Genomic DNA, 57,671 nt, shown 5'->3' with positions numbered 1-57,671 from the left:
GGCCGACTGCCATTCGGGCGTGTACATCAGGTCGGTCATGACCTGCGTGGCATCCGGGCCGGCCAGGGCGCGACGGACCGACGAATCCCGTTCGCGCGCATGGCTTCCTCCAGGAGTTGTGCAGCCGAGAACGAGTCTGCGGACGCGATGGGGCGCGGAGATGGCGATCCACTGCGCGGTGCGCCCGCCCATGGATGTGCCGTAGACGTCGAATCGGCCGATCGACAACGCATCGAGCACCGACAGCGCATCCTGCGCGAATAACTGTGTGCTGTAGTCGCCGTCGGGGGAATCGCTTGCGCCGGTGCCGCGGTAGTCGAAGGTGACGGTGGTGCGGTGTCGTGCGAAGTCGTTGCGGGTGCGGTCCCACCAGTGGTGGTTGTTGGACTGACCGGGTAGCAGGAGCAACACCGGTCCGCTCCCGCGTACCTGTACGGCCAGGCGGGTGCCGTCGGACGCACGGGCGGTTTCGTGATACTCCTGCACGGGCACCATTCTGACAGCACCGCTGGTCATGACCGGACCGCGGCGAGGATCTGCTGCGCGCGTGCGACGACGGGGGGATCGACCATGTGGCCGTCGACCGCGACGGCCGACCCGTCGGCACGCGTGGCGTCGACGATCCGCCGTGCCCACGCGACCTGATCATCGGTCGGTGCGAGTCGATCGTGCACCGCAGCGACTTGGCTCGGGTGGATGCAGAGCTTGCCGCGCAAACCGATTCGCGCGGCGTATCCCACATCGTCTGTGAGCTTCTCGGCGTCGCGCAGCGCCGTCGTGACCCCGTCGACGGGCGAAGCGACGCGCGCCGCTGCCGATGCGAGAACCAGCGTCGACCTCGCGTTCAGTAGCGCCTCGCGATCGTCGGGATCGACACCGAGTTCGGCCGCGAAATCGATGGCGCCGAAGGCGACCCGTGCGACGCCGGGTGTCGCGGCGATCCGAGGGGCGTTGAGCACACCGACCGCGGTCTCGATCAGCGGGATGACCGGAGCCTCCGTAGCCGCGGCGACCTTCCAAACGATCTCCGGCGATTCGGCTTTGGCGATCATGGCCGCTGTCCCGACCGTGCTGTGTGTGCCCGCCGTGCTGTGTGTGCTTACCGCGCCGAGCATGGCGACGTCGTCGTCGAACCATGTCGTGTCTGCGCCGTTGATTCGGACAACTGCGGGGTGTCCGGCCGACAACCACTGGGCAACATCGGATCTCGCGGCCTCCTTGTCGTCTGGCGCCACCGCGTCCTCGAGGTCGATCACGACGACGTCGGCGCCTGCCGCCTCGGCCTTCGCGAAGCGATCGGGGCGGTTTCCGGGAACGAACAGGAAGGTCCTGGCAGCGCGGATGAGGTCGACGTTCATCCGAGCGTCCCCTGCCCGGTGACGTGCACCGTGTCGGTACCGCTGACGATCTTCAGCTCGATGTCATCGCCGTCTCCCGATGGCCAGCCTTCGAGGCGGAAGGCGTCGCCGAGGAACAGGGGCTTGCGTAGTCGGAAGTCGAAGCTGCGCAACGATTGTCCTGACCTCGCCCGCACCAGCTCGGCCAGGTAGGTCGCGAGAAGTGGGCCGTGGACCACGAGGTCGGGATAGCCCTCGACCTGCGTCACGTAGGGCTGGTCGTAGTGGATGCGGTGTGCGTTCGACGTGAGCGCCGAGTAGCGGAACAGCAGGGGAGCGGTGGGCGTCGGCTCCGCGGTCCACGCGGCATCCGTCGGACCGAGTTCGGAGACCTCACGCTCAAACGGGCGCGACGATCCGGAGTCGCTGCGGTACACCAGGTCCTGATCCTCGACGAGGGCCGTCCGGTCGTCTTGGATGTACTCCGACCGCACGGTGACGAACAGCATGTCGCCTGTGCGGCCGTGCTTTTCGGTGACCGCGTGCAGGCTCGTCCGTTTCTGTGTGGGCGTACCGAGGCGGAGCGGTTCGGCGATCCGGATCGACGACCCGGCGAACATGCGTCGTCGGTCGGGGATCGGTGGGAGGAAGCGGCCATCCGTCGGATGTCCGTCGGGGCCGAGTTCACGGGTGGGGGGCCACTCGGAGAAGTAGATCCACTGCCAGGTCATCGGGAGTTGTGAACCCGCGCTGAATGTTTCGTCCAGGTCGAGGGTCGCGGCCAGGCGTGATGCCTGTGCGGGATCGAGAGCGTCGGCCTCGACGACGGGCTGCGGTGCCCAGTTCTCGACGTAACTGCTCAACGTGGTGGTCGCGGTGTCGGTCACGAGGTGCCTCCCTGTGCGGTACCGGTCTTCTGTGTGGGTGCACCGAGCACGCCCGACGAGAGGAGTGCGTCGATGTCGTCGTCGGATGCGCCCAGTTCGCGGGCGATGGCGATGCTGTCGGCGCCGAGCGCCGGAACCGGGTCCATTCGCGCTTCGTCACCGAAACCGATGGGCGGCAACAGAGCTCGTATCGGTCCGCGCTCTGTGTCGACGCTGCGCCAGCGGTCACGGCCCGCCAGAACCGGATGGTCGAGGAACTCCGAGACGGTGTTGACGCCGCCGAAGGCTATCTTCGCCTGCTTGAGTCGGGCGGTCAGTTCGTCTGTTGTCATCCTGCCGAAATGCTCGGTCACCGCGGCGTCGACGGCCTCGCGATTGGCCACCCGCAACGTGTTCGACGCGAACCGTGGATCGACGGCGAGAGCCCCGTCGTCGAAGACGTTCTCGCACAGCCGTTGCCACTCCGGTTCGTTCTGAATGGCGAGGAGAAAGATGTGTCCGTCCGCGGCGGGGTACGGGCCGTACGGCGAGATGGTGGCGTGCGCGGCGCCGAAGCGTCCCGGTTGTCTGCCCGCGCCCTGAGTGAAGTGTGCCGGCTGGCCCATCCACTCGCTCAACGCCTCGAACAGCGAGACCTCGAGGGTGGCGCCCTCGCCGGTCACCTGGCGCTGATAGAGCGCCGCGAGTACTCCGGAGAATCCGTACATCCCGGCGGCGATGTCGGCGATGGAGACACCGACCTTGGCGACGTCGTCGGGAGTTCCGGTCATCGACACCAGACCCGTTTCGCATTGCACCAGAAGGTCATACGCCTTGCGATCAGCCCACGGTCCGGTGCTGCCCCAGCCGGTGATGGAGAGCACGATCTTGCGCGGATCGCGCGCCCGCACCTCGTCGGCTCCGAGCCCGAGTCGTTGCGCGGCACCCGGCCCGAGGTTCTGGACGATCACGTCGGCGCGATCGGCCAACTCGTGCAGCATCTTTGCGCCCGACTCCGATTTCACGTCGAGTGCAACGGACTCCTTGGAGCGGTTGAGCCACACGAAGTAGCTGGCAAGACCGTCGACGGATTCGTCGTAGGCGCGGGCGAAGTCGCCCGTACCGGGACGTTCGATCTTGATCACGCGCGCGCCGAGATCGGCGAGCTGTCGAGTCGCAAACGGTGCTGCGACAGCGTGTTCGAGCGACAGGACCGTCACTCCGGACAGGGGGAGCATGCTCTCACCTCCGCGGTGATATTCGGGTGTGATGATCAGATCAGATGTCGAGTCCGCCGCGTTTCACGAGTTGCTTGGCGATGACGTTCTGCTGGATCTCGTTGGTGCCCTCGCCGACGATCATCAGCGGTGCGTCACGGAAGTACCGCTCGACGTCGTATTCGGTGGAGTAGCCGTAGCCGCCGTGGATGCGAACGGCGTCGAGCGCGATCTCCATCGCGGTCTCCGAGCAGAAGAGCTTGGCCATTCCGGCCTCCATGTCGGCGCGTTGTCCGGTGCCGACACGGTCGGCGGCGTCGAACAGCAGGCTGCGGGCCGCAGCGAGCTTTGTTCCCATGGTGGCGAGCATGTTGCCGACGGCCTGGTGCTTCCAGATCGGCACCCCGAAGCTCTCGCGGTCCTGCGCATAGCTCAGCGCGTCGTCGAAAGCTGCTCGCGCGACACCCGTGGCGCGTGCGGCGACCTGGATGCGGCCGACCTCGAGGCCCTTCATCATCTGGGCGAAACCCTTGCCTTCTGTGCCGCCGAGCACGGCGTCGGCGGGCACGCGCGCGTCGGTGAAGTTCAGTTCGCAGCTCTCGACGCCCTTGTAACCGAGCTTCGGCAGGTCCTTGGACACCTCGAAGCCGGGCACCTTCTCGACGAGGAGGATCGAGACGCCGGCGTGCGCGGGCTTGGCCTTGGGGTCGGTCTTGCAGAGCAGTGCGACCAGGTCGGACTTGCGGGCATTGGAGATCCACGTCTTCGAGCCGTTGATCACGTACTCGTCGCCCTCACGGATAGCGCTGGTGCGCATGGCCTGCAGGTCGGAGCCGCCGCCGGGTTCGGTCAGCGCCATGGTTGCGCGGATCTCGCCGGTTGCCATGTGCGGTAGGTACATCTGCTTCTGCTCCTCGGTACCGAAGGTCAGGAGAAGTTTGGCGACGACGGTGTGCCCGCCCATCGCTCCCGCGAGACTCATCCAGCCGCGGGCGAGTTCTTCGGTCACCCGCGCGTAGCAGGGCATGGAGACCTGGGCGAAACCGTACGGCTCGGGGATGGCAAGCCCGTAGATGCCCATCTCCTTCATCTGCTCGATGAGGTCCTCGGGGTAGGTGTTCGAGTGCTCCAACTCCCGCACCACCGGGCGTACCTGCTTGTCGACGAAGTCGCGAACGGTCTTGATGATGGCTTCTTCTTCGACGCTCAGCGTGCTGGTCATGGGAGCTCCTTCAAACGATGTCTATTAAAAATAGTCTATAGAGTTTGCGGGGAGTTGTCATCACCTTCTACGTCTAGGGGGCGACACGCTCGGCGTATGCCGTGGTCACAACTGCCTAACGACGCCCCTGAGCATTTGGCGACGCTCGGCGCGCGGCAGTAGCATTTGAGGCTGTTGTTATTGGTGTGACTAAAGGGGCTGATGGTGCGACTTCGTGGAGTTCGGTGTGCGACGGCTCTGACCGCGCTCGCGGCTGTGATCGTCGGCGCTGCCACGATGAGCGGAGTCGCCGCAGCCGACCCGACGCCCGTTCCGCCCCCGTCCAGCATTCAGACCGTCGTCCATGACTCGCCGCTGCAGTCGACGCTGATCGTCTACTCGGCGTCGATGAACAGGGCAATCCCCGTCACGGTGCTGCATCCGAAGGACACCAGTAAGGCGGTGCCCACCCTCTATCTGCTCAATGGCGCAGGCGGAGGCGAGGATTCGGCGACATGGGCAGCCAAGACGTCGTATGCGCAGTTCTTCGCCGACAAGAACGTCAACGTGGTCACCCCGATCGGCGGTGCATTCTCGTATTACACCGACTGGCAGCGCGACGACCCGGTTCTCGGCCGCAACAAGTGGCAGACGTTCCTGACCAAGGAACTACCGCCGCTCATCGACAAGGAGTTCAAGACCACCAAGGCCAACGCGATCGCCGGCATCTCGATGGCCGGTACGTCGGTGCTCAATCTCGCGATCGCAGAGCCCAAGCTCTACAAGGCCGTCGCAGCCTACAGCGGGTGTGCACGAACCAGTGATCCGCTTGGGCTGCAATACATTCGGATGGTCGTCGGCGATCGCGGACGCGGAAACATCGTGAACATGTGGGGCGTACCCGGCGGTCCGGGGTGGCGGGCGAACGACCCATATCTGAACGCGGCCAAGCTGCGCGGTACCAAGGTCTACATGACCAGCGGCACGGGGCTGCCCGGCCAATACGATCGGCTCGACTCGCCGCTGATCAACGGCGACCCAGTCACTCTCGCCAACCAGGTCCTGCTCGGCGGGGTCATCGAGGCGGCGGTCAACAACTGCACGCAGCAGATGGTTGCGCGCATGAAGCAACTCCACGTCCCCAACAAGGTTCTGACCCGATCGGGTGGGACGCACTCCTGGGCCTACTGGGAACAGGATCTCCACGACACCTGGCCGATGATCGAGGCCGATCTCAACGCCAAGCCCGCACCGGCCGCAAAGGCTGCGCCGAAGAAGTAGGGTTTGATCTAACGTCGGGCATGCGGCCCGGCCGTCGACTCTCCGCTCGGCCGCTCTTCCACGCAGAGTTCGCACGTCTCGCGGTCTTCTCATGCTCGCGGTCTTGTCACACCGCCCTTCTCACACCTCGCCGCCTCGTCAGGTGAGCAGACTGTGACGGCGAGGTCACGCGCAGAAAACTTCCTGCAACAGGCGCTTCCTATGGTCATAGACACATCACGTCGCGCCGCCGTTGTCGCGACACCTCAGCCCATTGCAGGAAGCGGCATCAACATGAGTTACACGTACACCCGTAAACACCACATCACCGGATGGGACCCGGAGGACCGGCAGGCCTGGGATGCGGGCGGCGCAGAGATCGCCAAGCGCAACCTCGTCTGGTCGATCATCTGCGAGCACATCGGCTTCTCCATCTGGTCGCTGTTCTCGGTGATGGTGCTCTTCATGTCGCCGGAGTACGGCATCAGCCTCGACCAGAAGTTCGCCATCACGGCAACGGCCACTCTCGTCGGTGCTTGCCTCCGTATTCCCTACACCACGGCGACCGCCAAGTTCGGTGGCCGTAACTGGGCGATCTTCTCCGCGGTGGTCCTGCTGATCCCGACCACCCTGGTGTTGATACTGATGCTGAATCCGGGCAAGTTCGGGTTCGGTTGGTTCCTCTTTGCCGCAGCGCTCACCGGCCTCGGCGGCGGCAACTTCGCGTCGTCGATGACCAACATCAACGCGTTCTTCCCGCACCGCCTCAAGGGCTGGGCACTGGGACTCAACGCGGGCGGCGGCAACATCGGCGTCCCGGTGATCCAGTTGATCGGGCTGTTGGTCATCTGGTTGGCGTCCGACAAGCCGGAGATCGTGTGCGCCATCTACCTCGTCGCTCTCGCGTTCGCCGCGATCGGTGCCGCGCTCTACATGGACAACCTCGACCACCAGACCTCGAGCTATCGCTCCATGGTCGATTGCCTGAAGTACCGCGACACGTGGTTGATCTCGCTTCTCTACATCGGCACGTTCGGCTCGTTCATCGGCTTCAGCTTTGCCTTCTCACAGGTGCTGCAGATCAGCTTCAAGTCGTCCGGCGTCGGTAATGCTGCTCTCGCCGCAGCCCAGATCGCTTGGATCGGACCGCTTCTCGGTTCCATCGCCCGTCCGTTCGGCGGCAAGCTCGCCGACCGCTTCGGCGGTGGCCGCATCACCTTCCTGTGCTTCCTCGCGATGATCGCATCGGCGTCGGTCCTGGTGATCTCCGGAATGGCTGCCGACGCACACGCCCATCACAAGATCGGTACCGCTCAGCTGATCGGCTTCATCGTCGGATTCATCCTGCTGTTTCTGATCTCGGGCATCGCCAATGGTTCGGTCTACAAGATCATTCCGACGGTCTTCGAACACAAGTCGCGCAACCTCACCGGCCTCGACACGATGGGCCGCGTGATCTGGTCACGCAAGATGTCCGGTGCACTCATCGGCATCGCGGGTGCGGTCGGTGCGCTCGGCGGCGTCGCCATCAACCTGGTTCTGCGTTCGAGCTACAAGGCCAATCAGTCTGCGACGGTTGCCTTCTGGGTGTTCCTCGGCTTCTACGTGATCGCTGCGATCATCACCTGGATCTTCTACGCCCGCCGCGAGATCGTGCTGGAGGAGCGGGAGACCACCGACATCGCCGTCGACCCGCCGGTCGCCGACGACGCGCCTTCGGCCACGGTCCCGGCAGCGGAACCGGCGAAGTGACCCGCGACATGGATTCGGCACCAACGATGGATACACAAACCTGTGTGGTCGTCGGCCACGGAATGGTCGGACACCGATTCGTTCAGGAACTGCGCGAACGCGACACCGCGAACCGATACCGGGTGATCGTGTTGAGCGAAGAACCGGTCGCTGCCTACGACCGTGTCGGGCTGTCGAGCTACGTCGGATCGTGGGATCCCGCGTCGATGTCGCTGCCCGACAACACCTATGCCGGAGACGGCCTCGTCGAGCTCCGGTTGGGCGAGTCGGCCACGACGATCGACCGCGAGCAACGTCGGATCATCACATCGTCGGGCAACGAGATCGACTACGACGCAGTGGTTCTCGCCACCGGATCGTATCCGTTCGTGCCGCCTGTCGAGGGCAAGGACAATCCGCGGAGCTTCGTGTACCGAACGCTCGCCGACCTCGACGCGATCCGCGCGATCGCCGAGGCCGCGGAGCCGGGTGCGCCGGGCGTCGTTGTCGGCGGCGGACTGCTCGGACTCGAGGCGGCCAACGCCCTGCGACTGCTCGGAATGACGCCGCACGTCGTCGAATTCGCGCCCCGACTGATGCCACTGCAGGTCGACGACGGCGGCGGAGCGCTGCTGGCATCGCTCGTCGGTGAGCTCGGTCTGCACGTGCACACAGGCGTGTCCACGACGGCCATCGCCGACGGAGACGACGACCTCCTCGCCGTCACGCTGTCGGACGGGACCGTCCTCGACGCCGCGCTCGTGGTGTTCTCCGCGGGAGTCCGCCCGCAGGACGCGATCGGTCGGCAGGCCGGGCTCGACGTCGGTGAGCGCGGCGGAATCATCACCGATACCGGGTGTCGCACAAGCGATTCGGCGATCTGGGCGATCGGTGAGGTCGCCGCGGTCGAGGGTCGGTGCTACGGGCTCGTCGCTCCCGGCTACACGATGGCCGAGATCGCCGCGGACGGCATCCTCGGTGTCGAGGACACCCTGTTTCCCGGCGCGGACATGTCCACCAAGCTCAAGCTGCTTGGCGTCGATGTCGCAAGCTTCGGAGACGCCATGGGTGTCACCGAGAACGCACTCGAGATCGTCTACTCCGATCCCGTCGCGGGCACCTACAAGAAGCTGGTGCTCTCCGACGACGCGTCGACCCTGCTCGGCGGCATCCTCGTCGGCGACGCCGATGCGTACGCGATGCTGAAACCGATGGTGGGACGCGAGATTCCGGGCGATCCGTCGTCGTTGATCGCGCCTGCGGCCGGCGAGGGCGGCGGCATCGGATTGTCCGCACTGCCCGACGACGCCGAGATCTGTTCGTGCAACGGCGTTTCCAAGGGATCGATCTGCTCGGCCATCGCCGAGGGCGCATGCTCGGTCGCCGACATCAAGGGCTGCACGTCGGCGGGTACGACGTGTGGTGGCTGCGTGCCGTCGATCACCAGGCTGCTCGCCGACTCGGGCGTCGAGTTGTCCAAGGCGCTGTGTGCTCACTTCGCGCAGTCGCGTGCCGAACTGTTCTCGATAGTCGCCGCAACCGGAATCCGCACCTTCTCCGAGCTGATCGCCCGCTTCGGGACCGGCAGTGGGTGCGAGATCTGCAAGCCGACCGTCGCGTCGATCCTGGCCTCGACGTCGAGCGATCACATCCTCGACGGCGAGCAGGCCGCGCTGCAGGACACGAACGACCACTTCCTGGCCAATCTGCAGAAGAACGGCACCTACTCGGTCGTTCCGCGGATGCCCGGTGGCGAGGTGACCGCCGACCAACTGATCACGATCGGTCAGATCGCGAAGGATTTCGGCCTCTACACCAAGGTCACCGGTGGTCAGCGCATCGACATGTTCGGTGCGCGCGTCGAGCAGCTTCCCGAGATCTGGCGCCGACTCGTCGACGCCGGGATGGAGTCCGGCCACGCCTACGGCAAGAGCTTGCGGACTGTGAAGAGCTGCGTCGGTTCGAGCTGGTGTCGCTACGGCGTGCAGGATTCGGTGGCAATGGCGGTCCGCCTCGAACATCGCTATCGCGGGTTACGTTCACCACACAAGATCAAGCTCGGCGTGTCAGGGTGTGCCCGCGAATGCGCGGAGGCGCGCGGCAAAGACGTCGGCGTGATCGCGACCGAGAATGGATGGAACCTCTACGTCGGCGGAAACGGCGGCCAGAGTCCCACGCACGCAAAGCTTCTCGCGTCCGGACTCGACGACGAGACGCTGGTGCGCTACATCGACCGCTACCTGATGTTCTACGTCAGGACCGCCGACAGGTTGCAGCGCACCGCGCCGTGGCAGGAGAGCTTCGACGGAGGGCTCGATCGGTTGCGGCAAATCGTCTGTGACGACATCCTTGGTATCGGAGGCGACCTCGAGGATGCGGTCGCCAAGCACGTTGACGGCTACCGCGACGAATGGGCCGCAGTGCTCGACGATGAGGACAAGCTGCGTCGCTTCGTGTCCTTCGTCAACGCCCCGGAGACTCCCGACCCGACCATCGCCTTCGACGACTCGTCGGGCCGCAAGGTCCCGGTGCTGCTCGGCACGCCCACACGACTCAAGGAGACAGCATCATGACCGCGTTGGACGACGCTCCGCAGTCGGCGGGCGACACCACTGTTGCGACCGTGAGTACCTGGGTGCCGGTGTGCACGCTCGACCAGTTGACTGTCGGCCGCGGTGTTGCGGCGCTCGTCGGCACCACACAGGTCGCGGTGTTCCGCCTGTCCGACGGCGCGGACACACTGCGCGTCGTCGACAACATCGATCCCTTCGGCCGCGCCGCCGTGATGTCGCGCGGGCTGATCGGCGATCGAAATGGTGAGCCCACCGTCGCATCACCACTGCTCAAGCAGGTGTTTTCGCTCGAATCCGGCGCGTGTCTCGATGACGAGTCGCAGGCGCTGCGGACGTACCCGGTGCGGGTTGTCGATGGAACGGTCGAGGTCGGGATCATCGAGACCAGCGACACCCGATGACACCCTCCGACCCACCCACGGTCACGGCGAATCCGGACAAGACCCTGACCGGCTTCACCATCGGCATCACGGCGGCGCGGCGAGCCGACGAGTTCGCCGCGCTGCTCACACGTCGTGGCGCCGAGGTCATCCATGCCCCTGCCATCCGCATCATTCCGCTCATCGACGACGACGAGCTCGAGCGTGCCACCGAATCCATTCTCAAAGAACCGCCAGACGTCATGGTGGCGACCACAGGAATCGGATTCCGCGGCTGGGTGGAGGCGGCCGACGGGTGGGGACTCGCCGACGACCTGGTGGACACGCTCGGTGGCGTGCGATTGCTCGCGAGAGGCCCCAAGGCCAAGGGGGCTATTCGCGCGGCTGGTCTGCGTGAACAGTGGTCGCCGCCAAGCGAGTCGTCGAGCGAGCTGATCCGCGAGCTACTCGACGAGGGAGTCGCAGGGCTGCGGGTGGCAGTACAGCTCCACGGCGCGACGACGAGCTGGGAGCCGCTACCCGACCTGTGCGACGTGCTCCGCGAGGCGGGCGCGGAGGTCGTCCCGGTGCCGGTCTACCGCTGGACTCCGCCGGACGACACCGACCCGATGGCCCGGATGATCGACGCTGTCATCAACCGCGACCTCGACGCCGTGACGTTCACCAGCGCACCAGCGGTGGCGTCGATGCTCGGTCAGGCGCATCGCACCGGTGCGCTTGAACCGTTGCTGCACGCAATGCGCACCGTGGTACCCGCGATGTGCGTCGGCAACGTGACGGCGGGGCCGCTGCACGCACTGCAGGTTCCCACGGTCCAGCCCGCCCGGTTTCGTCTCGGAGCGCTCGTCAGACTCATCGCCGAGGAACTACCGCGTCGCGCGAGCGTGCTCCGCGTCGCGGGGCACGACATGAGCCTGCGGGCGTCGGGCGTGGTGGTCGACGGCTGCTTCCAATCGGTGACGGGCTCGAGTATGGCGCTGCTGCGCGTGCTGCATCGTGTTCCGGGACAAGTCATTTCGCGCAAAGCGATGCTCGACGAACTCCCCGGCGGTGGCACCGATACGCACGCCGTCGAGATGGCGGTCACCAGACTGCGCTCGGCGTTGGGCGATTCCAAAATGATCCAGACGGTGGTCAAGCGCGGATACCGCTTGGCCGTCGACCTCGAATACGACGAGAACGATTCCGATGACGCCTGAATACTTCGCCGCCACCGCGCCGCAACCCATCCTCGTGGCTCACGGCACCCGCTCGGTTGCGGGAGTCGCGACCATCGCACGCATTGCCGAACTCGTGGGGGAGCGCGTCGGAACGACGCGCGTCGCATTCGTCGACGTCCTCGGTCCCTCGCCGTCGGAGCTACTCAGGCAGACCCCGGGGCCTGCGCTGATCGTGCCCGCCTTTCTGGCCGCGGGATACCACGTCCGACGCGACATCCCGGAGCACATCGAGGCCAGCGGCCATCAGAGCGTCACCCTGTGCGACAACATGGGCCCCGACCCGATGCTCGCGGTGCTCATGCTCGAGCGACTGCGCGCCGCCGGCTGGCGGCGCGGTGACGCCGTGGTCATGGCCGCCGCCGGATCGTCGGATGCGCTCGCGCTGGCCGACGTCGAGACCGCAGCCAGTCAGCTCGGCGAGCTGATCGACGACGACGTTCCGGTCGGCTACGTCACCACCGCGACACCACGCGTCCCCGACGTGGTGTCGGCCACGCTTAGGTCGCGGCGGCGTCGGGTCTTCATCGCCGCCTACCTGTTGGCACCAGGACTGTTTCACGCCCGCTTGAGCGAGTACGGCGCCGACGGCGTTGCTGCTCCGATCGGCGCGGACCCGCGGGTGGCGGATCTCATCGTCGCGCGGCTCACCACCACGGGCCGGGGCGACTCACAGTCGCGACCAGCGCGTGTGAGAACCATGTGATCGACCGGTAACGCGCATTCATGGCATCGGAAACAATCGGCTCCAACCATGGAGTCATGCCCGCGACCTCCACCGTCGACTCGCTCTGTGCTTACTGCGGGGTGGGGTGCGGGATGGTGCTGCACGTGTCGACGCCCGACGGCGCAGGACTTCCGTTGGTCACCAAGACCACCGGACGTAAGGATCATCCGACGAACTTCGGCAGGTTGTGCACCAAGGGGTCGACCACGTCGGACATGCTTGCCGCGCCGGGACGGATGGAGAAGGCGTCGATCCGGACCAGCCGCGACACCGACCGGGAGTCGGTCGGAATCGACGAGGCGATCTCTTTTGCCGCACGCCGGATGCGGGCGATAGCCGACGAGCACGGCCCGGACTCGGTTGCGGTGTACGTGTCGGGCCAGATGTCGACCGAGGCGCAGTACCTGTCGAACAAATTCACCAAGGGCTATCTGCGCGGCATCAACATCGAATCCAACTCGCGACTGTGCATGGCCAGCGCCGGCACCGGCTACAAGCAGTCCCTCGGCGCCGACGGCCCACCCGGCTCCTATCAGGACTTCGAGCACGCCGACCTGTTCTTCGTCATCGGCTCCAACATGGCCGACTGCCATCCGATCCTGTTCCTGCGCATGATGGAACGGGTCAAGGCAGGCGCGAAACTGGTCGTGATCGATCCACGACGCACCGCCACCGCGGCCAAGGCCGACCTCTACCTGCAGGTCAAACCCGGCACCGACCTCGCATTGCTGAACGGTCTGCTGCACCTGTTGATCGAGGCCGACGATGTCGACCACTCCTTCGTCGAGACCTACACCGAGGGTTTCGATGCGACCAAGGAGTTCGTCTCCGAGTACACGCCTGGTGCCGTCAGCGAGACCACCGGCATCCCCGAGGCCGACATCCGCACGGCCGCAAAGTGGATCGGTGAGTCCACGAACTGGATGAGTTGCTGGACAATGGGACTCAACCAGTCCATTCACGGAACCTGGCACACCAACGCGCTGATCAATCTGCACCTGGTCACCGGCGCGATCTGCCGCCTCGGCAGTGGTCCCTTCTCGCTCACCGGACAGCCCAACGCGATGGGCGGACGCGAAATGGGTTATATGGGGCCGGGTTTGCCCGGCCAGCGGGCGGTGATCTCCGAGGCCGACCGTGACTTCTGCGAGGACACCTGGGGTGTGCCACGCGGTACGCTGCGCAGTGAGGTCGGGACCGGCACCATCGACATGTTCGACCAGATGGCCGACGGCAAGATCAAGGCCTGCTGGATCATCTGCACCAATCCCATTGCCAGCGTGTCCAATCGGTCGCGGGTCATTGAGGCACTGCAACGCTGTGAGTTGGTGGTGGTGCAGGATGTGTTCGCCGAGAACGAGACCCTGCCCTACGCCGACGTCGCACTGCCCGCCACCCTGTGGACCGAGTCCGACGGGGTGATGATCAACTCCGAACGCAACCTCACCCTCTTCCAGCCGGCCGTCGCGCCGCCCGGCGATGCGCTGCCCGACTGGCAACTGATCTGCCGGATCGCCACCGAGATGGGATACGGCGAAGGATTCTCCTTCGGTTCGGCCGAAGAGGTGTTCGAGGAGATCAAGCGTTTCTGGAATCCCAAGACCGGCTGGGACATTCGCGGTGCCAGCTATGCGCGGCTCCGCGAGACCCCGCTGCAGTGGCCGTGCCCGCCCGACGACGACGCCGACCGCCACCCCATCCGCTATCTCAACGACGGCCGTAGCCAGACCAAGGTGGTGCGCGCCGACGGCACCACACCGGAGTTCGTCTTCCCCACCCCGAGCGGGCGGGCGATCTTCCACGCCCGACCATGTCTGCCGCCCGCCGAGATGCCCGACGACGAGTTCCCGCTCGTCCTCAACACCGGTCGGCTGCCGCATCAGTGGCACACCATGACCAAGACCGGGCGGGTGGCCAAACTCAACAAACTCAACCCGTCACCGTTCGTCGAGATCCACCCTGACGATGCGGCTGCTCTCGATGTGGCCGAGGGGGATTCGGTGCGCGTGCGATCACGGCGCGGTGCCGCGGTGTTGCCTGCCGTCCTCACCGACCGCGTACGCCCCGGCAACTGCTTCGCACCGTTTCACTGGAGCGACATGTTCGGTGCGGACGTCACCATCAACGCCGTCACCAACGACGCCGTCGACCCGGCGTCGTTGCAACCGGAGTTCAAGGTGAGTGCCGTGGCGTTGGAGAAGGTAGCCGCAGCGCCGACCGCTGATACACCCGCATCGGCCCCTGCCCGCACCGATGTCCCGGCGTCATCTCTTGCTGTGACACTGGGACTTTCGGCTGTCGCTCCGCCCGCGCTGTCGGCCACCGAACAAGCCTATGTGGCCGGCGTGCTTGCCGGGCTGCAGAGCGAGGCGTCGATTGCAGGCGTACCGCTGTTGCCGCCGGAGGCACCGCTGTCCGAACAGAATCGCGCGTGGGTGAATGGTGTTCTCGCCGGGGCATTCTCACGATCCACGTCCACCGCGGACGGGCCGCAGGCAGCAGCGCCGGAGGACGCGGCGCCCGCGCCGACCGTCGAGGTGCTCTGGGCGTCGCAGACCGGTACCGTCGAGGACTACGCGCCGACCGTCGCACAATCGCTGGCCGCGCAGGGCTTTTCGGCCGCAACCAAAACCCTCGACGAGGCCGGACTCGCTGCCCTCACCCCGGAGAGCACAGTGCTGATCGTCACCTCCACCACCGGAGACGGCGATCCCCCGGACAACGCCACATCCTTCTGGGACCAACTCTCCGGCGACGATGCACCACCGCTGAGCGGCGTGCGGTACGGGGTGCTGGCCTTCGGCGATCCCAGCTACGACGAATTCTGCGGCTTCGGACGCAAACTCGACGACCGGCTGGCCGAACTGGGGGCCACGCGTCTTCTCGACCGGGTCGACTGCGAACCCGATTTCGAGTCGACGGCGCAGGGCTGGCTCGACGCCGTGTCCGGTGAACTGGCCACGGCGCTGCCGTCGGCGAGCGCCCCCGCGGAAGCCCCGCCGGTGCCGGACGCGCCGATCTCCTACGGTCGTAAGAACCCGCTGGTGACCTCGCTGGTCCGGAACACCCGCCTCAGCGGCGACGGATCGGCAAAGGACGTGCGGCAGTTCGGGTTCGCGCTGCCCGAGAACACTCTGACCTACGATGCGGGCGATGCCCTCGGGGTGTGGCCGCGCAACAGTCCACCGCTGGTCGAGGCGTTCCTGGAGACCTCCGGACTCGACGCCGACACGGTGGTCACCGTCGGCGGCGAGGACATGCCGTTGGGCAGCGCCCTGCGTGAACGCCTCGAGATCGCGAAGATCAGCCCCGGTGTCCTCGAATTCGTCTGCGACCGGGCAGCATCGGCGGATCTGCGGTCGATGCTGGCGCCGGAGAACAAATCCGACCTCGACGACTGGCTGTGGGGCAGGCAGATCGCCGACCTGCTCACCACGTTCCCGATGCGTGCATCGGCGGCCGACTGGTTGTCGACGCTGGCGCCGATGACACCCCGGCAGTACTCGATCTCGTCGAGTCCGCTGGAGAGTCCCGACGAGGTCCAGTTGACCGTGTCGGCAGTGCGCTACAACCTGCACGGCGTCCCGCGTCACGGCGTCTGCTCGACCTACCTCGCCGACCACGCCGCCGACGACGACATTCGAATCTGGGTGCAGCGCAATGCCGGCTTCTCGCCGCCCGAGGATCCGGATGCCCCGATGATCATGGTCGGCCCGGGTACCGGAATCGCACCATTCCGCGGGTTCCTGCATCATCGTCGGCTACTGGGTCATCGTGGGCCGAACTGGTTGTTCTTCGGTGAGCAGCACGCGGCCACCGACTTCTACTACCGCGACGAACTCGAGACGATGCTCGCCGACGGATCGTTGGACCGGCTCGACGTCGCATTCTCCCGCGATCAGAAGTCGAAAGTCTATGTGCAGGACCGGATGATCGAGCACGGTGAACAGCTCTGGCGATGGCTGTCCGACGGCGCGCACTTCTATGTGTGCGGTGACCGGATGCGGATGGCCCGCGATGTCGATGACGCGCTGACCCGGGTCGTCGCCGAACACGGTAAGTTGTCCGGCCCCAGTGCCGAGGCATATGTGAAAGCCCTTGCCGCCGATAAACGTTACGTGCGTGACGTCTACTGAAAGGTGACCCCGCCCCATGAGTGACAGCAGCACACCGCGATTTCTGCAGGGCCTGTTCGCGTTCAAGGGAGCCGGCTTCGAGACCCTCGCGGTCATCGACGACTCGCTCACCCTGACCGTGCCCGATGGCTCGACCCTGCAGGCGGTCTACTTCCGTGGCGGCAACAGCAGCGACGAGATGATCACGATTGCTCTGATGCACGACGGGAAACCGGTGCGCTACTTCCCGATTGCCGCTCAGGGCGGCACCCACGTGCCGCTCCGGCTGGTCGAGGACTTTCTGGAGGGCGCGGAGATTTCCCTTGCGCTGGCCGCACCCACCTCCGCGTCGGGCACCGTGGTCATCGACCTCGGCGTGGTGGAGTTCTGATGGCGCAGGAGACTGCGGTGACCCGACAGTCGCTGGTGGTGGTGGGCAATGGCATGGCCGGCGCCCGCGCCATCGAGGAGATCCTGGCGCGCGGCGGGGCAGAACAGTTCGCCATCACCGTCTTCGGTGACGAACCGTACGGAAACTACAACCGCATCGCGCTATCCCACGTGCTCGCCGGCTCCGATGCCCCTGACGACATCTACCTCAACGCCGTCGATTGGTACGGCGACAACGGAATCGACCTGCGCGCCGGGGTGCGGGTGGTCCGGATCGACCCGTACGCCAAAGTCGTTCTCGCCGATGACGGTTCGCGGGTGGCCTACGACAAGCTGATCATCGCCACCGGCAGCCGTGCCTTCTTCCCGCCCATCGAGGGGCTGTGGGTCGACGACACCACGCAGCTGAGCGGTGTATTCGGCTTTCGCAGCCTAGACGACACCACGGCGATCATCTCCCACGCCGACGACGCCGAGCATGCGGTGGTCATCGGCGGCGGACTACTCGGACTCGAAGCGGCACACGGTCTTTACGGCCGTGGGGTGGCGTCGACGGTGGTGCATTCCGGTCCGATCCTGATGAACGCCCAACTCGACGAAACCGGTGGCGCGGTGTTGCGCAGCGCGATCGAGTCGACCGGCGTCAGCGTGGTCACCGGTAAGCGCACCGTCAAAGCCTTCGCCGATGATGAGAATGCCATCACCGGAATCGGATTCGCCGACGGCGAGCAGATGGAGTGCGATCTGCTGGTGCTGGCGACCGGCATCCGCCCCAACGTGGGGCTGGCCCGCGGTGCCGGACTGACCGTCGAACGCGCCATCGTCGTCGACGACCACATGCGCTCGATCGACGACGACGACATCTACGTGGTCGGTGAATGCGCGCAGCACCGCGGCCAGGTGTACGGACTGGTCGCACCCTTGTGGGAGCAGGCCAAAGTCCTGGCCGATCACCTCACCGAAGCCAATTCGACTGCCGCATATCATGGTTCGCGCACCTCGACGAAACTCAAGGTCGCGGGCGTCGACGTCGCCCAGATGGGTGTCAAGGCGCCCGAACATGCCGACGACGAGTACCTGCAGTTCTACGAGCCCCGGCACGGCGTCTACAAGACCGTGGTGATCCGGGAGAACAAGCTCGTCGGCGCCACCCTCGTCGGCGACGTCAGCAAGGTCTCATTCCTGATGCAGGCCTTCGATCAGGGAACCGAACTCCCCGACGAACGCATCTCGCTGATGTTCGACATCGGAACACCCGACGCCGCAACGGGAGTCGAGGAACTCTCCGACGATGCCCAGGTGTGCAACTGCAACGGCGTCGACAAGGCGACCATCGTCGGGTGCGTCGCAGGCGGCACGACCTCGGTGGCAGGCGTGATGGCCGCGACCCGCGCCGGAAAGGGCTGCGGCTCCTGTAAGGGGTTGGTGGCGCAGGTCGTCGAATGGGCCGCAGGCGACGCGGTCACCGAGGACCCGTCGGCCAACTGGTACGTACCCGCAATCCCGTACGAGAAGCCAGAACTCATGCGGCTGATCCGCGAGCTCAAGCTCTACTCGGTGCGTTCGGTATTCGCGGCCCTCGCCCCCGACGGCAAGGAGGATGCGAACTCCAAGATGGGGTTGTCGTCGCTGCTGGAGATGATGTGGGGCTCGGACTTCATCGACGAGCGCGCCGAACGCTTCATCAACGACCGTGTCCACGCGAACATTCAGCGCGACGGTACGTTTTCCGTTGTGCCGCAGATGAAAGGCGGCGTGACCAACGTCGAGCAGTTGCGCAAGATCGCCGACGTCGCGGAGAAATACGAGGTTCCGCTCATCAAACTGACCGGAGGCCAGCGCATCGACCTGCTCGGCCTGCGGAAGGAGGACCTGCCCGCCGTGTGGGCCGATCTCGACATGCCGTCGGGGTATGCGTACGGCAAGAGTTTCCGAACGGTCAAAACCTGTGTGGGAAGCGACTTCTGCCGGTTCGGGGTTGGCGACTCGACGGCGCTGGGCATCGCTCTGGAGGAGCGGTATCAGGGCATAGCGGGTCCGGCGAAGATGAAGCTCGCGGTCACCGGATGCCCGCGCAATTGCGCGGAAGCGCTGTGCAAAGACTTCGGCGTCGTCGCGATCGACGGCGGCAAGTGGGAGATCTACGTCGGCGGTGCCGCAGGCGCACACATCCGCAAGGGCGATCTGCTGGCGACCGTCGACAGTGCCGACGAGGTCATGACACTGGCGGGCCGCTTCCTGCAGTACTACCGCGAGAGCGCGAAATGGCTCGAACGCACCTATGCGTGGGTTCCGCGCTACGGCATCGAGAAGATCAGGGCCGTCGTCGTCGACGACGCGGAAGGTATTGCACAACAACTCGATTCCAACATGCAGCGGTCCGTCGACGCCTACCGGGATCCCTGGCAGGACGGCAAAAAGCCTGCCACTCCGGGTCAGTTCCGTTCGGCGCTGCCGCTGCTGCCGCTCCCGCAGGTGCCGGTCCGATGAGCGAGATAGCAGTCGGCAATATCGCCGACATCCCGCCGGGCGAGGGACGGGCATTCGGTATCGACGGTACGCAGATCGCGGTCTTTCGACTGCGTGACGATTCGCTGCGCGCACTCGACGCCGTGTGCCCGCACCGCGGCGGGCCACTGGCTGACGCGCTGATCGACGACTGTGTCGTGGTGTGCCCGTTGCACAATCACACCTACGACCTGGGTACCGGTGACGAGATCGCCTTCGGCGGCAGCGGAGTTCGTGCGTACGCGGTGCGCGCCGACGAATCGGGCACCATCACAATCGACCTGGGCTGATCGCGACGGACCAACCCGGCGGTTCGGTTACGCCTGAGCTGCGACCCGGCCCTTGAGGAGCAGTCGGACCGTGAGCTCGAGCCGGTTGGTGACGTCGGTGGCCGAGGCTCGGCGGGTGAGCCACTGCACCAGGTTCGACATCCACACGTCCGACAGCACGCGTGCGATCGCGAGTTCTTCGTCGCTCGGCTCGCCCTCGTCGACGATCGCACCTGCGAACAGTCGGTCGATGATCCCGGCGACCTGATCGACCTCGGCGGTCGCCGATGCGTCGGCGAACATGAAGGCCCTCGTCATGGCCTCGGTCAACAGGGGATCACGCTGCATCGCGAAGGTGATCATGTCGAGGACGTGGCGCAGCCGCTCGATGGCGTTCTCGCCCTGCAGTTGCGAGCGGTCGACGCGGGTCTCGACGCGCTCGAACTCGCGCGCGAGCGCGGTCACCAGTAGGTGCACCTTCGACGGGAAATAGCGGTAGAGGGTTCCCACCGCAACGTCGGCTTTCTCTGCGACGGTGCGCATCTGCACGGCGTCGTAGCCGCCTTTGGAAGCGAGGGCGAGCGTCGCGTCGAGGATGCGGCGTCGACGGTCGCGTTGTGCGGCCGAACCACTCTCCGTCGTCGACGTAGCTGCGGTTGCTGTGGCTGTAGCGGCGTCGGGTGGGGCGGGAGTGCCCTTGGCGGCGACCGACTTCGACGAGGCTCCCTTGTTCGGATTCGGTGCCGACTTCTGTGGCACGGCATCTTCAGACGACCGGGTCATATGTAGGCGACATCCTCATCTCGTGACCATCGACGCCGACCGCGTCGAAAGGTCTGGTGGACAAAACCCCTTCGGACTATTAGAACAGGTTCTAATTCTTCGTCACAACCTGAATGCAGAGGATTTCAGCGTGAGCCTTGCCACGTCCGACGAACAGATTGCCGTCTGCGAAGCAATTTCCGCGTGGGCGACGCGTCGTCGCACCACCGATATCGTACGGGCTGAACTGGAGAAACCGCGCGACCACTGGCGCGACCTCTTTCCGGAACTGGCTGAATTGGGCGTTTTCGCCGCGTTGGTCGAGGAGGCGCAGGGTGGCGTCGGTGCCTCGTTCTCCGACGTCGCCGCGATGGTCGAGCAATGCGGAGCGAGCCTGGTGCCGGGTCCGATCGGCGAGACCGTCGTGGCGACCCTGGCGCTATCGGTGTCGACCGATCCCCGTGCCGCGGCGGTGCGCGACACGTTGGTGTCGGGAGAGGTCTCCGCGACGGTGCCCACCCTCACGCGGGCAGGCGGCGAGGCGGAGTTGGTCGACGGATCGATCGATCTCGGCGGCGTCGTCGGATATGTCGACGGTTGCGTGATTCTCGCTAAAATTGCTGGTCAGAGCCTCGATCCGGGGTGGTTTGTGATCCCTGCCGATGCGGGTCTACGCGACGTCGTGCCGGCGGCGAGCCTCGACGGCCGAGGATCGGTTGGCCGGCTGCGCATCAGTGACCTGAGCGTCGACGACCTGCTCGTCGTCGACGATGGTGATCTCATTGCGGCCGCACTGTCGGCGACCGCGGCCGCCTACGCCAGCGGCGTGACGCGCTGGGCGCTCGACACCGCGGTCGACTATGCCAAGGTGCGCACCCAGTTCGGTGTACCCATCGGCTCGTTTCAAGCCGTCAAGCACATCTGCGCCGACATGCTTTGTCGCAGCGAAAAGGTCACCGCGGCGGCGTGGGATCTCGCGGTGGCCGTCGACGCTGCGGTGGCCGCACCCGTGGGCGACGACGACGCGGAGACCGCGCGCGAGCAACTCGCGTTCTCCAGGCTCGCCGCCGACGTGCTGGTCGCCTCGCTGCCCGTCGCGACGGCTGAGGACTGCATCCAGGTGCTCGGCGGCATCGGCTTCACCTTTGAGCACGACGCACATCTCTACCTGCGAACGGCATTGGCGCTGCGCGCGGCGACAGCGGCCGCGTCGACGCAGCGTGAACAACTCGGTCGCCTCGGCATCCTCGGTGGGCGTCGACGCTTCGAGCTCGACCTGACCTCCGTCGAGCATCGCCGTGGCGCCATCAGAGCCGACATCGCCGCGATCGCGGCGGCCGAACCGAATGCGCAGCGGGCCGCGATGGCCGAATCCGGTTATCTCACACCGCATTGGCCGCCGCCGCATGGTCTCGGCGCCGACCCCGCGCTGCAGTTGCTCATCGACTCCGAGTTCGAACGCGCGGGCGTCGAACGTCCCGACCTCGTGATCGGGGCATGGGCGATCCCGACGATCCTCGCGCACGGAACAGCCGCGCAGCACACACGTTTCGTGCATCCGACCCTCGTCGGCGACATCGTCTGGTGCCAGTTGTTCAGCGAACCCGAGGCGGGCTCCGACCTTGCGTCGTTGCGCACCAGGGCTATTCGCGTCGAGGGCGGTTGGAGTCTGACAGGGCAGAAGATCTGGACCTCGCAGGCGCACAACGCGCAGTGGGGGATCTGTCTCGCGCGCACGAATCCCGAGGCGCCGAAACACAAGGGGATCACCTACTTCCTGGTCGACATGGCGTCTTCCGGCATCGACATCCGACCGCTTCGGGAGTTGTCGGGTCAGGCCAACTTCAACGAGGTCTTCCTCGACGACGTGTTCGTGCCCGACGAGTGCGTGGTCGGTGAGGTCGACGGCGGCTGGCGGCTGGCTCGTACGACACTCGCCAACGAACGTGTGGCGATGGGTGGTTCGGGACTCGGCAAGGAGATGGACGCGCTGCTGGGTCAGATCGACTCGTTGGGTCGGGAGCTGTCCGCAGGCGAGTTGGCACGGTTGGGCGAGCTCGTCGCCGACGCGCACGTCGGACGTGTCCTCGACGCACTCGCGGTGTCTCGTCGGCTCGCCGGCCACGATCCGGGCGCGGTATCGAGCGTGCGCAAGCTGATCGGCGTCGCGCACCGGCAATCGGTCCCGGAGTTCGGTCTCGACCTGCTCGGGGTCGACGGCGTCGGGGCGGGCGATGCGTCCGATCAACTGCTGCAGAACAGGTGTTTGTCCATCGCGGGCGGCACCACCCAGATACTGCGGACCGCCGCTGCTGAACGGATTCTCGGTCTGCCGCGCGGCTGACGTGGGACTCTGGCTGAGAATCAGCAGATCAACTGCCAATTCGCCCACCGGGAGCGCGGAGTCTGATACAACTAGAACGAGTTCTAGTTTTGGTGTTGGCGAAAAGGGGATCGTCGGTGGATTTCGGCATGGACAGCTCCGCGGAAGCGGTCGCCGATGTGGCGCGGAATGTCTTCGCCCGCCACGAGTCCGACTGGACGTCGCTGTTCGGCGGACGGGTCAGGGCGGGCGAGTCGCGGGAGGATGCCGCGGCGTCGTACGACGGCTTTGATCGCAACCTCTGGACGGCGCTGACCGACGCCGGGCTGCTGGCCTTGCCGCTACCGGAAGCGCTCGGGGGTGACGATCTCGGAGTTCTCGGCGTGCTTCCGTTGCTGCGTCAACTGGGTTCGGCCGCAGCGGTGACGCCTGCACTCGGCTCGCTGACGTCGTCGCTCCTCCTGCAGACGGTCGACGACGCCTCGCGCGATCGATGGGCCGCGACGCTCACCGCCGGCGCATGGCACGCGATCGCGATGGGCGAACCCGGCGACCCGCTGACATCGACGCCGCGCACCACGTTGCGTGACGGAAGGTTGTCGGGCACCAAGAGCGGAGTACTGCACGCCGACGGCGCGTCGACGCTGCTCGTCGCCACCGATGGCGGGGTGGTCGCCGTGGCAACCGCCGCCGACGGTGTGTCGATCACGCGAACTCCGGCTTCGAGCGGGTGGGGCGAGTTCACCGTGCGATTCGACGACGTGACCGTCGACGATGCCGATGTGCTGACCGCCGATGTCTCGGGGCTGCGTGACCTGTACCGACTCGCGTTGAGTGCGTACGCCGACGGTCTCGTCGCGGGGGCCACGCGCCTCACTGCCGATCACGTGTCCAACCGCACGCAGTTCGGTAAACCGATCGCGCTGTTCCAGGCCGTCGGACAGCAGTTGGCCGACATCTACGTCGTCGGACGGTCGCTGAACCTCTCGACCACCGCCGCGGCCTGGCGCTTGTCCGAAGGTCTTGACGCACAACAGGATCTGGGTATCGCGTCGTACTGGACGGCAGCCGAGATCCCCGCGGCGATGCGGACCATGACCCACCTCCACGGGGGCGTAGGCGTCGACCTGACGTATCCGTTGCATCGTTACTTCTCGATCGCCAAGGATCTCGCGCGACTCGTCGGAGGTGCCAACGCGCGGCTCGATGAACTCGCCCACGCGTCGAATCCATAGCGATGCCAACCTGATTCACCCGACAGCTCATACCGAATCCGCAGGGGACGTAACCGATGTTCATAGACCTCACGCCGCAGCAGCAGGAGTTGCGCGCAGATCTGCGTGAGTATTTCGCCGATCTGGTCGACCCCACGGCAGCACAGACCATGCTCACCGAGCGCCACGGCCCCACCTATCGGGATGTGATCCGACAGATGGGGAGCGACGGGTGGCTCGGGGTGGGGTGGCCGAAGGAGTACGGCGGCAAGGGGTTCGGGGAGATCGAACAGCAGATCTTCACCAACGAGGCAGTGCGCGCCGACGTTCCGCTTCCCGCGGTGACGCTCCAAACGGTCGGCCCCACCCTCCAGGTACACGGAACCGACGAGCAGAAGAAGCTCTTCCTTCCCAGAATCCTTGCCGGCGACGTCCATTTCGCGATCGGCTACACCGAACCCGACGCCGGGACCGACCTCGCCGCACTGACCACGACGGCGGTCCGCGACGGTGATCACTACGTGGTCAACGGGCAGAAGATCTTCACCACCGGCGGGCACGACGCCGACTACATCTGGCTGGCGGTACGCACCGACAAGGACGCCCCCAAACACAAGGGCATCTCGATCCTCATCGTCGATACCTCCGACCCCGGTTTCAGTTGGACTCCGATCATCACCGCAGACGGTGCCCATCACGTGAATGCCACGTACTACAACGATGTTCGCGTTCCGGTGTCGATGCGCGTGGGCGACGAGGGCGGCGGGTGGAGACTGATCACCACGCAGCTCAACCACGAGCGCGTGATGCTCGGACCTGCCGGACGTATCGAGGGACTGGCGTCGCGTGTCCGTGCGTGGGCGTCGCGTCCCGGCCCCGACGGCACGGTGATCGCCAAGCATCCCGACGTCGCGCGGGCGCTCGCCCAGATCGATGCGTACGCGCGGATCAACGAGCTGCTCAACTGGCAGGTCGCGTCGACGGGCGAGGCCATTTCGATGGCCGATGCCGCGGCGACGAAGGTATTCGCGACAGAGCGCGTGCAGGTGGTGTGCCGAATGATCGACGAGATCATCGGCCGCTACGGGGATTTCACCGATCCCGACACCGCGGCGCTGGTGGATTGGCTCGACGTTCAGGAGAAGAGAAACGTGGTGATCACCTTCGGAGGTGGCGTCAACGAGGTGATGCGCGACATGATCGCGACCGCCGGACTAGGACTGCCGAGGGCGAAGCGATGAGCGACATCCGCACCGCCGCGCAGGCGATCATCGACGCCGGGCCGAGCGCGCCGACCCTCGGGCGCGATCCGGTGAACACCCCGATGATCAACAACTGGGTCGAGGCCATCGGCGACACGAACCCTGTCTACGTCGACGCCGACGCCGCGCGTGCCGCAGGACATTCGGGCATCGTCGCACCTCCCGCCATGGCGCAGGTGTGGACGATGCGCGGGCTGAACGGGCAGCGCACCGCCGACGATCCGCTCGGCCGGGCGTCGGAGCTGTTCGACGAGGCGGGGTACACCTCCGTCGTGGCCACCAACTGCGACACCACCTATCATCGCTATCTCGATGTGGGAGAGCAGGTCTCGCTGTCGGCCGAACTGGTCGACGTCGTCGGACCCAAGCAGACGGCGCTGGGGGAGGGTTGGTTCTTCACCACGCGCAACACCTGGTCGGTCGACGACGAGCTGGTCGCCGAGATGGATTTCCGCATCCTGAAGTTCCGCCCGCACGACGACGACGTGGCGCCCAGGGATGCCGGCGCAGGCGAGGTGCCCTCCGACCTCGACCCCTCACGGATGTTGCGGCCCAGCGCTTCTCGCGATACCGAGTTCTTCTGGGAGGGCGTCGCAGCCCACGAACTGCGCATTCAGAAGCTCGACGGCGGAACGCTGCGTCATCCGCCGATACCCGCGACCTGGAAGCCTCGGCTACCCGATGGCACCGCGCCGGTCACCGACTACGTCGTCGCGTCGGGCACGGGAACGGTCTACAGCTATGTGGTGCACCGCGCACCCAAGGTGCCCGGGCGCGCATTGCCTTTCGTGGTCGCCCTCGTCGAACTCGACGGACTCGAATCGGTCGACAGCGGTGACAGCGGCGACAGCGGTGACAGCGACGACGACGGTTTGCCGCTGTCTTCTCCCGTCCGACTGCTCGCCGAGTTGCGCGACGTCGACCCTGCCGACGTGCACATCGGGCAGCGCGTCGAGGCGATGTTCCTCGACTTTCCCGCCGACGAGGAGTCGGGCACCGACGCCTGGACGCTGCACGCGTGGCGCCCGACCACACGGGAGGCGCAGTGACGACCAGTGCGATCCCCACTGTCGAAGTAGGAACAACGTTGCCGCCATTGACAATCGACGCGACGCCGACGTTCATCGTGTCGACTGCGCTGGCAACCCGTGACTTCCAGGACGTCCATCACGACCGCGACCTCGCTCAGGCCAAGGGGTCCAAGGACATCTTCGTCAACATTCTCACCGACACCGGACTCGTCGAACGATTCGTCACCGACTGGGCCGGTCCGTCTGCGAGGATTCGTTCGATCAAGCTCAAACTCGGTGTGCCGTGGTATGCCTACGACTCGTTGACCTTCACCGGCGAGGTGACCGACGTCGACGACGAGCTGGTCACCGTGGCCGTTACGGGAACGAATGCTCTTGGTAAGCATGTGATCTCGACGGTCACGCTCATGAGGGGAGGTCGCTGATGGGGCAGTTGTCGGGCGCAGCCGCGATCGCCGGGATCGGGGCCACCGAGTTCTCCAAGAACTCCGGGCGCAGCGAACTTCGGTTGGCGACCGAGGCGGTGCAGACTGCGCTCGCGGACGCCGGCCTGACCCCCGCCGATGTCGACGGTCTCGTCAGTTTCACCATGGACACCAACTCGGAGATCGCGGTCGCCCGCGCTGTGGGAATTCCCGAGCTCACGTACTTTTCGCGTATTCACTACGGCGGAGGTGCGGCCTGTTCGACGGTGCAGCAGGCAGCGATGGCTGTGGCCACGGGCGTGGCCGACGTGGTCGTTGCGTACCGGGCGTTCAACGAGCGGTCGGGTTTGCGCTTCGGACAGGTGAATTCGGCTGTGGCCAACCAGGAGAACTCGTCGGGCACCGACAACGCGTTCAGCTATCCGCACGGGTTGTCGACTCCGGCAGCGTTCGTCGCCATGGTCGCGCAGCGGTACCTGCACGAGTTCGGCGCCACGAGTGAGGATTTCGGACGCATCGCCGTCGTCGACCGCAAGCACGCTGCCAATAATCCCGAGGCGTTCTTCTACGGCAAGCCCATCACGTTGGCCGACCACCAGCAGTCGCGATACATCGCCGAGCCGTTGCATCTGCTCGATTGCTGTCAGGAGTCCGATGGCGGTGTCGCGATCGTCGTCGTGTCGGCCGAACGTGCGCGCGACCTACCGAATCCGCCTGCCGTGATCTCGGCGGCGGCATCGGGCAGCGGCGTCGACCAGTTCATCATGACCAGCTACTACCGTGACGAACTCGCCGCATTGCCCGAGATGGGCCTTGTCGGTCGGCAACTGTGGGAGCAGTCGGGTTTGCGGCCCGACGACATGGACGCCGCGATCCTCTACGACCACTTCACGCCGTACACCCTGTTGCAGTTGGAGGAGTTGGGGTTCTGCGGCCGTGGCGAGGCAAAGGATCTCGTGCGGGAGCCGGGTTCGTTGGAAGTCGGTGGTCGGCTCCCGTTGAATACACACGGAGGTCAGTTGGGGGAGGCATACATCCACGGAATGAACGGCATAGCCGAAGCCGTCCGGCAATTACGTGGCACGTCGGTGAATCAGGTGCCCGGCGCAGAGCGGGTGGTGGTGACGGCCGGAACAGGAGTTCCGACAAGCGGTTTGGTGTTGACGGCGGCGTGAGTGCCGCGCAGCGCGGATAGAGATGACGGGTCACAAGCAGTGCAGCAAGAGGAGCCAGCAGCAATGAAATTCAACCTCGCCGACGTCTTCGAGACAGTCGCCGATTCGGTACCCGACCGCATAGCCCTCAGTTACGGCGGACGCCAGATCAGCTATGCAGAGCTCGATCGACTCTCCAGCCAGGTCGCGCACATGTTCGCCGCGCAGGGCATCGGACTCGACGACAACGTGTCACTGTTCCTCAAGAACAGCGTCGAACACGTCACCAGCCTGCTCGGCCTGCTGAAGGTGCGCGCAGTACCCGTCAACGTCAACTATCGCTACACCAATGCCGAGTTGAGCTACATCTTCGACAACTCCGACTCGCGGGGAATCGTCGTCGAAGAACCCGAGCATCAGCGCAGCGTTGCCACGTTGCTGCCCGAACTGCCGCTCGTACGAACGGTATTCGTCATCGGGGAGATCGTCGACGAACTGCGCGCGGCGGCCGACGATCTGCCGGACGGACGCACTGTGCAGGTCGTACAGTTTTCCGATTCGGAGAAGCTCTCCGACGCACGAGATTTCGAGACGAGAACCGGCGACGAGCACTACCTCCTGTACACGGGCGGCACGACCGGCTACCCCAAGGGCGTGATCTGGCGACACGACGACTTCTTCCGCAAGCCGATCTCCGGTGGCAATCCGTACGGCGAGGCGCGCAAGGATCTCGCAGAAGTCGGTGCGGCGGTGAAGGATTTTCCGTCGATCGCCTTCAACATCGCGGCGCCGCTGATGCACGGCGCGGCGTCGTATTCGTTGTTCACCTTCCTCACGCTCGGCGGTCGGTTGGTGCTGATGCGCGACTTTGATCCCGCCGCAATCGTGTCGGGCATCGAGGACGAGCAGATCCAGATCATCCTCATCGTCGGCGACGCGATGGGAATGCCGCTCGTCGACGAACTCGAGCGCCGCACGGGCGACGTCGACCTCTCCTCGCTGTTCTCGATCACCTCGGGCGGGGCGATCTGGTCGCAACACGTGCGTGAGCGCATGGCCGCGGTGAAGCCAGACCTGGTGCTGCGTGACAACTTCGGAGCGTCGGAGTCGGGCAACGACGGCGAGATCATGATGGACGACAACGGCAACCTTCGGGTGCCGCCGACGGACAAGATGATGGTGGTCGACGAATCGCTCGACGAGATCACCCCGGGCTCAGGCGATGTCGGGTACATCGCCCGAATCGGCAATGTGCCCCTCGGCTACTACAAGGACGAGGCCAAGTCGGCCAAGACATTTCCGACGCTTCCCGACGGTCGACGCATCTCGGTGCTCGGCGACATGGGGACAGTCGAAGCCGACGGCACCATTGTGTTCCTCGGTCGCGGCTCGCAATGCATCAACACCGGCGGCGAGAAGGTCTACGCCGAGGAGGTCGAGGCGACGCTGCACGCGCACCCCGCCGTCGCCGACGCTCTCGTCGTTCCGATTCCCGATCCCAAGTACGGGCAGCGGGTCGGCGCGGTGGTCGCGGTGGCACAGGGCGAATCGGAGCCGACTCTCGAAGACCTGCAGACGCACTGCCGCGAGTCGCTGGCGGGCTACAAGGTCCCGCGGACCGTCGTATTCGTCGACGAGGTGAAGCGGACGCCCGCCGGTAAAGCCGACTACAAGTGGGCGAAAGCCACCGCGGCCACAGCGCCCGCGGCCCCGGAGTCGGCAGGCGTATGACGCCCACTCGGCGCGATGAGACGCCCACTCGGCGCGATGGGACGCCCACTCGACGGGAATACCGGTCGACTGGGCGCTCGAGACTGTCGACTGGGCGCTTGAGACTGTCGACTGGGCGCTCGAGACTGTCGACTGGGCGCTCGAGACCGCCGACTGTGCGCTCGAGACTGCCGAGTGTGCAGTCGCCGAGCGAGGGCGGCGCTCAATGTATACGGTGTTCATCGTGAGTAAGCGAAGCAGGGTCGGGCGTCGGGTCGGTGTGATGGTGTCGGCGGTGGCGGTGGTCGCCGCGACGATGTCGGCGGTGATCGGGGCGCCGCCCGCGAGCGCCGCGCCGAGCGGGCCGTCGGGCACGGTGGTGTCGACCGAGCCGCTGCCCGCGCGGATCACGGTGCCCGGTGCGGTCGATGCGAAGCGGATCACCTACTGGACCAAGGGTGTTCACGATGCGGCTGCGTTGTCGAGCGGTGCGGTCTATCTGCCGCCGGGTACGCCGCCCAAGGGCGGCTGGCCGGTGATCGCGTGGGCGCACGGCACAACCGGTCTCGCCGATCACTGCGCGTACTCCATCGGCGGTCCTGTCGCCGTCGAGCGTGACTGGGAGTACCTCGGCTCGTGGATGTCTCGCGGATACGCGGTGGTCGCCTCGGACTATGTCGGGCTCGGCACGCCGGGTAACCATCCGTATCTGAACGGTCGCGTCGAGGCGCACAGCATCGTCGACAGCGTGAAGGCGGCCCGGCAGGTGTATCCGCAGTTGTCGCGCAAGTGGGCGGTCGTCGGGCAGTCGCAGGGCGGTGGCGCCGCGATCACGACGGCTCGCTACGCAACCCAATTCGGTGGCAAGGATCTGGACTACCGCGGCGCCGTGGGGACCGGCGTTCCGGCGTATATCGAGAATCTCGTTGCGGCGCTTGGTCGTCCGTCGCCGGTCCGGCTCGGCGGGTTCTCGCCCAACACGACGATCTACGTGATGTACATCCTGTCCGGACTGCGCACGTCGTTCCCGGAGTGGAACATCAACTCGTTCCTGACCCCGTACGGCCGATACTGGGTCGACAAGGCCGAGACCCAGTGCGACTCCGACAACGAGCTCGGCGCCCTGGTTCGATCGCAGAAGGTCGACCCCGGAAAACTGCTGAGCCGCCCGCTGTCCGATATCCCCGGATTCCAGGCGAAACTCACCGATTACATGGGCATCCCCGAATCCGGCTACGACAAACCGTTCTTCATCGGGCAGGGCGGCCTCGACACCGACGTCAACACCCCCGGAGTCTTGCTCCTGGTGTCGCGACTCAAGGCGAACAACCAGCCCGTGACGTTCCGGTTCTACCCGGACAAGGACCACAGCGGCACGGTCAACGCGTCGAAGGTCGACTCGATCCCGTTCGTGGACAAGCTTTTCCGCTGACCCGCACGGCCGCGAGTTCTGCCGGGGCTCACCCGAAAGCCCGCAGCCCGACCCACAGCGCGAGCACCGCGGCGACGAGTGCCAGCGGCACCGACACCAGCCCGAGCGACAGATAGAGACGAGACGACGTCGACGCCGAGTGCCGACGCATGACGTCGCGCCACAGCAGATTGGCCAGCGATCCGAACACGGCCAGATTCGGGCCGATGTTCACGCCGAGCAGTACCGCGAGCACCAGCGCGGGCTGACCCGCCACGAGCGGGACGAGCAGCAGCGTCGCCGGGAGATTGTTGAACAGGTTGGCGGCGACCGCTGCGATCACCGCGGCTCCCAGCAGCGCGAGAAGGCCTGCCCCGGACGGCATCAGCGTCGAGAAGAGATCACCCACGGGGCCGTTGCGCACGGGCAGGATGATCACGCCGAGTGCGGCGACGAATATCAGGAACGGGACTCCTGCCGCGCGGACGGCGTCGACACAGGTTGCGCGGGGCGTTCGCCACAGCCACGGCAGCGCCATCACCAGCGCCCCGATGCCGGCCACGGCCGCCAGTGGGACGCCGAGAGGCTCTGCGACGACGAATCCCACGAGAAGCACGCCGAGTGCGCCCAACGTCAGCAGCGGCGCTCGTGGCGTCTCGCCGTCTTCCGAATGATTCTGCGCCGCATCGGATACGACGAGCTCGGGAGAATCGTCGACCTCACCGTGCCCGCGGGGCGATCTCAGGTCCGCCGCGAAGAACCACCGGAAGACGAGATATTCGACGACGATCGCCGCGACCCACGGCCACGCCATGATCGCGGCGAAGCGCGTGAACGACAGCCCGGCTGCGCCGAAGGCGAGCAGGTTGGTCAAATTGGAGACGGGCAGGAGCGTCGACGCGCTGTTGGCGAGATGGTTGCTCGCGTAGGCGATGGGCGTGACCCGTGCACCGATGTGTCGTGCGGTCAGCACGGCAACCGGGGTCAGCAGCACGATCGTGGTGTCGAGGGACAGTACAGCGGTCGTCACGGCAGCGACCACGAATACGATGCGCAGCAATCCGATCGCCGAACCTCGACTCCACCTGGCCAATACCACCCCGACCCAGATGAAAACGCCTGCGCGCGCACAGATCTCGGCGACGACGAGCATGGCCGCGAGAAACCCGATCGTCGGCAGCATGAACCGAACCTCTGCCGCGGCGGTGTGCCAGTCGACGAGACCCAGCGCGACGACGAGCAAGGCTGCCGGCACGGCGACAACAGCGGGTGGGACGCGTGTGACCGATACGGTGGCGACGATGGTCACGACCAACACGACGACCGCGACCACGGTGCCGAACGCGCTGCTCGCCTCGATCACCGGAGCGAGCCTACGCTGCTCACCTGTCCGTCGAGCGTTGCCTGTCGTCGTCCGCCCAGCCGAACTCGTTGGTCTTCGTCACGGGTTCCCCCATATCGGGGTCGGTCTGGTTGTCAGGGTAGGTGACGGCGACGACACGACGAGGCGCGAGCCACAGCAACACGGCGGAGCCGGCGAGGAGGACCGCTCCGAGGACGACGCACGCCTGATTCATCGGCGTGATGAACGCGTCTTGCGCGCCGTCGAGGATTGCCCGCGCCAGACCGCTCGCCTGCTCGGGAAGCCGGTGTGCCACCTCGGTGGCCTCCGCGAGTGATTTGCCGATGCGAGTCGACGCCTCGTCGGCTTGGACGAGCAGCGCCTGACCGCCCGCGGTGTCGCCCGCGGCGATGCGTTGGCGTCCGGCGGCGTCGAGTTGGTCGTGGGCGAGCGTGCTGGTCGCCCCGATTCGGGCCGAGTATCCGGCCGCGAGCAGTGACCCTGCGATAGCGATCCCGATGGCGGCACCGAGTTCGCGCGCGGTGTCGTTGACCGCTGATCCGACGCCCTGGTTGTCCAGCGGTGTGTTCGACATGATGGCCGTGGTCGACGGTGCCGTCGCGAGTCCGATACCGACCGAGATGACACCGGTCATCGCCGCGAACATCGGGTAGCTGTCGTAGTCGATGAGCCCGAGCAGCAGCATGCCGATTCCTGCGACGAGGATTCCGCCCGCGAGGACGAAACGCAGCGAGTGGAACCGCACGGCGACCCAATTGCCCACGAGCGCGAAAGCGCTGACACCGATGACCATCGGCATCAGTGCGAAAGCCGATTGCAGCGGGGAGTAGCCCATCACCAGTTGCAGTCGTTGCAGCAGCAGATAGAAGGCGCCGAACGACGCGAAGAACTGCAATGCCACGGAGAGTGCGCCGGAACCGAATGCGCGGTTGGTGAAGAGGCGCACGTCCAGCAGTGGGTCGGTGATGCGCAGTTCGAGCAGGCAGAACGCGACCAACAACAACAGTCCGCCGATCAGCGCGACCAGAACGAGCGCGTCACCCCAACCGCGGTGTGGTGCCTCGAGAAGACCGAAGACGATTCCGGTGACGCCGAGGACCGATAGGGCGGTACCGCCGAAGTCGAAGTGTCCAGGATTGCTGTCGCGGGAGGTTCCGATCGTCAGGCATAGCAGAGCAGTCACCAGAGCCGACGCCGCGAAAGTGATGAAAATCGAGTGCCACGAAAAGAATTCGAGCAGGACGCCGGTGACGAAGAATCCCGCAATCGCTCCCGCACCCGCCACCGCCGCCCAAATGCTCACGGCGATACTGCGCTTGTCCGCGGGCACACCGGAGGTGATCAGCGACAGCGTGGTGGGCATGATGAGTGCCGCTGCGACGCCTGCCAGGATTCGGGTGCAGATCAACTGGGTGGGATCGGTCGTCCAGATCGCCAGCAGTGAGGCGACAGAGAAGACGACGAGACCGACGATCAGGACCTCGCGTCGCCCGAAGCGGTCACCGATGGCGCCTGCCGGAAGCAGCAGTGCGGCAAGGGCTAACGTGTAGCCGTCGACGATCCATGTCATCTGGCTCGAGTCGGCACCGATGTCGATGGCGATGTCGGCGAGTGCGGTGTTCAGCGCGGCCATGGCGGCGACCACCATGCTGACCGCAGCGCAGGCGATCAGGATCAGCCACGCCGCGCGCGTGTTCTCGCGCGTCAGTCGCGTGCGTGTCAGCCCGGCCATGTAGTCCCCGTCGCTATCGAGTCGAGGTTATTCACGACACGCTGCCGGGAAACGCCACAAACTCCTGCACCATGTGACACATTTATCACTGTAGTAACACACCGGGAGTATTCGATCAGGTAGCTGGCGGGTATCCCGGACGATCGAAAGTGAGAGATCATGGCCTCATCCCAGGTCGCATCTTCACGAGCAACCGACACGACGCCGGTCCGCCTGCACATCTGGCGGGTGTTGTCGATGCTGGCCGCGCTGATCGCGGTCGGTGTGGTGTTGGTTCTCATCATCACCTCCGCGGCCTAGCGCGACCAGCCGACACGTCGGACTCAGCCCGCGTACTTCTCGATGACTGCGCCGACTCGTGGAAGTGCCGCGGCCACATAGCCTTTCGCCTTGCCGCGCAGTGAGTTGTACGCCTTCGCGAGCGCCGGCTTGGCGTCGGACACCTGGTCGTCGGTCACCTGGAGCAGCGCTTCGGATGCCGCGTCGGAATTCGCCGCGAGGTGATCACCGAACGCGACGCCGGCAGGCTTGCTGTCCCAGAACGGTTGCAGCGCGGTGAGAAAGTCGGGCAGCAACTGGTCGGTAGCCCGAGTCACGATGTCCGGCTTGATCTTCTGGACAGCGCCGTAAGCGGCTTTGACGGCGGCGCCGCTGAGACCCTTCTGCTCCGACACCTCGGCGTCGATGACGCCGACGAAATCGTTGACCACTGCCGGACGGTTGGCTCCGAGCAGTGACTGCAGCGAATCGCTCATCGAATCTCCTTCATGGTCCGTGGCGCAGCCACGGGAGGTAGCGGGAATGACCGTCAGTGACCTTATCGGTTCCGACTGTGATGGTGCGCGCTGGCGGCATCCACCTACGACATCGCGTCCGCTACTCCCATCGGACGCTCAGCGGCGTTTCTCGACGACCACATTCGCCAGCGCCGGGGCATTCTCGCGTTCGATCACCGAGGCCGTCACCAGGAGCCTGTCGGCCTCGTCCCACACGGCAACGTCGAGCGTCTCACCCGGGAACACCACGCCCGCGAAGGTTGCCGAGAAGTCGGCTACCGCAACGACTTCACCACCGAGGAGTCCGTCGACGACGGCCCGACACACCGATCCATACGTGCACAGGCCGTGCAGGATGGGCCGCGGAAATCCGGCGGCCGCGGCGAATGCCGGGTCGGAGTGCAGTGGATTGCGGTCGCCGCACAACCGGTAGAGCAGCGCCTGATTCGGCAGTGTTGGGACCTGCAGGATCGCGTCGGGTGCTCGGTCGGGATAGGCGACCTTGCTCGACGCCCCGCGCTCACCTCCGAAACCGCCCTCGCCCTTGGCGAAGATCGACGACCGCTCGGTCCACAGCGGTTCGCCCGTCTCGTCGACGGTGATGCCCTCGGAGATGACGACCGCCGCAGACCCCTTGTCCTGGACCTCGACGATCCGCTTGTGCGTCGTCGCCTTGCCCTCCGGCGGCAGTGGTCGGTGGGCGGTGATCTGCTGGCTGCCGTGGACGACCTTCGCCAGATCGATGTCGATGCCGGGGAAGGAGACCGTGGGTGCCTGCGTCGCGTGGAACGTCGCGGCGACCGTTGCGAACGTCGGTAGCACCTTGGGAGCGGCGTCGTCGACGTAGCGCAGGCCGTCGGCGTCGAGCGGATCGCGGGCGGCTCCGACGGCGAGGTGATAGAGCGCGACGTCGGATGCCGTCCACGAGAAGGTGACCTCGGGCAACTCTGCCCCGACTGCGACCGATGGATCGATGGGCACGGCTTACGCTCCTGCCGTCGTCGACGTCGGGGTTGCCTGTCCGGTACGTGCGGCGGCGTCGAGCGCGGCGAGGTAGCCGAAGACGAGCGCCGGGCCGATGGTGGCGCCGGGGCCGGCATAGGTGTGGCCCATGACCGGGGCGCTGGTGTTACCCGCGGCGTAGAGGCCCTCGATGACCGAGCCGTCGGGTCGCAGAGCGCGGCCGGTCGCGTCGGTGTCGATGCCGCCCTTGGTGCCGAGGTCTCCCGGCACCATCTTGACCGCGTAGAACGGCGCCTTGCGGACCGGCCCGAGGCTCGGGTTGGGCTTGTTGGTGATGTCGCCGTAGTAGTGGTCGTAGCCGCTCTCGCCGCGATGGAAGTCGGCGTCGACGCCGGACTTCGCGAATCCGTTGAAGCGTTCGGTTGTCGCGGTCAGCGCGTCGGCGGGAACGCCGATCTTGTCGGCGAGTTCTGCGATCGTGTCTGCCTTGACGACGACCCCGGAGTCAAACCACTTCTTGGGCAACGGTTGTCGCGCGTTGATCCCCGCGAAGAGATACCGGTTGCGGCACGTCTGGTCGAAGATCAGCCAGCCGGGCACGTTCTCTCCCGGGCCGTCGCCCTGGCCGAACTCGCCGCCGTACATCTGGTGCACCGCCTCCACGTAGGGCAGCGATTCGTTCATGAATCGCTCGCCGCGCATGTTGACGATGAACGTGCCGGGGACGGAGCGTTCGGAGAGTGCGAACCACGGCCCGCGCGGCAGTGGAATGGTCGGTCCCCACCAGGCGTCGTCCATCAGCGACACCGCGGCGCCGATCTTGATGCCGGCGTTGATGCCGTCACCGGTGTTCGACGGTGCGCCCGTCGTCCAGTCGGACCCGATCGGTTCGCGCTGGTATTTGCGGCGCATCTCGACGTTGTGCTCGAAGCCGCCACACGCGAGGATCACGCCTTTCTCGGCGCGGATGTCGAACTGCTTGCCGTCGGATTCCGCTCTCACCCCGACGACGCGGCCGTCGTCGGTGAGAAGGTCGACGAGCCCGGTGTTCAACCGCAATGGCACGCCGGCCTGCCGAACTCCGAGTAGGAGCTCGGCGGCTAGGGCTGCGCCCATCGCGATGAGTTTCTTGCCGCGCGAGCGTGCCCAGAAGAATCGACCGCCGACCTTGGCCATCCGCGCCGGGCCGCGCCAATGGCGTATGCCGGTGTTGAGCCAGCGGTAATCCGATTGCAGCACAACCATGTTCAGCGGCGCCTTGGTGTACTGCGGGTGCAGGGTGTCGAGGTCGTCGCCGAGTGCTCGTGCATCGAAGGGGCGAGGTTCGACGCTGCGCCCTCCCAGCCGGCCGCCCGGCGCTTCGGGGTAGTAGTCGGAGTAGTTCTTCACCCACTCGAGGTCGAGAGGGGCGTGCTTCATCAGGAAGTCGAGCGCCTCGGGGCCACGGTCGATGTAGGCGTCGATGCGGTCCTCGCGTGCGTGCTCGCCGATGATCGCCTTGACGTACTCGCGGGCCCGGTCGGGTGTGTCGTCGACGCCGTCGCGCTTCAATACGGAGTTGTTGGGGATCCAGACGCCGCCACCCGAGCGCGACGTCGAGCCTCCCCAGTACGGCGACTTCTCGATGATCACCGTCGTGAGGCCCTGCGCCGCAGCGGTGATCGCGGCACTGAGCCCTGCCGCGCCCGCACCCACGACGACGACGTCGTAGGTCTCTGGTTGTTCTTGCTCGCGCTCGCCTGCCATCGGGTTCCCTTCGTGCTCCGTGGTGGAACGTGTTCTCTATACGAATTAGAACACGTTTCAGAAATGTGGCGCCAGGGTGTGGGAGAGTCGGTGCGCATGGAGCAACGTCGAGTGGCTGTCGTGACCGGGGCGAGCCGGGGTGCGGGCAGGGGAATCGCGCTCGCGCTGGGTGCGACCGGGGCCACGGTATACGTGACCGGGCGGACCGAGAACGACGGCGACAGTGCACTGCCCGGTTCGGTGAACTCGACCGCTGCCGAGGTGAGCGCTCGTGGCGGCGTCGGTGTCCCGATGGTGCTCGACCACGCCGACGACGCCGCCGTCGCCGCACTGTTCGAGCGGGTCGGCGACGAGAACGGCGGCTGCCTCGACATCCTGGTCAACAACGCGCTGACCCTTCCGGACGCATTGACGACGAAGGGCCCGTTCTGGAGCAAGCCGCTCTCGCTGACCGACCTGTTCGACGTCGGAATGCGGTCGACGTATGTCGCAAGCTATTACGCCGCACCGCTTCTGGTGCACCGCGGCTCGGGCTTGATCGTCAACACCTCGTCCTTCGGTGGCGCGTGCTACATGCACGGACCCGCGTACGGCGCGGGCAAGGCTGCCGTCGACAAACTGGCTCACGACATGGCCGTCGACTTCCGGCCGCATGACGTCGCCGTGATCTCGCTGTGGATGGGCCTGCTGCTGACCGAGCGCACCCGCGCGGCATTCGCCGATCACCCGGATGCGTATGCCGGTCTCGCCGCCAACGCCGAATCGCCGGAGTTCGTCGGGCGGGTCATCGCCGCGCTCGCCGACGATCCCGATCTGATGTCGCGGAGCGGGCGCGTGCTCATCGCGGCGGAACTCGCCGCCGAGTACGGCGTCGTCGACGCCGACGGCCGACAGCCGCCGTCGCATCGCGCGATGCTCGGCGACCCGCCGACGTTCAGCACGGCCGTCATCGACTGAGGCGTGGACGGAAGCGCGGGTGGGGCGCCGAAGGGACTGCCGCAAAACTGGAACATGTTCTAAACTAGAACGTGTTCATGCCGTGGTGGCCTGTGTGCTCGCCGCGGTAGATGTGAGCCGTACCGACCCCGGAAGTGAGCAGAAGTGGCCGTCGACAAGGCAACTCGCGAGCAGATCGCGGCGGATCTGTGGACAGCAGAACAGACCGCAACCGCCATCGAGCGGCCAACCGACACCCATCCCGACCTCGACGTCGTCGACGCCTACGAGATCCAGCTGATCAATATCCGCAAGCGTCTCGATGCGGGCGCGAAGGTCGCGGGGCACAAGGTCGGCCTTGCGTCGGAAGCCATGCAGAAGATGATGGGCGTCGACGAACCCGACTATGGGCATCTGCTCGACACCATGCAGTACTACGAGTCGACCCCCATCGACACGGCTCGGCTCTGCTTCCCGCGGGTCGAGGTGGAGGTCGGGTTCATCCTCGGCAAGGACCTGCCGGGCGAGGGGTGCACAAACGACGACGTCATCGCCGCCGTCGAGTGGGTGGTGCCGTCTATCGAACTCATCGACTCGCGGATCACGGACTGGAAGATCACACTCTGCGACACCATCGCCGACAACGCGTCGTCGTGCGGATGGATTCTCGGCGAGCAGCGGGTGGCCATCGGCGATATCGACACCGGCGACGTCGACGCGGTGCTGCACCGCAACGGTGAGGTTGTCGCGAAGGGCAATTCGTCTGCGGTGCTCGGGCATCCGCTCAACGCGGTGTCGTGGCTCGCGCGCAAGGTCGAGGGCTTCGGGGTGCGGCTGCGCAAGGGCGACCTGATACTTCCCGGGACCGCGACACGGGCCTTCGACGTCGCGCCGGGCGACCACGTCGTCGCAGAGTTCGCGGGGCTCGGCACCGTCACACTGGACTTCGACTGAGTCCCAACAGTTTTCGTCAAGACCACGACCACACACCCACAGGAGGCACCGTGGCGGCAACGCTGACCGCAGCCATCATCGGGTCGGGCAACATCGGCACCGACCTCATGTACAAACTCGAACGCAGTCAGGTCATCGACCCGCGCTGGATGGTCGGTATCGACGCCGACTCCGAGGGCATGAAACGTGCCGCCGACCACGGGCTGATCACCATGAGCGGCGGCGCCGACGAGTTGCTCGCGTCGTCGGAGAAGCCCGATCTGATCTTCGAGGCGACGTCGGCCTACGTGCACCGCGAGTACGCGCCCCGCTACGAGGAGGCAGGCATCATCGCCGTCGACCTCACACCCGCGGCAGTCGGGCCCGCGGTGGTGCCGCCCGCCAACCTGCGTGAGCATCTCGACGCCCCGAACACCAACATGATCACCTGCGGTGGGCAGGCGACCATCCCGATGGTGCACGCGGTGAGTTCGGTTGTGCCGGTGCCGTATGCGGAGATCGTCGCGTCGGTGGCATCCGTCTCGGCGGGGCCGGGCACGCGCGCCAACATCGACGAGTTCACGCGCACGACGTCGAAGGGGATCGAGACGATCGGGGGTGCGCAGCGCGGCAAGGCGATCATCATCCTCAACCCGGCCGACCCTCCGATGATCATGCGCGACACCATCTTCTGCGCGATTCCCGAGGATGCCGACACCGACGCGATCGCCGCGTCGATCCATCAGCGCGAAAAGGACATCCAGGCATACGTTCCCGGCTATCGGCTGCTGCAGGACCCGCAGTTCGATCCGCCCAGTGTGCTCAACGGCGGGCACGCGCGCGTCTCGATCTTCGTCGAGGTCGAGGGTGCAGGCGACTTTCTACCGCCGTACGCGGGAAACCTCGACATCATGACGGCCGCCGCCACCAAGGTCGGCGAAGAAATCGCGAAGCAGAAGCTGGGGGTGTCGGCATGACCACGGCGACAACAGATCTCATGGCGCACGCGCGCAAGTACTCCGACACGCTCGACATCCGGATCACAGACTCGTCGCTGCGCGACGGCAGCCACCACAAGCGCCACCAGTTCACGGTCGACGAGGTGCGGTCCATCGTCGGCGCGCTCGATGACGCCGGAGTCCCGGTGATCGAGGTGACCCACGGCGACGGACTCGGCGGGTCGTCGTTCAACTACGGCTTCTCCAAAACCCCTGAGCAGGAACTGATCAAGGCGGCCGCCGAAACCGCGCAGCGCGCCAAGATCGCGTTCCTCATGCTGCCGGGGCTGGGTACCAAGGACGACATTCGGGCCGCGCAGGACAACGGCGGCCAGATCTGCCGCATCGCGACGCACTGCACCGAGGCCGACGTGTCGATTCAGCACTTCGGGCTGGCTCGCGAGCTGGGTTTGGAAACCGTCGGCTTCCTGATGATGAGTCACAGTCAGCCGCCGGAAGTGCTTGCCGCGCAGGCGCGCATCATGGCCGACGCCGGCTGCCAGTGCGTGTACGTCGTCGACTCCGCCGGTGCGCTCGTGCTCGAGGACGTCACCGTTCGCGTGCAGGCACTGGTGGCCGAACTCGGCGACGACGCCCAGGTCGGCTTCCACGGCCACGAGAACCTCGACATCGCGGTTGCCAACTCCATCAACGCCATTCGGGCGGGTGCACAGCAGATCGACGGTTCGATCCGACGTTTCGGTGCGGGCGCGGGAAACACGCCGACGGAGGCCTTCGTCGGAGTGTGCGACAAGCTCGGGATCACCACGGGCGTCGACTTCATGAAGATCGCCGACGCCGCGCAAGACGTCGTGCGGCCCGCCATGCCGTCGGAGTGCCTGGTCGACCGCTCGTCGATGATGATGGGCTACGCAGGCTGCTACAGCTCGTTCCTCAAGCACGCCGAGGGGCACGCCGAACGGTACGGCGTCTCCGCGGCGGACATCCTGCTCGAGGCCGGCAACCGCAAACTCGTTGGCGGGCAGGAGGATCAGCTCATCGACATCGCCCTCGAGCTGCGCAAGAAGGCCGACGCGAACGCCGGCGTCTGAGGGGTTCCGCGTTCGCCCAAACGCGGCCCGAACGTGTAGACGCGGCTGGTACACCAGCCGCGTTTGCAGGTTCGAGCCGCGTCTGGAGTTCGACGATCCGCTCACGCCACGTCGAGCTGCAGTTTGGTCAGCCACTGCCGGACCGACGCGGCGACGGTGCCCCGCTCGAGGTCGGCCCAGGTCCAGCGGATCACCATGACGCCGAGTCGGCGCAGTCGGTCCTCGCGCTTCTTCTCCCGGACCACGGCGTCGGTGGCGTCTTCGCCGTCCCGTAAGTACTTCTGGTACTTCACCTTTCCGTCGAACTCCCCGACGAGCAGCCCCGACCAGTCGAAGTCGCTGCGCGCGACGAACCCGTCCTGATCGCGGAACTCGTGTTGCAGACGCGGAATCGGAAGGCCCGCCTCGATGATCTGCGCCCGACACCACGACTCGCCGGGACTCTCCGCGTCGGCGGTGGCGTGTGCGAGCGCACGGCGCGCCTGTCCGACGCCCCGACGCGTGGCCCGCAGCATCTTGCGCATGACCTTGCGGTCGGCGCCGAGGCGCAGCGCGGCGTCGAGCACTGCGAGTGCGCCGGCGAAGCCCATCGGGCTCGTGCATGCGATGTCGACGGCTGTTCGTTCGAGCGAGCTGACCAGCACACCGTCGACGTCGACTGTCTCGCTGGGCGCGACCACTCCGACGTGCGTGTGCCTGGTGGCCGTACGTCCGCCGTGGTTGGCGTCGCCGGTGGTCACGTGCAGGCGCGCGAAGTTGGGTTTGAGCATCGGCAGCCTGTGCATTGCGGCGGCCGACTGGTGGGTCACCACTCCCGCGACGATGCCGAGCGTGGCCGACGCGATCACGGTGAGCCGGTGCGCGTCGTCGGGTGTGCGTTTCTCGGCGGGCGCGAAGGCGCCGCGGCCGACACGGACGATCTCGCCGCGTCGGCACGCTCGGCGCAGATCGTCGTCGGTGAAGCCGTCGGCCAGTGCCTTCTTGCGGTAGATGATGCCGTGGTCGTCTGCGATGAACGGGGTCATGACAGCTCCGACGCGCACGACCGCCCGGCGGTTCCCCTAATGCCCAAACGCGGCCCGAACCTGCAGACGCGGCTGGTACACCGACAGCGTCTGCAAGTTCGAGCCGCGTCTGGAGCGCGGTTACATCCCGGCCGGCGGGTGCCCCAGCGAGATCAGTGCGCCGTTGGGGTCGTGCACCGTGGCGAGGGTGCCGTACGGCGTGTCCGTGGCGGGCATGATGACCGAGCCGCCGAGCTCCTCGGCGCGCTTGACGGTCGCGGGTACGTCGTCGACGCAGATGTAGATCTGCCAGAAGGAGGGCAGTTCCGGCGGAAACAGGTTGGCTGCGTCCATGATTCCGGCGTAGGCCATGTCGCCGAAGAAGACCTGCGCGTACCGCAGCGGGCTGCCCGGCTCGACGATCTCGACGGCGCTGTTGTCGATGACAGACTCGACGCGCGCGCCGACGACCTCGGGGTAGAACACCACCGATTTGGTGTAGTCCTGGCTCACACACTCGAACCAGTACGGGGCGCCGTGGACGCCCCACTCGGCAAAGCCCTTGTGCTTGTTGGCTTTCCAGAAGCCGATCACCGCGCCCGCGGCGTCGACCGCCACGGCCATCGTGCCCTCCTCGCCGACCTCCATCGGAGGCAGCATGACCGATCCGCCCGCTGCCTTGACCAGCTCGAGAGTGGCCTCGGGGTCGTCGGTGCGAAGGTACGACGACCAGACGTTGGGCACCGACCCTTCGCCCATGGCGGGCATCAGGCCGGCGACGCGGTGACCGTTGAGAGTGAAGTTCTGGTATCCGCCGAAGTCGGGGTTCGGATCCTCGACCTTCCACCCGAACAGGTCGCTGTAGAAGTCGATCGCCTTGGCGGTGTTGCTGCTCATCAGGTCGAACCAGACAGGTGCGCCGGGGGGAGCGGTGTATTCGGTCATGGCAGTGGCTCTTCTCTGTGGTCGCTGGTCTCGGACGCTGGTACTGACCTCCATCCTCGCGAAAAGTCATCGGCGGCGTCGGCGAACACCGGAGGTCGGTACGCGAGCGAGACCCGGGGTGGCACGCTTGACCCCATGACAGAACGTGCGCGCGCACTCGCATGGCCGCTTTTCGCGGTGTCCGGCCTGCTGATCGTCGCGTTCAGTCTGGTGTCGTGGGGCGACTCCAGCCAGGGGCTCAACTCCAAGATCTCCGGTGTCGGGCGCGTATCGGTGCCGGGTGCGGCGCCGGAAGACGTCGCATTTCTGGAAGCGCACACGCAACGCCCGGGGCTGGTCACCATCATCCTGGGTGCGGTGATCGCTGCCGTCGCGGCAGTGGGCTGGTGGCGTCGTCGGCTGCGTCCGATCGCACTTTCAGTGATCGGGCTCGCCGCGGTCGGAGCCGCGGTGGCCGCGGGATTCGTGGTTGCTGACCCGTCCGGACGACTGCTCGACGACGCGGTGACCAGCACCCTCGACCTCGCGCCGGGCGAACAGATCCTCCAACCGGGCTACGGCGTGATCGCGGTGCTCGTCGTCGCGATCCTGGTGGCCGTCGGCGTGGTGTTTGTCAGCGCCACAGCAGTGCTCACCAGTACCCGTCGGGATCGGACTCCGGCGACTCCGCCGGGATGATCCCTTCTGCGACACCGTGATCGATGCTCGCCGACAGTCGTGAGCAGGTCGGGACGAGCGCCGGATTCCCGCCCTCGGCACGTATGCGGGCGAGTTCGTTGCACCGCTCCCGGGCGTCGGCGTTCCACTGCACGCTGGTGTGGTGCGAGCTGGTCTTCTTGACCAGCACGCACGCATGGCATCCGCGGCACTCGATCTCGGTCATGCCGCCGCGAAGGTAGTGTTCGCGGTCGCGTGCCGTCGACTCGTGGACCGCGGCCCGACGCTGCGGGTCGTCGCCGAAGTCGGGTGCCTTCGACCACCCGGCGAGGGCGGGTGAGGCGCCCCGTGGGGTCTCGCCCTCCTCGATGCGATCGGCGGCCCTGGTCATGCTCAGACGCGCGTGTCGGTGTCGGACGAGTTGTCCGCGGAGGAATCTTCAGGAGCCGCAGCCTCTGCCGCCTCGCGTTCCTGCTTGCGGCGCAGGTTCTCGGCCACCTCGATGCTCCAGTTCTCGACGGCCTTGGTGGTGTCGATCTCGTACTCGAAGCGCTGGGTCATCTCGTCCGTGACGTCGGCCTTGTCGACGTAGAACTGCTCGTACCAGCGTCGAAGCTGGTAGACCGGACCGTCTTCTTCGACGAGGAGTGGGTTGTCGATGCGCGTCTTGTTCTTCCAGATCTCGACGTCCTGCAGGAACCCGACCTCGACGCCCTTGGAGATCTTGTGGGCCATCCGCGACGCCTGCTCACCCGTCATGCCCTCGGGCACCTTGGCCATCACGCCGTACATCAGGACGAACGAATTGGCGTCGATGGGGTAGTGGCAGTTGGTCAGGATGGTCTCGATCTTGAAGTCGCCGTAGAACTGGACCATCGGGTTCAGCATGTACGACGGCCCGTAATAGGCGGCCATCGATTCGAGTCGGCTCTCGGCGTATCCGCTGCCGAAGTCGATGTCGGGTCGGCCGTGGGAGTTCATGTACTGCGCGGCGGTCTCGCCCTCGAAGACGTTCTTGAAGTAGTCGGGCAGCGCGTAGTGGACGTAGAAGAAGTGCGCCATGTCGACGACGTTGTCGATGATCTCGCGGCAGTTGGAACCCTCGATCACCAGGCGGTTCCAGGTCCATCCGGTCCAGGCGTCGCTACCGACCTCGTCGAGTTCCGGGACGACGCAGTCATCCGGTGGCGGGTTGCCCTCCGGGTCGTTGTAGACGAAAACCTGTCCGTTGCGGATCATCGTCGGCCACGAACGAGTCTTGGCGAGTTTGGGATTGCGCTTCGCGTACGGCACGCCTGCGCAACGCCCGTTGCCCTTCCACATCCAGCCGTGGAACGGGCATGCGACGTTGCCGTCGCGGATCGAGCCCTGGCTGAGATCGCCGCCCATGTGCCTGCAGTACGCGTCGAGGATGTTGACCTCGCCGTCGTGTATCCACAGCGCAAGTTTGGTGCCGAACACGGTGATCGAGTGTGGCTCGCCGTCGTCGAACTCGGACAGCAGACCCAGGCAGTGCCAGCCGCGCGCGAACCGCGTCGGGGGTACCCCGGTGTCGATCTCGCGCACGTCACTGTCGCGTGCCGCACCGGATGCTCCGGTGTGTGCAGCGGGTCGTGGGGTGACGGTCATCTCGGGCGCTCCTTGATCTCGGGGCTGTGCTGTGCGGTTCGCTCTTCATCGAATACTAGAACAGGTTCCAGTATTCGTGTCCACATCGACTCTGCGCCGCTCGATCGCAGCAGTACATGGGGCCAAGGTCCTGTGTTTCCCAATATCTCGACAAAAACTAGAACCTGTTCTAATCTCAGATTTGAAACCAGTGTCTCACGAACGCGAATCGACAGGTAGGAGCCGGGCCAGATGCCAGCACATGAGCCGTCAGCACTTCAATCGGTGGCGCCGGACGCGCAGACGAGCGCCGACCGGGCAGACGCAGCTGCACAGGTGCTCGAGAAGATCAACGCGCTGCTGCCCGAGATCGAGCAGCGGGCGCAGCAGACCGAGGACCTCCGCCAGATCCCCGACGAAACGGTGTCCAGCCTCGACGACGCGGGCTTCTTCAAGCTCCTGCAGCCGTCGCAGTGGGGTGGATACGAGGCCGACCCGGTCACGTTCTACGAGGCAGTGCGCAGGATCGGCAGTGCATGTGGATCGACCGGGTGGGTCTCGGGCATCATCGGCGTCCACAACTGGCACCTCGCACTGTTCGATCAGCAGGCGCAGGAAGACGTCTGGGGCTCCGATCCGTCGGTGCGCATCTCGTCGTCGTATGCCCCGATGGGTGCCGGCCAGGTTGTCGACGGCGGGTACGTCGTGAACGGGTCGTGGGCGTGGTCGTCGGGTAGTGGCATCGCCGACTGGGTGTTCGTCGGTGGTCCGGTCATCAAGGACGGCAAGCCCGTCGACTTCGTCAGCTTCCTGATTCCGCGCGAGGACTACAACATCAAGGACGTCTGGAACGTGGTGGGGCTGCGGGGCACCGGCTCGAACACGATCGAGGTCAAGGACGTCTTCGTGCCACGGCATCGCATGCTCAGTTACCGCACGATGGGGATGGGTCAGGCGCCAGGGCTCGAGCGCAACACCGCTCCGGTGTACAAGATGCCCTGGGGCACAATTCATCCCAGCACCATCTCGACGCCGATCGTCGGTATGGCATACGGGGCGTACGCCGCGCATGTCGAACATCAGGGCAAGCGTGTACGTGCGGCCTATGCGGGAGAGAAGGCCAAGGACGATCCGTTCGCGAAGGTCCGGATCGCCGGTGCGGCAAGCGATATCGACGCGGCGTGGCGACAGTTGTCGGGCAATCTCGCCGACGAATACAACTACATCTTGCGCGGCGAGGAAGTGCCGATGGAACTGCGGCTCGCCGCACGTCGCGACCAGGTACGGGCCACCGGGCGGGCGATCGCCTCGATCGACACGCTGTTCGAGAACTCGGGTGCACACGCCCTCGAGAACGGCACGCCCATCCAGCGATTCTGGCGCGATGCCCACGCGGGTCGCGTCCACGCCGCCAACGACCCCGAGCGGGCCTACGTCGCATTCGGCAACGGGGAGTTCGGGATTCCCGTCGGCGACACGATGGTCTGAGTGGAGCACCTGAAACGATGAGCGACAGCCCCATCAGTTCCCTCGGCTACATGCGCATCGAGGCCACCGACATGGCCGCGTGGCGCGAATACGGACTCAAGGTCCTCGGCATGATCGAGGGCAAGGGTGCAACGCCCGATGCCCTCTATCTGCGCATGGACGATTTTCCCGCGCGACTAGTCATCGTGCCGTCCGACCGCGACCATCTCGGCAGCACCGGCTGGGAATGTCCGAATGCGCAAGCGCTGCAGGATGTTCGGGACCGTCTCGCATCCGCGGGCGTGATCTTCCGCGAGGGCAAGGACGAGGAACGCCTCGACCGTCGGGTCGACGAGATGATCATCTTCGACGACCCGGCGGGCAATACCCTCGAGGTATTTCACGGTGCGGCACTGGAACATCGGCGCGTCGTCAGCCCGTACGGGCACTCGTTCGTCACCGGCGACCAGGGACTCGGCCACGTCGTACTCACCTGCGACGACGACAAAGCAGCACTGGCCTTCTATCGCGATGTCCTCGGCTTCAAGCTGCGTGACTCGATGCGACTCCCACCGCAGGCGGTGGGTCGCGAAGAGGGCGACGAGGTTCCGTGGCTGCGCTTCCTCGGATGCAACCCGAGACACCATTCGCTCGCGTTCCTGCCCATGCCGAACGCGACGGGCATCGTGCACCTCATGGTCGAGGTCGGTGAGTCCGACGACGTCGGGCTCTGCCTCGACAGGGCGCTGCGTCGAAAGGTGCCGATGTCGGCATCTCTCGGACGCCACGTCAACGACCTGATGCTCTCGTTCTACATGAAGACGCCCGGCGGATTCGACGTCGAATTCGGCTGTGAGGGACGGCAGGTCGACGACGGCGAGTGGGTGGCGAGGGAGAGTACCGCGGTGAGCTTGTGGGGACACGACTTCACCGTCGGATTCAAGAACCAGTGAACGGGAGGGCGAGCGCCCAGATGGCTGCGACACCGTACGGGTCAAGTGATTTCGACACACGTCAGTTCCGCACCGCGATGGGGCAGTTCTGTACCGGCGTCACGGTCATCACCACGCTCACCGCTGACGGGGCGCCGTCGGGGTTCGCCTGTCAGTCGTTCGCGGCGCTCTCGCTCGATCCGCCGCTCGTGCTCTTCTGCCCGCAGAAGACGTCGCGGACCTGGCGGGTGATCGAGGAGAACGGGAGCTTCTGCGTCAACATCCTCTCCAACCGGCAGCAGGATGTCAGTGCGGCGTTCGGTGCACCGGGCGACGACAAGTTCGCGGGAATCGCCTGGGACCCGTCGCCTGCAGGACTCCCCGTCATCAGACACGGTTTGACGTGGGTCGAGTGTTCCGTCGAACGCGTCGACGACGGCGGCGACCACCACATCGTGATCGGTCGGGTGCTGACACTCGGAGAAGTGTTGCAGGACAAGCCGCTTCTCTTCTACCGGGGTGGCTATCTCTCGACCGAGCATCCGCGGGTCACCCCAGCGCAGGCCGAGCTAGACAACTTCCTGACATGGACCGGAGGAGACACGTGGCTGTGACGACGACCCCCATCTCGCGAACAGTCGACGTCACCGGTCCCTTCACCGACGCCATCACACAGGCGCAGACATTGATCGCCAATGCCGACTTCGCACTCACGGAGGCCGATCTCGCAGAGGGATTCGACTACCTGGCCGGAAGCATCGCGGCGACACTGCAATTGGCGCGAGCGCGCAGTCGAACCCATCCCGGGTTCGTGACCTCAACGGGACCGACCACCAAGATTGGCCTCGACAACCCGGACACCCTCTACCTCCACGCAGACATCGAGCCGAACGCAACGTATCGGGTCTGGGGACGACGCGGCAGCACAACGGATCTGAGCTTCCAGGTACTCCGCGGCGACTACACACCAAGCGAAGTGCCCGGCGGTGACGACGCCTTCGACGACCGGCGGATTCCGATCAACTCCCACGGGACGTTCGAGATCACCTTCGGGCCGGATCTGTCCGCTGCATCTGCGCGCGACGACTACTTCGCCCTCGGCGACGGAGCGTCGATGCTCGCGGTGCGTGAGGTGTATTCCGACTGGTCGCAGCGTAGGGGAGAGATCGCCATCGAGCGGGTCGACACGGTGGGCAGCGCCCCCGCCGACCTCGACCTCGCGCGGGTGCAGCGACGGTACGCCACCGCGGGCAAGATGCTCCTGGCACGGCTGAATACCTGGTTCAACTTTCCGAAGTGGTTCTACCTCGACGAGCCGGTCAACACCTTCACGCCGCCGCGGCTCACCCCCGGTGGATTGTCGACGCAGTATTCTTCCGTCGGGCATTTCAGACTGCTGCCCGGTGAGGCCATGATCATCACGGTTCCGAAATCTGCTGCGCCGTATCAGGGTTTTCAGCTCGGCAGCATGTGGTACATCTCGCTCGACTACGTCAACCACCAGACCAGCCTGAACTCCGCGCAGGCGCAGGTCGACCGCGACGGCATGATCCGATTGGTGCTCGCACACGACAATCCCGGCGTCGCCAACTGGATCGAGACCACCGGTCACGAGGTCGGGATCATGCAATTCCGATGGCAGCGAACAGATGTGCCGATCCCGCCGGAACAGGGGCCGACGGCACAGGTCGTCGACGCGGGCGACATCGCCGATCATCTGCCCTACCTCGACGACAACAGGCTCGACCCCGCGGGCTGGGCTGCGCGAATTGCCCTCCGCCAGCGCGGCTTTGCAGAGAGAATGCTGGGATGACCGAGATGGCGCGTGCGGGGCTGCTCGACGACAAGGTGGTCGTCGTGTCCGGGGTTGGGCCGGGACTCGGCCGATCAATCTGTCTGCGCGCGGCAGCACACGGCGCTCGCGTGGTGCTCGCCGCGCGAACCGAGTCGCGGCTCAAGGAGATCTCCGCGGAGGTAGACGCTGCCGGCGGTCGCTCGCTTGTCGTCCCCACCGACATCACCGACGACGACGCGGTCGACCAGTTGGTCGCTGCCACTCTTGCCGAGTTCGGACGGGTCGACGTCGTCGTGAACAATGCCTTCGCGGTTCCGTCTATGAAGCCGTTGGCCCGCACTGACTTCGAGCAGATCAACGCGAGTATCGAGCTGACCGTACTCGGGACGCTGCGCGTCGTGAAAGCCTTCACCGCCGCGCTTGCCGACGCGGCGTCGGAATCTCCTTCGCCGCGAGCGACGAGCGCGATAGTCAACATCAACTCGATGGTCATCCGACACTCCGAACCGCGCTATGGCAGTTACAAGTTGGCGAAGGCGGCGCTGCTCGCCATGTCGCAGACGTTGGCCACGGAATTGGGTGACAAGCGGATACGGGTGAACTCCGTTGCGCCAGGCTATATCTGGGACGATCAGCTGAAGTGGTACTTCGGCGAGGTCGCCAAGAAGTACGGCATCAGCGAGGACGACGTCTACGCGCAGACCGCCGCGCGCTCCGACCTCAAGCGTCTGCCGGAGCCGGACGAGATCGCTGACGCCGTCGTATTTCTCGCCTCCGATGCGGCCAGTGCGATCACCGGTCACACCCTCGACGTGAACTGTGGGGAATACCATGACTGAGTCAGTCGGCAGGCGCAACGTCGGTACGATCGACGATCTGCACGAATCGGCTATGCGGACAACGGGTCTCGATGACTTCGGCGACGACGCATACCTCGAGCCGCTCGGCGTGCTACTCGATTCGTACGCGAACGAAGCGGGCCTCACCGAGCTCGGTAGCAAGATGTTTCGATACTTCCTCAAGGGGGCGTTGATCGCTCGACTGATGAGCGAAGCGTCGTGGCGGGCCACCCCGTCGTACGCCGACGTCGAGATCACCCGTCCGATCTTCGTGACCGGGCTGCCCCGCACCGGGACCACCGCCCTGCATCGACTGCTCGCCGCCGACCCCGCGCACCAGGGACTCGAGATGTGGCTGACCGAGTTTCCGCAGCCGCGGCCGCCGCGCGAGCAGTGGGCGTCCAATCCGGTCTATCAGCAGATCGACGCGGGTATCGCGCAACACCACGTCGAGAATCCGGAATTCATGGGTCTGCACTATCTCGACGCCAGTGAGGTCGAGGAGTGCTGGCAGTTGTTGCGGCAGAGCATCATGTCGATCTCGTACGAATCGCTCGCCTACGTGCCGACGTACTCGAGGTGGCTCGCTGAGCAGGACTGGACACCGGCCTACGCGCGGCATCGTCGAAATCTTCAGATGATCGGCTCGAACGATCGCGGGAAACGATGGGTGCTGAAGAACCCGAGTCATCTCTTCGCCCTCGACGCGCTGATGGCGGTGTATCCCGACGCGCTGGTGATCCAGACGCATCGCGCGCCGGAGACGAGCATCGCGTCGATGTGCAGTCTCGCCGAACACGCCACTCCGGGGTGGTCGACTGTCTTCGTCGGCGACACGATCGGACGTACACAACTCGACCTCTGGTCACGTGGATTGCGCCAATTCTCGCAGGCGCGTGCGCAATACGACGAGGCGCAGTTCCTCGACGTCGACTTCGACGACCTGCGGGCAGACCCGCTCGGGACCGTCGAACGCGTGTATGCGGCGCTGGGCACCGACATCTCGGAACCGGCGCGCGCCGCGATGGTCGCCCTTGATGCCGAGAGCGCGTCGGGCGCACGTCGGCCCCAACATCGGTATGCCCTCTCGGATTACGGATTCACGGAGGCGGAGGTCGCCGCGGCGTTCTAGAGTCGGGGCATGGCAGCACCCGAAGGGCGACGTACCGCTGAGGGTTTTCGACGATTGATCTCGTTCGCCGATGCGGTGGTTGCCATTGCGCTCACGCTGTTGGTCTTGCCTCTCGCCGAGATCGGTAAGGAGATCGGGAGCGATACGACGGTGGTCGCGGTTTTTCGTGACCACTCCAGTGAGCTACTCGGATTTCTCATCAGCTTTTTCGTGATCTGGGTGCTGTGGCGCAATCACCATCGCATGATCGAGTACTTCGACGCCTACGACAAGGTGCTGTTCAACCTGCACATGGTGTGGCTGTTCACGATCGTCGTGCTGCCCTTCGCCACCTCGCTTATCAGTGGTCCGACGTTGAAGTGGGGTACGGCGTTCTACATCGCGGTGCTCCTGGTGTCGGTGTCGAGCCTGGTGGCGATAAGCGAGTGGGGTAGGAGGCATCGGGAGCTGTTGGCGATTGGCGAAGACGTCGACGAGTGGGTGGCGAGTGCTCCCGATGTCGGCACGGTGATTGCGCTCGTCGTGGCGCTCGTCGGGTCGCTGCTGGTGCCGCAGTGGGGGAGCTGGTGGCTGGTGGTGCTCTTCCTGGCGGGTCCCGCTGACAAGATCGTCGCGGCCGTGGCCCCGCGCAGGCGGTAGGTCGCGACAGGCTCGACCAGCGGGGGGCGCGGCCCGAGCAGCGAAGCCTTCTCCGCTGGTCGAGCGGGCGCGAGCGTAGCGAGCACCCGAGTCGAGACCACTTCCCGCTGCGACTGGTGGTCTCGACAAGCTCGACCAGCGGAGGGGCGGCTCGATCAGCGGTGGGGAGCTCGACCAGCGGGTCTCGACAGGCGAGATTTCCCCGCTGGTCGAGCGGGCGCGAGCGGAGCGAGCACCCGAGTCGAGACCACTTTCCGCCCGCTCGGTGGTCTCGACAGGCTCGACCAGCGGTAGGGCTCGACCAGCGGTGGGGTGGTCTCGACAAGCTCGACCAGCGGTGCGGCTCGACCAGCGGTGCGGCTCGACCAGCGGTGCGGCGGCTCGACCAGCGCTCGGGCGGCTCGGCTAGCCGCGCAGGGCGTCGACCATCTCGGCGACGATGTCGTGTGGTTGGCCGAAGAGCTGGGCGCTGCCGTGGGCGCGTTTGAAGTACAGCCCGATGTCGTGTTCGGCGGTGATCCCGATGCCGCCGTGGATCTGGATCGCCTCGCCCGCGACGGTGGCGAACGCTTCCGAGCAGTACACGTGGGCCGAGGCCGCGAGGTCGGCGGCATTCGGGTCGTCGGCGACGACGGTCTCGATGGCCGCGCGTGCGAGCGATCGCGACGACTCGACGAGCGTGTACATGTCGGCCATGCGATGTTTGAGCGCCTGGAATGACCCGATGATCCGGCCGAACTGAGTCCTCGACGATGCGTGCTCCACGGCGAGTCGGAGCGCGCGGTCGGCGCCGCCGACCTGTTCAGCTGCGAGGAGTGCCCAGGCAAGCGTGCGCAGTCGCGACACCACGTTGCCCGCTGCGGTGACAGCGGTGGCCGCGGTGTCGTCGAATGTGATGCGGGCCAACGGCCGCGTCGGGTCGACGGTGGGGAGTGCGGTCACCTCGATACCGTCGGCGTCGGCATCGACGACGTGCAGTGTGATGCCGGACGGTGTGCCGGCGAGGACGAGCAGCAGGTCGGCTGACTCGCCGTCGATGACGAACTCTGCTGTGCCGGTGAGCAATCCGGCTTCACTGGAGACACCGGGGATGTCCCACCCCGTCGCGCCCGCCCAGCACAGACTAGCGATGCGTTCTCCGGATGCGATGTCGGGAAGCAGCCGCGCGCACGCGTCGGTATCGCCGCTGAGCAGCAGGGCGCCGGACGCGAGTGCCGTCGAGAAGACAGGCACGGGACTCAGCGTCGCGCCGAGTTCCTCGAGCACCGTTGCGGTTTCGACGAACGATGCTCCCGCACCGCCGAACTCCTCCGGGACCGCGAGAGCTGCCACGCCGATCTCATCGCACAATGTGCGCCACAGGTCGCTGTCGAACCGGCGGGGTGTGCGCATCGCCGCGCGCACCGCTGTGGAGTCGGATCGCTTGGCCAGAAGATCGGCGACGGACTGCCGCAACGCATCCCGGTCCTCGGTGGATACCGTGCTGTGTGTTGCCGTGTTGTGTGTCGTCGTGCTCACAGCGACTCCAGAATCCGCGCGCGATGCTGTGCCGGCGTCCCCCACGCGCTCACCAGCGCGCGAGTCTTGGTGATGTACAACGACAGATCGTGTTCGGAGGTGTATCCGATCGCACCGACAACCTGAAGAGCTCGCCGGGATGCCAGGTACGCGGCGTCGGCCGCTGCAACCTTGGCCGCGGAGATGTCACGGCTCACGTCGACGCCCTCGGGAACTCCGCCGTCGATGCCGACTGCTGCGCCGTGGACGAGCGGGCGGGCCATCTCGAGGGCGATCGCGACGTCGGCGAGGTGATGCTTGACCGCCTGGAACGATCCGATCTGGCGCCCGAATTGCTTGCGTGACAACGCGTAGTCGGATGCGAGTCGGAGCATCGTCGAGCCGAGACCGAGTAGTTGAGCCGCGGTGGACAGTGCTCCGAACTGTGCGGCTCGGTCGCCATCGACACCGTCTGCGATCACCTCGGCCGCGCGCACCGTGGACACCGTTCGCGTGGGATCGACCGACTGTGCTGTGTCGTCGACCGTCGCGAGCGACAATGTGCCGTTGTCGACGACATACACGTGCTCGGCAGCATCGGTGTCGGCTGCACGCGGAGAAAGGGGCGCGATTGCCGCCGAACTCAGCCGCCCCGATGCCGCAGCGTCGAGCGCATCTGACTCCGTGGCCGACCGCAGCAGGATCGGCACCACCGCAACGGATTCGACGATCGGCCCGGGGAGCGCGTGGCGGCCGATCTGTTCGAGTGCGACGACCATCTCGACGGCGCCTGCTCCGGCGCCACCGTGCTCCTCGTCGACGAGCAGGCCGAAGACGCCGATGTCGGCGAGCTGGCGGAAGACACCTGCCGCGGGAGAGCGATCACCGTCGGCCCATGCACGGGCAACGGCAGGCGCATCCGCTTTCGTGAGGAGCGTGTCGACGCTCGATGCGAGGTCGTCGTGGATGTCGGACAGCAGGAAGTCCATCGTTCACCTGTCCCCGCGCGGGAGGCCGAGGAGGCGCTCCGCGATCACATTGCGCTGAATCTCGTTGGTGCCTGCGTAGATCGGCCCGGACAGCGAGAAGAGGTAGCCGTCAATCCATGCGTCGTCGATCTCGGCGTCGGTGCCCTGTAGTTCCAGCGCTGTCTCGTGGGCCGCGATGTCCCACTGCGACCAGAAGACCTTGTTGATCGACGACTCCATGCCCAACTGCCCGCCTGCCGCGAGTCGGCTGACCGTCGCGTATGTCGACAGCTCGTAGGCCCGCGAGCCGATCCAGGCGTCGGCGACGCGTGTATCGACGCCGGAGGCGGTGGGTACGTTGTCCCGCTGCGCTTTCCACAGGTCGACGAGGCGATCCGTGGTGGCGAGGAAGCGACCTGGCGAACGCAACGACAGCCCCCGCTCGTTGGCGGCGGTGCTCATCGCGACCCGCCACCCGTTGTCGACGTCGCCGATGACGCCGGAGTTCGCCGGGTCGGCGGGGTCGTCGGGGACGAAGACGTTCTCGCAGAAGACTTCTGCGAATCCCGGCTCGCCGTCGAGTTGAGGGATCGGCCGCACCGTGACGCCCGGGCTGTGGAGGTCGAACATGAAGTAGGTGAGTCCCCGGTGGCGTTGCGCCTCTTTGTCGGTGCGGAACAGGCCGAATGCCCAGTCGGCGAAGCTCGATCGGGAACTCCACGTCTTCTGGCCGTTGAGGAGCCAGCCACCGTCGGTTCGGGTGGCCGTGGAGCGCAGCGAGGCCAGGTCGCTGCCGGCTTCGGGTTCGCTCCAGGCCTGGCCCCAGATGTCGTCGGCACGTGCTATACGAGGCATGATTCGGGCCAGTTGTTCTGGATGTGCGTGCTCGAAAAGTGTTGGTGCCAAGAGGAAGATGCCGTTCTGGCTCACTCGGCCGGGTGCGCCGGCACGGTAGTACTCCTCCTCGAAGATGATCCAGTGCAGGAGCGGGGCGTCGCGGCCACCGAACTCCTCCGGCCAACTCACCACCGACATGCGGTCGGCGGCCATTGTGCGCTCCCACTCCCGGTGCGCCTCGAAGCCCTCGGCGGTGTCCATCGAGGGAAGTGGTTGTGCGGGAACATGATCTGCGAGCCAGGTGCGCACCTCGAAGCGGAACTCGTCAGCGGCGGCGTCGAACGTCAGGTCCATCGGTCAGCGTCCGTTCGACGTCGAACCCGCGGACGCCTTCATCGACTTGGCATCCATGCCACCGAGCGAATCCCCACCGGAGGATTCGGCATTGGCCGAATGCGCGAAATGGTGCCAGCCGAATACCGAGTCCATCGCGGTGCGCATGCCCATCTGGTCCTCGCAGATGTTCACCGCCTTCTTGGACAAGAACAGTCCCTGCATCGGCATCGCGACGATGTTCTCGCAGATCGCATCGACCTTGGCGCCCAGGCCATCCCGCTCGACGACGTGGTTGACCATGCCCCACTGTTCTGCCTGTGTCGCGGTGAAGCGTTCGCCGGTGAAGAGGATCTCCTTGGCGCGACGTGGACCCAGCACGTAGGCGTGTGCGAAGTACTCGACGCCCGGAATACCCATACGTGCAACGGGATCGGAGAAGAACGCGTCGTCGGAGGCGACGATGAAGTCGCATACCCACGCGAGCATCAGGCCGCCCGCGATGCATGCGCCGTGCACGGCCGCGATCATCGGCTTCGGGATCTCCCGCCACCGTCGGCACATCCCGAGGTAGACCTCGGTCTCGCGGGCGAGACGTTGATCGGCTCCCGACTTGTCTGTGTGGTCCCAGTGCAGGGCGGCGACGTTGTCGTAGTACGTGTCGAAGTCACGCTCCGGGGTGCCGATGTCGTGGCCCGCCGAGAAGTGCTTGCCGTTCGCGCGAAGCACGATCGCCTTGACGTCGGGGTCGTCGACTGCCTTGCGGAACGCGGCGTCGAGCGAGTACGTCATCACCGAGTTCTGGGCATTGCGGTACTCGGGCCGGTTCAGCGTCACGTAGGCGACCGCGCCACCCGGACCGCCGACCTCGTAGGCGACCGGCGAGGTGTCCGGGCCGAGGTCGTCGGGACCAAGCGGGGCGGGGATCACGGCGTCGCTCATGCTCACGAGCTTAACCTAGCAAATGCTTGGTTGGTAGTCTCGCGTGCGGTTCCTGCAGTGTGCAGTGGTGGGTAGCGCCAGGGGTTTAGCGCACGGTGATTGTTCCGCTGCAGGCGGTGGTGGGGATTGCCCACAGCGCGTTGCGGTTGACCGCGCTGAGCGTGACCCGGACCTTGCCCGGGCCGGTGTTGAGCGCGAAGGTGGGTCCACCGACGAAGAGGGCGATCTTTGCCGTGTTGAAGGCAGTCCCTTTTCGGTTGTTGTTCAAGTTGTGCCAGTCGAGCCGCCCGGCGGATTCGTATCCTCCGCTGAATGTCCAGAAGGACGAGATGTCGCGGACAGCGGCGGTGACTGTGCCCGGTCCCGTCTGGGAGACGAACAGTCGCGCGGTGCTGTAGGGCTGGTCGACGATGTTCGGGCTGATGCCCCAACACCGTTCGAGGGGCGCGACCGTTTCGGCATGGGCGGTACCCGAGCCGACGCTGAGGGCGGCG

General features: G+C 65.9%; 51 protein-coding genes (2 of these 51 cut by a window edge). 31 read left to right on the top strand and 20 right to left on the bottom strand.

Translation table 11 applies throughout. The annotated features are described in order from the left end of the window. The 5 genes in view from A5788_RS20015 to A5788_RS19995 are tightly spaced (at most 40 nt apart) and all read right to left on the bottom strand, a layout consistent with a single transcriptional unit that may run on beyond the window. Positions 1-495, bottom strand: partial view of an alpha/beta fold hydrolase gene (locus tag A5788_RS20015; RefSeq protein ID WP_197494565.1) — the 5' portion only. Its footprint begins 294 nt before the window's first position; 495 of the gene's 789 nt are visible here — the first part of the coding sequence; its start codon is at positions 493-495; its stop codon lies off the left edge, out of view. 17 nt (positions 496-512) lie between these two features. Continuing rightward, positions 513-1,358 carry an HpcH/HpaI aldolase/citrate lyase family protein gene (locus tag A5788_RS20010; RefSeq protein ID WP_064868938.1) on the bottom strand — a complete coding sequence of 282 codons (846 nt, stop codon included), beginning with the start codon at positions 1,356-1,358 and terminating at the stop codon, positions 513-515. After that, on the bottom strand, positions 1,355-2,224 hold the full coding sequence (locus tag A5788_RS20005; protein WP_064868940.1) for an FAS1-like dehydratase domain-containing protein: 870 nt from the start codon (positions 2,222-2,224) through the stop codon (positions 1,355-1,357). The genes A5788_RS20010 and A5788_RS20005 overlap by 4 nt, the downstream gene beginning before the upstream one ends. Continuing rightward, a complete protein-coding gene (locus tag A5788_RS20000) occupies positions 2,221-3,441 on the bottom strand; it encodes a CaiB/BaiF CoA transferase family protein (protein ID WP_064868943.1) in 1,221 nt (406 codons plus the stop codon). Before A5788_RS20000 ends, A5788_RS20005 begins: the two co-directional genes overlap by 4 nt. A 40-nt stretch (positions 3,442-3,481) precedes the next feature. Beyond that, positions 3,482-4,642 carry an acyl-CoA dehydrogenase family protein gene (locus A5788_RS19995; protein ID WP_064868946.1) on the bottom strand — a complete coding sequence of 387 codons (1,161 nt, stop codon included), beginning with the start codon at positions 4,640-4,642 and terminating at the stop codon, positions 3,482-3,484. 201 nt (positions 4,643-4,843) lie between these two features. Here A5788_RS19995 and A5788_RS19990 point away from each other — a divergent pair, with 201 nt between their 5' ends. From A5788_RS19990 to A5788_RS19945, 10 genes are all read left to right on the top strand, one after another. After that, the gene (locus A5788_RS19990) at positions 4,844-5,902 is read left to right on the top strand and encodes an alpha/beta hydrolase (protein WP_064868949.1); all 1,059 of its coding nucleotides are present in this window, start codon (positions 4,844-4,846) and stop codon (positions 5,900-5,902) included. Between the two features lie 273 nt (positions 5,903-6,175). Next, the gene (locus A5788_RS19985; RefSeq protein WP_064868952.1) at positions 6,176-7,633 is read left to right on the top strand and encodes a nitrate/nitrite transporter; all 1,458 of its coding nucleotides are present in this window, start codon (positions 6,176-6,178) and stop codon (positions 7,631-7,633) included. 8 nt (positions 7,634-7,641) lie between these two features. Next, positions 7,642-10,185 carry a nitrite reductase large subunit NirB gene (gene nirB, locus A5788_RS19980; RefSeq protein ID WP_064869039.1) on the top strand — a complete coding sequence of 848 codons (2,544 nt, stop codon included), beginning with the start codon at positions 7,642-7,644 and terminating at the stop codon, positions 10,183-10,185. Beyond that, positions 10,182-10,586, top strand: a complete 405-nt coding sequence (gene nirD / locus A5788_RS19975) for a nitrite reductase small subunit NirD (RefSeq protein ID WP_064868954.1) — start codon at positions 10,182-10,184, stop codon at positions 10,584-10,586. Before nirB (A5788_RS19980) ends, nirD begins: the two co-directional genes overlap by 4 nt. Further along, positions 10,583-11,764, top strand: coding sequence for a uroporphyrinogen-III synthase (locus A5788_RS19970; RefSeq protein WP_064868956.1), 1,182 nt, complete (start codon positions 10,583-10,585; stop codon positions 11,762-11,764). The genes nirD and A5788_RS19970 overlap by 4 nt, the downstream gene beginning before the upstream one ends. After that, positions 11,754-12,488, top strand: coding sequence for a sirohydrochlorin chelatase (locus A5788_RS19965; protein ID WP_064868959.1), 735 nt, complete (start codon positions 11,754-11,756; stop codon positions 12,486-12,488). Before A5788_RS19970 ends, A5788_RS19965 begins: the two co-directional genes overlap by 11 nt. 56 nt (positions 12,489-12,544) lie before the next feature. Next, positions 12,545-16,645, top strand: coding sequence for a bifunctional nitrate reductase/sulfite reductase flavoprotein subunit alpha (locus A5788_RS19960; protein ID WP_231895496.1), 4,101 nt, complete (start codon positions 12,545-12,547; stop codon positions 16,643-16,645). A 16-nt stretch (positions 16,646-16,661) separates the two neighbouring features. Further along, positions 16,662-17,015: a hypothetical protein gene (locus A5788_RS19955; RefSeq protein ID WP_049697710.1), complete on the top strand. Its 354-nt coding sequence runs from the start codon at positions 16,662-16,664 to the stop codon at positions 17,013-17,015. Next, positions 17,015-19,504, top strand: coding sequence for a nitrite reductase large subunit NirB (nirB, locus tag A5788_RS19950; RefSeq protein WP_064868965.1), 2,490 nt, complete (start codon positions 17,015-17,017; stop codon positions 19,502-19,504). Before A5788_RS19955 ends, nirB (A5788_RS19950) begins: the two co-directional genes overlap by 1 nt. Beyond that, complete coding sequence (locus tag A5788_RS19945; protein ID WP_064868968.1) at positions 19,501-19,812, top strand: Rieske (2Fe-2S) protein; 312 nt, start codon at positions 19,501-19,503, stop codon at positions 19,810-19,812. Before nirB (A5788_RS19950) ends, A5788_RS19945 begins: the two co-directional genes overlap by 4 nt. 27 nt (positions 19,813-19,839) lie before the next feature. Here the strand turns inward: A5788_RS19945 and kstR are convergent, their stop codons facing one another. Further along, positions 19,840-20,574, bottom strand: a complete 735-nt coding sequence (gene kstR, locus A5788_RS19940; protein ID WP_064868971.1) for a cholesterol catabolism transcriptional regulator KstR — start codon at positions 20,572-20,574, stop codon at positions 19,840-19,842. A 130-nt stretch (positions 20,575-20,704) separates the two neighbouring features. Between kstR and A5788_RS19935 the strand changes: the two genes are divergently transcribed. The 8 genes from A5788_RS19935 to A5788_RS19900 all read left to right on the top strand — a co-directional run bounded on the left by A5788_RS19935 (position 20,705) and on the right by A5788_RS19900 (position 31,104). Then, entirely contained in the window at positions 20,705-22,897 is a 2,193-nt protein-coding gene (locus tag A5788_RS19935) for an acyl-CoA dehydrogenase (protein WP_064868974.1), read from the top strand. 116 nt (positions 22,898-23,013) lie between these two features. Next, a complete protein-coding gene (locus tag A5788_RS19930) occupies positions 23,014-24,111 on the top strand; it encodes an acyl-CoA dehydrogenase family protein (RefSeq protein WP_064868976.1) in 1,098 nt (365 codons plus the stop codon). Between the two features lie 56 nt (positions 24,112-24,167). Continuing rightward, entirely contained in the window at positions 24,168-25,331 is a 1,164-nt protein-coding gene (locus A5788_RS19925; protein WP_064868979.1) for an acyl-CoA dehydrogenase family protein, read from the top strand. Beyond that, positions 25,328-26,401, top strand: coding sequence for a bifunctional MaoC family dehydratase N-terminal/OB-fold nucleic acid binding domain-containing protein (locus A5788_RS19920; protein WP_064868982.1), 1,074 nt, complete (start codon positions 25,328-25,330; stop codon positions 26,399-26,401). The genes A5788_RS19925 and A5788_RS19920 overlap by 4 nt, the downstream gene beginning before the upstream one ends. Continuing rightward, entirely contained in the window at positions 26,398-26,808 is a 411-nt protein-coding gene (locus A5788_RS19915; protein WP_064869041.1) for a MaoC family dehydratase, read from the top strand. Before A5788_RS19920 ends, A5788_RS19915 begins: the two co-directional genes overlap by 4 nt. Continuing rightward, complete coding sequence (locus tag A5788_RS19910) at positions 26,808-27,983, top strand: lipid-transfer protein (RefSeq protein WP_064868985.1); 1,176 nt, start codon at positions 26,808-26,810, stop codon at positions 27,981-27,983. The genes A5788_RS19915 and A5788_RS19910 overlap by 1 nt, the downstream gene beginning before the upstream one ends. A gap of 63 nt (positions 27,984-28,046) precedes the next feature. Next, positions 28,047-29,693, top strand: a complete 1,647-nt coding sequence (locus A5788_RS19905) for an AMP-binding protein (protein ID WP_064868988.1) — start codon at positions 28,047-28,049, stop codon at positions 29,691-29,693. Between the two features lie 205 nt (positions 29,694-29,898). Further along, positions 29,899-31,104, top strand: coding sequence for an alpha/beta hydrolase family protein (locus A5788_RS19900; RefSeq protein WP_064868991.1), 1,206 nt, complete (start codon positions 29,899-29,901; stop codon positions 31,102-31,104). 28 nt (positions 31,105-31,132) lie between these two features. On the opposite strand, the gene A5788_RS19895 is transcribed toward A5788_RS19900, so the two are convergent. Next, complete coding sequence (locus tag A5788_RS19895; RefSeq protein ID WP_064868994.1) at positions 31,133-32,446, bottom strand: SLC13 family permease; 1,314 nt, start codon at positions 32,444-32,446, stop codon at positions 31,133-31,135. A gap of 19 nt (positions 32,447-32,465) precedes the next feature. Further along, the gene (locus A5788_RS19890; RefSeq protein WP_064868997.1) at positions 32,466-34,178 is read right to left on the bottom strand and encodes an MFS transporter; all 1,713 of its coding nucleotides are present in this window, start codon (positions 34,176-34,178) and stop codon (positions 32,466-32,468) included. A gap of 159 nt (positions 34,179-34,337) precedes the next feature. Between A5788_RS19890 and A5788_RS24130 the strand changes: the two genes are divergently transcribed. Further along, positions 34,338-34,478 carry a hypothetical protein gene (locus tag A5788_RS24130; RefSeq protein ID WP_197494559.1) on the top strand — a complete coding sequence of 47 codons (141 nt, stop codon included), beginning with the start codon at positions 34,338-34,340 and terminating at the stop codon, positions 34,476-34,478. A gap of 23 nt (positions 34,479-34,501) precedes the next feature. Here A5788_RS24130 and A5788_RS19885 read toward each other — a convergent pair whose 3' ends face one another. From A5788_RS19885 to kstD, 3 genes are all read right to left on the bottom strand, one after another. Further along, positions 34,502-34,933: a DUF6918 family protein gene (locus A5788_RS19885; protein ID WP_064869000.1), complete on the bottom strand. Its 432-nt coding sequence runs from the start codon at positions 34,931-34,933 to the stop codon at positions 34,502-34,504. Between the two features lie 138 nt (positions 34,934-35,071). Next, positions 35,072-35,935: a MaoC/PaaZ C-terminal domain-containing protein gene (locus tag A5788_RS19880; protein WP_064869003.1), complete on the bottom strand. Its 864-nt coding sequence runs from the start codon at positions 35,933-35,935 to the stop codon at positions 35,072-35,074. Positions 35,936-35,938: 3 nt separating this feature from the next. Next, a complete protein-coding gene (kstD, locus tag A5788_RS19875) occupies positions 35,939-37,663 on the bottom strand; it encodes a 3-oxosteroid 1-dehydrogenase (protein ID WP_064869006.1) in 1,725 nt (574 codons plus the stop codon). Between the two features lie 96 nt (positions 37,664-37,759). Here kstD and A5788_RS19870 point away from each other — a divergent pair, with 96 nt between their 5' ends. The 4 genes from A5788_RS19870 to dmpG all read left to right on the top strand — a co-directional run bounded on the left by A5788_RS19870 (position 37,760) and on the right by dmpG (position 41,582). Beyond that, positions 37,760-38,620, top strand: a complete 861-nt coding sequence (locus A5788_RS19870) for an SDR family NAD(P)-dependent oxidoreductase (protein ID WP_231894254.1) — start codon at positions 37,760-37,762, stop codon at positions 38,618-38,620. A 144-nt stretch (positions 38,621-38,764) separates the two neighbouring features. After that, positions 38,765-39,553 (top strand): 2-keto-4-pentenoate hydratase, encoded by a 789-nt coding sequence (locus tag A5788_RS19865; RefSeq protein WP_049697726.1) that lies wholly within the window; start codon positions 38,765-38,767, stop codon positions 39,551-39,553. Between the two features lie 50 nt (positions 39,554-39,603). After that, positions 39,604-40,509 (top strand): acetaldehyde dehydrogenase (acetylating), encoded by a 906-nt coding sequence (locus A5788_RS19860; protein ID WP_005204120.1) that lies wholly within the window; start codon positions 39,604-39,606, stop codon positions 40,507-40,509. Beyond that, entirely contained in the window at positions 40,506-41,582 is a 1,077-nt protein-coding gene (dmpG, locus tag A5788_RS19855; RefSeq protein WP_049697727.1) for a 4-hydroxy-2-oxovalerate aldolase, read from the top strand. Before A5788_RS19860 ends, dmpG begins: the two co-directional genes overlap by 4 nt. Before the next feature lie 101 nt (positions 41,583-41,683). On the opposite strand, the gene A5788_RS19850 is transcribed toward dmpG, so the two are convergent. Together A5788_RS19850 and A5788_RS19845 are read right to left on the bottom strand one after the other, a co-directional pair. Beyond that, complete coding sequence (locus A5788_RS19850) at positions 41,684-42,607, bottom strand: type IV toxin-antitoxin system AbiEi family antitoxin domain-containing protein (protein WP_049697728.1); 924 nt, start codon at positions 42,605-42,607, stop codon at positions 41,684-41,686. Positions 42,608-42,727: 120 nt separating this feature from the next. Beyond that, positions 42,728-43,531, bottom strand: a complete 804-nt coding sequence (locus tag A5788_RS19845; RefSeq protein WP_049697729.1) for a VOC family protein — start codon at positions 43,529-43,531, stop codon at positions 42,728-42,730. A 135-nt stretch (positions 43,532-43,666) separates the two neighbouring features. Here A5788_RS19845 and A5788_RS19840 point away from each other — a divergent pair, with 135 nt between their 5' ends. Next, positions 43,667-44,209 carry a hypothetical protein gene (locus A5788_RS19840; protein ID WP_152929999.1) on the top strand — a complete coding sequence of 181 codons (543 nt, stop codon included), beginning with the start codon at positions 43,667-43,669 and terminating at the stop codon, positions 44,207-44,209. Here the strand turns inward: A5788_RS19840 and A5788_RS19835 are convergent. Together A5788_RS19835 and A5788_RS19830 are read right to left on the bottom strand one after the other, a co-directional pair. Next, positions 44,163-44,579: a hypothetical protein gene (locus A5788_RS19835; RefSeq protein ID WP_049697730.1), complete on the bottom strand. Its 417-nt coding sequence runs from the start codon at positions 44,577-44,579 to the stop codon at positions 44,163-44,165. The two genes, A5788_RS19840 and A5788_RS19835, sit on opposite strands and share 47 nt — an antisense overlap. A gap of 2 nt (positions 44,580-44,581) precedes the next feature. Further along, on the bottom strand, positions 44,582-45,817 hold the full coding sequence (locus tag A5788_RS19830) for a Rieske 2Fe-2S domain-containing protein (protein WP_064869009.1): 1,236 nt from the start codon (positions 45,815-45,817) through the stop codon (positions 44,582-44,584). Between the two features lie 231 nt (positions 45,818-46,048). On the opposite strand from A5788_RS19830, the gene hsaA reads away from it, so the two are divergent. Genes hsaA through A5788_RS19795 form a run of 7 tightly spaced genes read left to right on the top strand, consistent with a single transcriptional unit; the run spans position 46,049 to position 52,600 of the window. Beyond that, on the top strand, positions 46,049-47,284 hold the full coding sequence (hsaA, locus tag A5788_RS19825; protein WP_049697732.1) for a 3-hydroxy-9,10-secoandrosta-1,3,5(10)-triene-9,17-dione monooxygenase oxygenase subunit: 1,236 nt from the start codon (positions 46,049-46,051) through the stop codon (positions 47,282-47,284). A gap of 17 nt (positions 47,285-47,301) precedes the next feature. Further along, a complete protein-coding gene (gene hsaC, locus A5788_RS19820; protein ID WP_049697733.1) occupies positions 47,302-48,216 on the top strand; it encodes an iron-dependent extradiol dioxygenase HsaC in 915 nt (304 codons plus the stop codon). A gap of 20 nt (positions 48,217-48,236) precedes the next feature. Beyond that, positions 48,237-48,809 carry a 3-hydroxy-9,10-secoandrosta-1,3,5(10)-triene-9,17-dione monooxygenase reductase subunit gene (hsaB, locus tag A5788_RS19815; RefSeq protein WP_049697734.1) on the top strand — a complete coding sequence of 191 codons (573 nt, stop codon included), beginning with the start codon at positions 48,237-48,239 and terminating at the stop codon, positions 48,807-48,809. Further along, positions 48,782-50,008 carry a hypothetical protein gene (locus tag A5788_RS19810; RefSeq protein WP_082938030.1) on the top strand — a complete coding sequence of 409 codons (1,227 nt, stop codon included), beginning with the start codon at positions 48,782-48,784 and terminating at the stop codon, positions 50,006-50,008. The genes hsaB and A5788_RS19810 overlap by 28 nt, the downstream gene beginning before the upstream one ends. Further along, positions 50,005-50,829 (top strand): SDR family oxidoreductase, encoded by an 825-nt coding sequence (locus A5788_RS19805; protein ID WP_049697736.1) that lies wholly within the window; start codon positions 50,005-50,007, stop codon positions 50,827-50,829. The genes A5788_RS19810 and A5788_RS19805 overlap by 4 nt, the downstream gene beginning before the upstream one ends. Continuing rightward, complete coding sequence (locus tag A5788_RS19800; RefSeq protein ID WP_064869012.1) at positions 50,822-51,961, top strand: sulfotransferase family protein; 1,140 nt, start codon at positions 50,822-50,824, stop codon at positions 51,959-51,961. Before A5788_RS19805 ends, A5788_RS19800 begins: the two co-directional genes overlap by 8 nt. 9 nt (positions 51,962-51,970) lie before the next feature. Continuing rightward, positions 51,971-52,600, top strand: coding sequence for a TMEM175 family protein (locus tag A5788_RS19795; protein ID WP_049697737.1), 630 nt, complete (start codon positions 51,971-51,973; stop codon positions 52,598-52,600). A 405-nt stretch (positions 52,601-53,005) separates the two neighbouring features. On the opposite strand, the gene A5788_RS19790 is transcribed toward A5788_RS19795, so the two are convergent. The 5 genes from A5788_RS19790 to A5788_RS19770 all read right to left on the bottom strand — a co-directional run. Beyond that, on the bottom strand, positions 53,006-54,118 hold the full coding sequence (locus A5788_RS19790) for an acyl-CoA dehydrogenase family protein (RefSeq protein WP_049698042.1): 1,113 nt from the start codon (positions 54,116-54,118) through the stop codon (positions 53,006-53,008). After that, a complete protein-coding gene (locus tag A5788_RS19785; RefSeq protein WP_049697738.1) occupies positions 54,115-55,086 on the bottom strand; it encodes an acyl-CoA dehydrogenase family protein in 972 nt (323 codons plus the stop codon). Before A5788_RS19785 ends, A5788_RS19790 begins: the two co-directional genes overlap by 4 nt. A gap of 3 nt (positions 55,087-55,089) precedes the next feature. Then, entirely contained in the window at positions 55,090-56,256 is a 1,167-nt protein-coding gene (locus A5788_RS19780) for an acyl-CoA dehydrogenase family protein (RefSeq protein WP_049697739.1), read from the bottom strand. Positions 56,257-56,259: 3 nt separating this feature from the next. After that, positions 56,260-57,177 (bottom strand): enoyl-CoA hydratase, encoded by a 918-nt coding sequence (locus tag A5788_RS19775; protein WP_049697740.1) that lies wholly within the window; start codon positions 57,175-57,177, stop codon positions 56,260-56,262. 85 nt (positions 57,178-57,262) lie between these two features. Then, on the bottom strand, positions 57,263-57,671 hold the 3' portion of the coding sequence (locus A5788_RS19770) for a hypothetical protein (protein ID WP_049697741.1). Its footprint extends 74 nt past the window's final position; the window shows 409 of its 483 coding nt (coding positions 75-483); its start codon lies beyond the right edge, outside the window; it ends in the stop codon at positions 57,263-57,265.

This window comes from Gordonia sp. 852002-50816_SCH5313054-c (assembly GCF_001665925.1).
Classification (GTDB): Bacteria; Actinomycetota; Actinomycetes; order Mycobacteriales; family Mycobacteriaceae; genus Gordonia; species Gordonia jacobaea.
Note: the sequence above shows the minus strand (reverse complement) of the source record. Positions and strands in the feature narration are given on the sequence as shown.

What these genes read in the sequence shown, in the direction of transcription:
- A5788_RS19850 (WP_049697728.1), bottom strand. Translation starts at nt 42,607, where the DNA reads ATGACCCCGTTCATCGCAGACGACCACGGCATCATCTACCGCAAGAAG.
- A5788_RS19800 (WP_064869012.1), top strand. Translation starts at nt 50,822, where the DNA reads ATGACTGAGTCAGTCGGCAGGCGCAACGTCGGTACGATCGACGATCTG.
- A5788_RS19835 (WP_049697730.1), bottom strand. Translation starts at nt 44,579, where the DNA reads ATGACCAGGGCCGCCGATCGCATCGAGGAGGGCGAGACCCCACGGGGC.
- A5788_RS19890 (WP_064868997.1), bottom strand. Translation starts at nt 34,178, where the DNA reads ATGGCCGGGCTGACACGCACGCGACTGACGCGCGAGAACACGCGCGCG.
- dmpG (WP_049697727.1), top strand. Translation starts at nt 40,506, where the DNA reads ATGACCACGGCGACAACAGATCTCATGGCGCACGCGCGCAAGTACTCC.
- A5788_RS19920 (WP_064868982.1), top strand. Translation starts at nt 25,328, where the DNA reads ATGAGCGACATCCGCACCGCCGCGCAGGCGATCATCGACGCCGGGCCG.
- A5788_RS20000 (WP_064868943.1), bottom strand. Translation starts at nt 3,441, where the DNA reads ATGCTCCCCCTGTCCGGAGTGACGGTCCTGTCGCTCGAACACGCTGTC.
- A5788_RS19995 (WP_064868946.1), bottom strand. Translation starts at nt 4,642, where the DNA reads ATGACCAGCACGCTGAGCGTCGAAGAAGAAGCCATCATCAAGACCGTT.
- A5788_RS19785 (WP_049697738.1), bottom strand. Translation starts at nt 55,086, where the DNA reads ATGGACTTCCTGCTGTCCGACATCCACGACGACCTCGCATCGAGCGTC.
- A5788_RS19805 (WP_049697736.1), top strand. Translation starts at nt 50,005, where the DNA reads ATGACCGAGATGGCGCGTGCGGGGCTGCTCGACGACAAGGTGGTCGTC.
- A5788_RS19905 (WP_064868988.1), top strand. Translation starts at nt 28,047, where the DNA reads ATGAAATTCAACCTCGCCGACGTCTTCGAGACAGTCGCCGATTCGGTA.
- A5788_RS19830 (WP_064869009.1), bottom strand. Translation starts at nt 45,817, where the DNA reads ATGACCGTCACCCCACGACCCGCTGCACACACCGGAGCATCCGGTGCG.
- nirB (WP_064868965.1), top strand. Translation starts at nt 17,015, where the DNA reads ATGGCGCAGGAGACTGCGGTGACCCGACAGTCGCTGGTGGTGGTGGGC.
- A5788_RS19945 (WP_064868968.1), top strand. Translation starts at nt 19,501, where the DNA reads ATGAGCGAGATAGCAGTCGGCAATATCGCCGACATCCCGCCGGGCGAG.
- A5788_RS19780 (WP_049697739.1), bottom strand. Translation starts at nt 56,256, where the DNA reads ATGGACCTGACGTTCGACGCCGCCGCTGACGAGTTCCGCTTCGAGGTG.
- A5788_RS19885 (WP_064869000.1), bottom strand. Translation starts at nt 34,933, where the DNA reads ATGAGCGATTCGCTGCAGTCACTGCTCGGAGCCAACCGTCCGGCAGTG.
- A5788_RS19810 (WP_082938030.1), top strand. Translation starts at nt 48,782, where the DNA reads ATGGACCGGAGGAGACACGTGGCTGTGACGACGACCCCCATCTCGCGA.
- A5788_RS19910 (WP_064868985.1), top strand. Translation starts at nt 26,808, where the DNA reads ATGGGGCAGTTGTCGGGCGCAGCCGCGATCGCCGGGATCGGGGCCACC.
- nirD (WP_064868954.1), top strand. Translation starts at nt 10,182, where the DNA reads ATGACCGCGTTGGACGACGCTCCGCAGTCGGCGGGCGACACCACTGTT.
- nirB (WP_064869039.1), top strand. Translation starts at nt 7,642, where the DNA reads ATGGATTCGGCACCAACGATGGATACACAAACCTGTGTGGTCGTCGGC.
- kstD (WP_064869006.1), bottom strand. Translation starts at nt 37,663, where the DNA reads ATGGCAGGCGAGCGCGAGCAAGAACAACCAGAGACCTACGACGTCGTC.
- hsaC (WP_049697733.1), top strand. Translation starts at nt 47,302, where the DNA reads ATGAGCGACAGCCCCATCAGTTCCCTCGGCTACATGCGCATCGAGGCC.
- A5788_RS24130 (WP_197494559.1), top strand. Translation starts at nt 34,338, where the DNA reads ATGGCCTCATCCCAGGTCGCATCTTCACGAGCAACCGACACGACGCCG.
- A5788_RS19965 (WP_064868959.1), top strand. Translation starts at nt 11,754, where the DNA reads ATGACGCCTGAATACTTCGCCGCCACCGCGCCGCAACCCATCCTCGTG.
- A5788_RS19775 (WP_049697740.1), bottom strand. Translation starts at nt 57,177, where the DNA reads ATGAGCGACGCCGTGATCCCCGCCCCGCTTGGTCCCGACGACCTCGGC.
- A5788_RS19985 (WP_064868952.1), top strand. Translation starts at nt 6,176, where the DNA reads ATGAGTTACACGTACACCCGTAAACACCACATCACCGGATGGGACCCG.
- hsaA (WP_049697732.1), top strand. Translation starts at nt 46,049, where the DNA reads ATGCCAGCACATGAGCCGTCAGCACTTCAATCGGTGGCGCCGGACGCG.
- A5788_RS19900 (WP_064868991.1), top strand. Translation starts at nt 29,899, where the DNA reads ATGTATACGGTGTTCATCGTGAGTAAGCGAAGCAGGGTCGGGCGTCGG.
- A5788_RS19840 (WP_152929999.1), top strand. Translation starts at nt 43,667, where the DNA reads ATGACAGAACGTGCGCGCGCACTCGCATGGCCGCTTTTCGCGGTGTCC.
- A5788_RS19960 (WP_231895496.1), top strand. Translation starts at nt 12,545, where the DNA reads ATGCCCGCGACCTCCACCGTCGACTCGCTCTGTGCTTACTGCGGGGTG.
- kstR (WP_064868971.1), bottom strand. Translation starts at nt 20,574, where the DNA reads ATGACCCGGTCGTCTGAAGATGCCGTGCCACAGAAGTCGGCACCGAAT.
- A5788_RS19845 (WP_049697729.1), bottom strand. Translation starts at nt 43,531, where the DNA reads ATGACCGAATACACCGCTCCCCCCGGCGCACCTGTCTGGTTCGACCTG.
- A5788_RS19955 (WP_049697710.1), top strand. Translation starts at nt 16,662, where the DNA reads ATGAGTGACAGCAGCACACCGCGATTTCTGCAGGGCCTGTTCGCGTTC.
- A5788_RS19970 (WP_064868956.1), top strand. Translation starts at nt 10,583, where the DNA reads ATGACACCCTCCGACCCACCCACGGTCACGGCGAATCCGGACAAGACC.
- A5788_RS19870 (WP_231894254.1), top strand. Translation starts at nt 37,760, where the DNA reads ATGGAGCAACGTCGAGTGGCTGTCGTGACCGGGGCGAGCCGGGGTGCG.
- A5788_RS20010 (WP_064868938.1), bottom strand. Translation starts at nt 1,358, where the DNA reads ATGAACGTCGACCTCATCCGCGCTGCCAGGACCTTCCTGTTCGTTCCC.
- A5788_RS19990 (WP_064868949.1), top strand. Translation starts at nt 4,844, where the DNA reads ATGGTGCGACTTCGTGGAGTTCGGTGTGCGACGGCTCTGACCGCGCTC.
- hsaB (WP_049697734.1), top strand. Translation starts at nt 48,237, where the DNA reads ATGGCTGCGACACCGTACGGGTCAAGTGATTTCGACACACGTCAGTTC.
- A5788_RS19795 (WP_049697737.1), top strand. Translation starts at nt 51,971, where the DNA reads ATGGCAGCACCCGAAGGGCGACGTACCGCTGAGGGTTTTCGACGATTG.
- A5788_RS19925 (WP_064868979.1), top strand. Translation starts at nt 24,168, where the DNA reads ATGTTCATAGACCTCACGCCGCAGCAGCAGGAGTTGCGCGCAGATCTG.